The 55,029-nt window shown below is 55.4% G+C and carries 63 protein-coding genes, 3 tRNA genes and 1 pseudogene (1 of these 67 running past the window's edge); 50 read left to right on the top strand and 17 right to left on the bottom strand.

Translation table 11 applies throughout. The annotated features are described in order from the left end of the window. The first annotated feature begins 239 nt into the window (after positions 1-239). From DWX58_RS10425 to DWX58_RS10315, 22 genes are all read left to right on the top strand, one after another. Entirely contained in the window at positions 240-596 is a 357-nt protein-coding gene (locus tag DWX58_RS10425; protein ID WP_009901612.1) for a hypothetical protein, read from the top strand. Continuing rightward, positions 583-1,668 carry a DNA cytosine methyltransferase gene (locus tag DWX58_RS10420; protein WP_118643675.1) on the top strand — a complete coding sequence of 362 codons (1,086 nt, stop codon included), beginning with the start codon at positions 583-585 and terminating at the stop codon, positions 1,666-1,668. Before DWX58_RS10425 ends, DWX58_RS10420 begins: the two co-directional genes overlap by 14 nt. Positions 1,669-1,672: 4 nt before the next feature. Continuing rightward, positions 1,673-2,386 carry an antirestriction protein ArdA gene (locus tag DWX58_RS10415; RefSeq protein WP_117531777.1) on the top strand — a complete coding sequence of 238 codons (714 nt, stop codon included), beginning with the start codon at positions 1,673-1,675 and terminating at the stop codon, positions 2,384-2,386. Between the two features lie 14 nt (positions 2,387-2,400). After that, positions 2,401-3,450 carry a hypothetical protein gene (locus DWX58_RS10410; protein ID WP_118359302.1) on the top strand — a complete coding sequence of 350 codons (1,050 nt, stop codon included), beginning with the start codon at positions 2,401-2,403 and terminating at the stop codon, positions 3,448-3,450. Positions 3,451-3,541: 91 nt separating this feature from the next. Continuing rightward, positions 3,542-4,012, top strand: coding sequence for a PcfB family protein (locus DWX58_RS10405; RefSeq protein WP_118643603.1), 471 nt, complete (start codon positions 3,542-3,544; stop codon positions 4,010-4,012). Continuing rightward, a complete protein-coding gene (locus tag DWX58_RS10400) occupies positions 4,009-5,832 on the top strand; it encodes a VirD4-like conjugal transfer protein, CD1115 family (RefSeq protein WP_118594583.1) in 1,824 nt (607 codons plus the stop codon). The genes DWX58_RS10405 and DWX58_RS10400 overlap by 4 nt, the downstream gene beginning before the upstream one ends. An 89-nt stretch (positions 5,833-5,921) precedes the next feature. Beyond that, entirely contained in the window at positions 5,922-6,137 is a 216-nt protein-coding gene (locus DWX58_RS10395) for a Maff2 family mobile element protein (protein WP_016306504.1), read from the top strand. Between the two features lie 40 nt (positions 6,138-6,177). Beyond that, a complete protein-coding gene (locus tag DWX58_RS10390) occupies positions 6,178-7,044 on the top strand; it encodes a VirB6/TrbL-like conjugal transfer protein, CD1112 family (RefSeq protein ID WP_005927637.1) in 867 nt (288 codons plus the stop codon). Positions 7,045-7,126: 82 nt separating this feature from the next. Further along, entirely contained in the window at positions 7,127-7,510 is a 384-nt protein-coding gene (locus DWX58_RS10385) for a SpoVG family protein (RefSeq protein ID WP_243093419.1), read from the top strand. Between the two features lie 9 nt (positions 7,511-7,519). Continuing rightward, positions 7,520-8,173 carry a hypothetical protein gene (locus DWX58_RS10380; RefSeq protein ID WP_118643601.1) on the top strand — a complete coding sequence of 218 codons (654 nt, stop codon included), beginning with the start codon at positions 7,520-7,522 and terminating at the stop codon, positions 8,171-8,173. 44 nt (positions 8,174-8,217) lie between these two features. Then, the gene (locus tag DWX58_RS10375) at positions 8,218-8,604 is read left to right on the top strand and encodes a PrgI family protein (RefSeq protein WP_003500106.1); all 387 of its coding nucleotides are present in this window, start codon (positions 8,218-8,220) and stop codon (positions 8,602-8,604) included. A gap of 79 nt (positions 8,605-8,683) precedes the next feature. Beyond that, positions 8,684-10,951, top strand: a complete 2,268-nt coding sequence (locus tag DWX58_RS10370; protein ID WP_032520999.1) for a VirB4-like conjugal transfer ATPase, CD1110 family — start codon at positions 8,684-8,686, stop codon at positions 10,949-10,951. A gap of 279 nt (positions 10,952-11,230) precedes the next feature. Next, positions 11,231-12,898, top strand: a complete 1,668-nt coding sequence (locus DWX58_RS10360) for a CD1108 family mobile element protein (RefSeq protein ID WP_118643599.1) — start codon at positions 11,231-11,233, stop codon at positions 12,896-12,898. A gap of 22 nt (positions 12,899-12,920) precedes the next feature. Further along, the gene (locus DWX58_RS10355) at positions 12,921-13,187 is read left to right on the top strand and encodes a DUF4315 family protein (protein ID WP_005927622.1); all 267 of its coding nucleotides are present in this window, start codon (positions 12,921-12,923) and stop codon (positions 13,185-13,187) included. After that, positions 13,174-13,821 carry a DUF4366 domain-containing protein gene (locus DWX58_RS10350; protein ID WP_064786967.1) on the top strand — a complete coding sequence of 216 codons (648 nt, stop codon included), beginning with the start codon at positions 13,174-13,176 and terminating at the stop codon, positions 13,819-13,821. The genes DWX58_RS10355 and DWX58_RS10350 overlap by 14 nt, the downstream gene beginning before the upstream one ends. Further along, positions 13,818-14,015, top strand: coding sequence for a hypothetical protein (locus DWX58_RS15985; RefSeq protein WP_015567061.1), 198 nt, complete (start codon positions 13,818-13,820; stop codon positions 14,013-14,015). Before DWX58_RS10350 ends, DWX58_RS15985 begins: the two co-directional genes overlap by 4 nt. Next, positions 14,016-14,417, top strand: a complete 402-nt coding sequence (locus DWX58_RS10340; protein WP_118643597.1) for a cysteine-rich VLP domain-containing protein — start codon at positions 14,016-14,018, stop codon at positions 14,415-14,417. Between the two features lie 132 nt (positions 14,418-14,549). Beyond that, the gene (locus DWX58_RS10335; protein ID WP_202615304.1) at positions 14,550-15,140 is read left to right on the top strand and encodes a hypothetical protein; all 591 of its coding nucleotides are present in this window, start codon (positions 14,550-14,552) and stop codon (positions 15,138-15,140) included. A gap of 12 nt (positions 15,141-15,152) precedes the next feature. Next, entirely contained in the window at positions 15,153-15,335 is a 183-nt protein-coding gene (locus tag DWX58_RS10330) for a DUF4316 domain-containing protein (protein ID WP_003500078.1), read from the top strand. Further along, positions 15,335-15,676, top strand: coding sequence for a plasmid mobilization relaxosome protein MobC (gene mobC, locus DWX58_RS10325; protein WP_005927607.1), 342 nt, complete (start codon positions 15,335-15,337; stop codon positions 15,674-15,676). Before DWX58_RS10330 ends, mobC begins: the two co-directional genes overlap by 1 nt. A 175-nt stretch (positions 15,677-15,851) precedes the next feature. Continuing rightward, entirely contained in the window at positions 15,852-16,142 is a 291-nt protein-coding gene (locus tag DWX58_RS10320) for a CD1845 family protein (protein WP_005927606.1), read from the top strand. Positions 16,143-16,221: 79 nt separating this feature from the next. Next, positions 16,222-17,637, top strand: a complete 1,416-nt coding sequence (locus DWX58_RS10315) for a relaxase/mobilization nuclease domain-containing protein (RefSeq protein WP_118643595.1) — start codon at positions 16,222-16,224, stop codon at positions 17,635-17,637. A gap of 169 nt (positions 17,638-17,806) precedes the next feature. Here DWX58_RS10315 and DWX58_RS10310 read toward each other — a convergent pair whose 3' ends face one another. Next, positions 17,807-18,172, bottom strand: a complete 366-nt coding sequence (locus DWX58_RS10310) for a helix-turn-helix transcriptional regulator (protein WP_199648761.1) — start codon at positions 18,170-18,172, stop codon at positions 17,807-17,809. Positions 18,173-18,319: 147 nt separating this feature from the next. On the opposite strand from DWX58_RS10310, the gene DWX58_RS10305 reads away from it, so the two are divergent. The 9 genes from DWX58_RS10305 (at position 18,320) to DWX58_RS10270 (ending at position 25,407) form a co-directional block, all read left to right on the top strand. Then, positions 18,320-18,517, top strand: a complete 198-nt coding sequence (locus DWX58_RS10305) for a helix-turn-helix domain-containing protein (RefSeq protein ID WP_015515114.1) — start codon at positions 18,320-18,322, stop codon at positions 18,515-18,517. Beyond that, positions 18,498-19,187: a response regulator transcription factor gene (locus tag DWX58_RS10300; RefSeq protein ID WP_028088182.1), complete on the top strand. Its 690-nt coding sequence runs from the start codon at positions 18,498-18,500 to the stop codon at positions 19,185-19,187. Before DWX58_RS10305 ends, DWX58_RS10300 begins: the two co-directional genes overlap by 20 nt. Continuing rightward, complete coding sequence (locus DWX58_RS10295) at positions 19,184-20,125, top strand: ATP-binding protein (RefSeq protein ID WP_118643593.1); 942 nt, start codon at positions 19,184-19,186, stop codon at positions 20,123-20,125. Before DWX58_RS10300 ends, DWX58_RS10295 begins: the two co-directional genes overlap by 4 nt. A 98-nt stretch (positions 20,126-20,223) precedes the next feature. Continuing rightward, positions 20,224-21,147, top strand: a complete 924-nt coding sequence (locus tag DWX58_RS10290; RefSeq protein ID WP_117614004.1) for an ABC transporter ATP-binding protein — start codon at positions 20,224-20,226, stop codon at positions 21,145-21,147. Then, complete coding sequence (locus tag DWX58_RS10285; protein WP_015515118.1) at positions 21,140-21,847, top strand: hypothetical protein; 708 nt, start codon at positions 21,140-21,142, stop codon at positions 21,845-21,847. The genes DWX58_RS10290 and DWX58_RS10285 overlap by 8 nt, the downstream gene beginning before the upstream one ends. 518 nt (positions 21,848-22,365) lie before the next feature. Next, a complete protein-coding gene (locus DWX58_RS10280) occupies positions 22,366-22,788 on the top strand; it encodes a sigma-70 family RNA polymerase sigma factor (RefSeq protein ID WP_199648759.1) in 423 nt (140 codons plus the stop codon). A 507-nt stretch (positions 22,789-23,295) separates the two neighbouring features. Next, the gene (locus DWX58_RS10275) at positions 23,296-23,499 is read left to right on the top strand and encodes a hypothetical protein (RefSeq protein ID WP_238078031.1); all 204 of its coding nucleotides are present in this window, start codon (positions 23,296-23,298) and stop codon (positions 23,497-23,499) included. A 133-nt stretch (positions 23,500-23,632) separates the two neighbouring features. Beyond that, positions 23,633-23,809 (top strand): hypothetical protein, encoded by a 177-nt coding sequence (locus DWX58_RS15400; RefSeq protein WP_167541534.1) that lies wholly within the window; start codon positions 23,633-23,635, stop codon positions 23,807-23,809. Between the two features lie 89 nt (positions 23,810-23,898). Further along, positions 23,899-25,407 carry a recombinase family protein gene (locus tag DWX58_RS10270; protein ID WP_118643589.1) on the top strand — a complete coding sequence of 503 codons (1,509 nt, stop codon included), beginning with the start codon at positions 23,899-23,901 and terminating at the stop codon, positions 25,405-25,407. Positions 25,408-25,633: 226 nt separating this feature from the next. On the opposite strand, the pseudogene DWX58_RS10265 reads toward DWX58_RS10270, so the two are convergent. Then, a pseudogene (locus tag DWX58_RS10265) lies at positions 25,634-26,040 on the bottom strand (hypothetical protein); the annotation flags it as partial. On the opposite strand from DWX58_RS10265, the gene DWX58_RS15900 reads away from it, so the two are divergent. Further along, positions 26,036-26,167 (top strand): hypothetical protein, encoded by a 132-nt coding sequence (locus DWX58_RS15900; RefSeq protein ID WP_279229864.1) that lies wholly within the window; start codon positions 26,036-26,038, stop codon positions 26,165-26,167. The pseudogene DWX58_RS10265 and the gene DWX58_RS15900 overlap by 5 nt on opposite strands. Positions 26,168-26,403: 236 nt before the next feature. On the opposite strand, the gene DWX58_RS10260 is transcribed toward DWX58_RS15900, so the two are convergent. Continuing rightward, positions 26,404-27,477, bottom strand: a complete 1,074-nt coding sequence (locus tag DWX58_RS10260) for a DUF6076 domain-containing protein (protein WP_118643587.1) — start codon at positions 27,475-27,477, stop codon at positions 26,404-26,406. A 131-nt stretch (positions 27,478-27,608) separates the two neighbouring features. On the opposite strand from DWX58_RS10260, the gene DWX58_RS10255 reads away from it, so the two are divergent. The 4 genes from DWX58_RS10255 to mobP3 all read left to right on the top strand — a co-directional run bounded on the left by DWX58_RS10255 (position 27,609) and on the right by mobP3 (position 30,855). Then, positions 27,609-27,824, top strand: a complete 216-nt coding sequence (locus tag DWX58_RS10255; protein ID WP_118643585.1) for a helix-turn-helix domain-containing protein — start codon at positions 27,609-27,611, stop codon at positions 27,822-27,824. Beyond that, positions 27,821-28,477 carry a helix-turn-helix domain-containing protein gene (locus DWX58_RS10250; RefSeq protein ID WP_118643583.1) on the top strand — a complete coding sequence of 219 codons (657 nt, stop codon included), beginning with the start codon at positions 27,821-27,823 and terminating at the stop codon, positions 28,475-28,477. Before DWX58_RS10255 ends, DWX58_RS10250 begins: the two co-directional genes overlap by 4 nt. Positions 28,478-28,675: 198 nt before the next feature. Continuing rightward, entirely contained in the window at positions 28,676-29,086 is a 411-nt protein-coding gene (locus DWX58_RS10245; RefSeq protein WP_118643581.1) for a hypothetical protein, read from the top strand. Further along, positions 29,083-30,855, top strand: coding sequence for a MobP3 family relaxase (gene mobP3 / locus DWX58_RS10240; protein WP_118643579.1), 1,773 nt, complete (start codon positions 29,083-29,085; stop codon positions 30,853-30,855). Before DWX58_RS10245 ends, mobP3 begins: the two co-directional genes overlap by 4 nt. A gap of 48 nt (positions 30,856-30,903) precedes the next feature. On the opposite strand, the gene DWX58_RS10235 is transcribed toward mobP3, so the two are convergent. Further along, a complete protein-coding gene (locus DWX58_RS10235; RefSeq protein ID WP_118643577.1) occupies positions 30,904-31,773 on the bottom strand; it encodes a zeta toxin family protein in 870 nt (289 codons plus the stop codon). 2 nt (positions 31,774-31,775) lie between these two features. After that, a complete protein-coding gene (locus tag DWX58_RS10230; RefSeq protein ID WP_147382261.1) occupies positions 31,776-32,030 on the bottom strand; it encodes a hypothetical protein in 255 nt (84 codons plus the stop codon). Between the two features lie 414 nt (positions 32,031-32,444). Here DWX58_RS10230 and DWX58_RS10225 point away from each other — a divergent pair, with 414 nt between their 5' ends. From DWX58_RS10225 to DWX58_RS10215, 3 genes are read left to right on the top strand one after another with little or no spacing between them, the layout of a single operon-like run. After that, positions 32,445-32,750 carry a hypothetical protein gene (locus tag DWX58_RS10225; protein ID WP_118643573.1) on the top strand — a complete coding sequence of 102 codons (306 nt, stop codon included), beginning with the start codon at positions 32,445-32,447 and terminating at the stop codon, positions 32,748-32,750. Between the two features lie 4 nt (positions 32,751-32,754). Next, entirely contained in the window at positions 32,755-33,960 is a 1,206-nt protein-coding gene (locus tag DWX58_RS10220) for a site-specific integrase (RefSeq protein WP_118643571.1), read from the top strand. Continuing rightward, positions 33,918-35,333 carry a site-specific integrase gene (locus tag DWX58_RS10215; RefSeq protein ID WP_118643569.1) on the top strand — a complete coding sequence of 472 codons (1,416 nt, stop codon included), beginning with the start codon at positions 33,918-33,920 and terminating at the stop codon, positions 35,331-35,333. The genes DWX58_RS10220 and DWX58_RS10215 overlap by 43 nt, the downstream gene beginning before the upstream one ends. A 164-nt stretch (positions 35,334-35,497) precedes the next feature. Here the strand turns inward: DWX58_RS10215 and DWX58_RS10210 are convergent. Then, positions 35,498-35,573 (bottom strand) — tRNA-Val (locus DWX58_RS10210). 200 nt (positions 35,574-35,773) lie between these two features. On the opposite strand from DWX58_RS10210, the gene DWX58_RS10205 reads away from it, so the two are divergent. Further along, positions 35,774-37,099 carry a glucose-6-phosphate isomerase gene (locus DWX58_RS10205; RefSeq protein ID WP_118643567.1) on the top strand — a complete coding sequence of 442 codons (1,326 nt, stop codon included), beginning with the start codon at positions 35,774-35,776 and terminating at the stop codon, positions 37,097-37,099. Between the two features lie 108 nt (positions 37,100-37,207). Further along, entirely contained in the window at positions 37,208-37,618 is a 411-nt protein-coding gene (locus DWX58_RS10200; RefSeq protein WP_118643565.1) for a hypothetical protein, read from the top strand. Between the two features lie 1,021 nt (positions 37,619-38,639). Here DWX58_RS10200 and DWX58_RS10195 read toward each other — a convergent pair. Beyond that, positions 38,640-38,724, bottom strand: a tRNA-Tyr gene (locus DWX58_RS10195). 11 nt (positions 38,725-38,735) lie between these two features. Beyond that, a tRNA-Thr gene (locus DWX58_RS10190) sits at positions 38,736-38,811 on the bottom strand. 353 nt (positions 38,812-39,164) lie between these two features. On the opposite strand from DWX58_RS10190, the gene DWX58_RS10185 reads away from it, so the two are divergent. Beyond that, entirely contained in the window at positions 39,165-39,398 is a 234-nt protein-coding gene (locus DWX58_RS10185) for a hypothetical protein (RefSeq protein ID WP_118643563.1), read from the top strand. Then, the gene (locus DWX58_RS10180) at positions 39,379-39,702 is read left to right on the top strand and encodes a sigma-70 family RNA polymerase sigma factor (protein ID WP_118643561.1); all 324 of its coding nucleotides are present in this window, start codon (positions 39,379-39,381) and stop codon (positions 39,700-39,702) included. The genes DWX58_RS10185 and DWX58_RS10180 overlap by 20 nt, the downstream gene beginning before the upstream one ends. Positions 39,703-39,769: 67 nt before the next feature. Here the strand turns inward: DWX58_RS10180 and proS are convergent, their stop codons facing one another. Both proS and DWX58_RS10170 read right to left on the bottom strand, forming a co-directional pair. Next, positions 39,770-41,215, bottom strand: a complete 1,446-nt coding sequence (proS, locus tag DWX58_RS10175) for a proline--tRNA ligase (protein ID WP_118643559.1) — start codon at positions 41,213-41,215, stop codon at positions 39,770-39,772. A 155-nt stretch (positions 41,216-41,370) separates the two neighbouring features. Next, a complete protein-coding gene (locus tag DWX58_RS10170; RefSeq protein WP_118643557.1) occupies positions 41,371-42,069 on the bottom strand; it encodes a hypothetical protein in 699 nt (232 codons plus the stop codon). A 196-nt stretch (positions 42,070-42,265) separates the two neighbouring features. On the opposite strand from DWX58_RS10170, the gene DWX58_RS10165 reads away from it, so the two are divergent. The 7 genes from DWX58_RS10165 to rpsR all read left to right on the top strand — a co-directional run bounded on the left by DWX58_RS10165 (position 42,266) and on the right by rpsR (position 47,113). Beyond that, positions 42,266-42,778 carry a transcription repressor NadR gene (locus DWX58_RS10165; RefSeq protein WP_118643555.1) on the top strand — a complete coding sequence of 171 codons (513 nt, stop codon included), beginning with the start codon at positions 42,266-42,268 and terminating at the stop codon, positions 42,776-42,778. A gap of 190 nt (positions 42,779-42,968) precedes the next feature. Next, positions 42,969-43,562, top strand: coding sequence for a helix-turn-helix transcriptional regulator (locus DWX58_RS10160; protein WP_158579256.1), 594 nt, complete (start codon positions 42,969-42,971; stop codon positions 43,560-43,562). A 150-nt stretch (positions 43,563-43,712) separates the two neighbouring features. After that, entirely contained in the window at positions 43,713-44,609 is an 897-nt protein-coding gene (locus tag DWX58_RS10155) for a helix-turn-helix transcriptional regulator (protein WP_118643551.1), read from the top strand. 117 nt (positions 44,610-44,726) lie between these two features. Then, complete coding sequence (locus DWX58_RS10150) at positions 44,727-45,839, top strand: PTS sugar transporter subunit IIC (RefSeq protein WP_118643549.1); 1,113 nt, start codon at positions 44,727-44,729, stop codon at positions 45,837-45,839. Between the two features lie 191 nt (positions 45,840-46,030). Next, a complete protein-coding gene (rpsF, locus tag DWX58_RS10145; RefSeq protein ID WP_118643547.1) occupies positions 46,031-46,327 on the top strand; it encodes a 30S ribosomal protein S6 in 297 nt (98 codons plus the stop codon). Positions 46,328-46,342: 15 nt separating this feature from the next. Continuing rightward, the gene (locus DWX58_RS10140) at positions 46,343-46,828 is read left to right on the top strand and encodes a single-stranded DNA-binding protein (RefSeq protein WP_118643545.1); all 486 of its coding nucleotides are present in this window, start codon (positions 46,343-46,345) and stop codon (positions 46,826-46,828) included. Positions 46,829-46,867: 39 nt separating this feature from the next. Beyond that, positions 46,868-47,113 carry a 30S ribosomal protein S18 gene (gene rpsR / locus DWX58_RS10135; protein WP_118643543.1) on the top strand — a complete coding sequence of 82 codons (246 nt, stop codon included), beginning with the start codon at positions 46,868-46,870 and terminating at the stop codon, positions 47,111-47,113. Between the two features lie 105 nt (positions 47,114-47,218). Here rpsR and DWX58_RS10130 read toward each other — a convergent pair whose 3' ends face one another. The 7 genes from DWX58_RS10130 to DWX58_RS10100 all read right to left on the bottom strand — a co-directional run. After that, a complete protein-coding gene (locus DWX58_RS10130; RefSeq protein WP_118643541.1) occupies positions 47,219-48,631 on the bottom strand; it encodes an MATE family efflux transporter in 1,413 nt (470 codons plus the stop codon). 237 nt (positions 48,632-48,868) lie between these two features. Further along, a complete protein-coding gene (locus DWX58_RS10125) occupies positions 48,869-49,912 on the bottom strand; it encodes an S-layer homology domain-containing protein (RefSeq protein ID WP_158579255.1) in 1,044 nt (347 codons plus the stop codon). 337 nt (positions 49,913-50,249) lie between these two features. Continuing rightward, positions 50,250-51,515, bottom strand: a complete 1,266-nt coding sequence (locus DWX58_RS10120; RefSeq protein WP_118643537.1) for an S-layer homology domain-containing protein — start codon at positions 51,513-51,515, stop codon at positions 50,250-50,252. 178 nt (positions 51,516-51,693) lie between these two features. Next, a complete protein-coding gene (locus DWX58_RS10115; protein ID WP_118643535.1) occupies positions 51,694-53,547 on the bottom strand; it encodes an FtsX-like permease family protein in 1,854 nt (617 codons plus the stop codon). Then, positions 53,537-54,304: an ABC transporter ATP-binding protein gene (locus DWX58_RS10110; RefSeq protein ID WP_118643533.1), complete on the bottom strand. Its 768-nt coding sequence runs from the start codon at positions 54,302-54,304 to the stop codon at positions 53,537-53,539. The genes DWX58_RS10115 and DWX58_RS10110 overlap by 11 nt, the downstream gene beginning before the upstream one ends. A gap of 167 nt (positions 54,305-54,471) precedes the next feature. Further along, on the bottom strand, positions 54,472-54,747 hold the full coding sequence (locus tag DWX58_RS10105; protein ID WP_118643531.1) for a translation initiation factor 2: 276 nt from the start codon (positions 54,745-54,747) through the stop codon (positions 54,472-54,474). A gap of 237 nt (positions 54,748-54,984) precedes the next feature. After that, positions 54,985-55,029, bottom strand: the end of a protein-coding gene (locus DWX58_RS10100) for a pitrilysin family protein (protein WP_118643529.1). The gene runs 1,209 nt beyond the window's last position; only the last 45 of its 1,254 coding nucleotides appear in the window; the start codon falls outside the window, past its right edge — the gene reads right to left on this strand; the stop codon is at positions 54,985-54,987.

Here is a 55,029-nt window from a genome sequence, read left to right as displayed (position 1 = left end):
TAAATTATTCCCCGTCGCCAGTTATTCCGTAGCATAGCCGGGAAAATCAGTCAAGGGCAGCGCCGCCGCAGGCGGTGCCAGAGGCACCCTTGACGGATTTCTCCCGGTTATGCTTTTTCCCGGTCAAGCGACGGGGATATAAATTCTCCAGAGCCGTTCCCCTTCCCGGGGGAAGGGGCGGAGGGGTTGGGCGAACTCTTGCTTTTCCCTAAACCAAAACAGAAATGGAGGCTCAACCAATGAAACGACCTTTAGCATACCTGACCGCCGCATGGAGCGGCGAGCCGGATGTTGATATGGAGCTGGCGGCCCACTACTGCCGCCTTGCTTATGAGGCGGGCTTTTCCCCGATCTGCCCGCTCTTGTACCTGCCGCTGTTTTTGAATGACAGCGTTCCCGAGGAACATAAGGCCGGGATTGATATGCGCCGGGATATGCTGCGGCGCTCCCATACCCTGATCGTCTGTGGCAGCGTTGTGGACGAGGATGTAAAAAACGATATTGCGGTTGCCGGGCGGCTGGGCATTGCGGCGACCACACTGGAAGGGGTGCTTGCCGTGAAGGGACATGGTACCCCGGGCCATGCCGGACATTAAGCTGGGAAGCCTTTTCGACGGGATCGGCGTGTTCCCTCTGGCTGCTTCCCGGTGCGGTATCCGTCCGGTATGGGCCAGCGAGATTGAAAAAGCGCCCATCTCCATAACCAAAAGGCACTTTCCCGACATGGTGCATTTGGGGGATATTACGAAGGTGGACGGCGGGAAAATCCCACCTGTCCATATAATTACCTTCGGTTCCCCCTGTCAGAACCTTTCTCTGATCGGCAACCGCTCCGGCCTTGCCGGGGCAAAATCAAGCCTGTTCTATCAGGCGTTTCGTATCATACAGGAAATGAGGGATGCTACTGATAACCTATATCCAGCTATCGCTGTTTGGGAAAACGTCATGGGAGCGTTTTCTACAAATGACCGGATGGACTTTAGAGCCGTCCTATCCGCCTTCTCGGACACCGAAGTTCCAATGCCTCCTTCGGGAAGATGGGGAAACGCCGGAATGGTGCGAGGGGGAACGCCTGATGTGTGCTGGCGGCTCATGGACGCCCAGTATTGGGCAGGCACCCGAAGGCTGGCACGAAGGCAGCGGATTTTCGTCGTGGCGGATTTTGGAGGCAGACGTGCCGCAGACATACTATTTAAGCCCCGTCCAGTGCTCCCACTTCCTCCGCCTTGCGGAGAGGGCGGGCGGGCCGCCGCCGAAGGAGATCGAACAGCTTCTTTTGAAACAGGGCGGCAGATACCAGTCATCCACCCCTTTCAGTGCTTCCGTATGCGGGGAGCGGCAAAAAGGCAGGAAGAAACGGCCTTCCGAAACAGCTTCGGATTACCAACTGACCCTTTTCCCACTCTTTTAGCCAGTGATGTAACGCCCTTTGCCTTCTGGTATGAGGGCGACCCGGAGGGCGGCTGTATCCGTTTTCTGACGGAAACAGAAAGTGAACGGCTGATGGGGCTGCCGGAGGGCTGGACAAAGTACGGGGCGGACGGCATGGAGATCCGGCCTCTGCAACGCTACAAGGCGCTGGGAAATGCGATCGCCCTCCCTTGTGCCGATTACATTATGGCCGGGATCTATGAGGTGCTGGCTGACCGGGCCGGAAAGGAGGAATAAGCCCATGTTTGAAGCCTATATAACCAATACAGCCCTGTACCCCTTAATGGGGATCGAGGTAGGGACAACGGTACATTTCCCCATGACGACACAGGAGTTGCAGGCCGCCCTTGCCAAAATCGGGATAGACGGGAAACGGTACAGCGAAGTGTTCTTTACCAGCTTTGACAGTGATGTGCTGGGGCTCTACGATCATCTCTACGAATGTGAGAACATCGACGAGCTGAACGAGCTGGGCCACGCCTTGCTGGAAGTACGGGATAAGGGCGGACTGGAAACCTTTGAAGCCGCTCTTGTCTTGGGAAACCACACAAGGAGCGTGAAGGATTTGATAAACCTGACGCAGAACCTTGACCTTTACCGCTTTTACCCGGATATTTCCGATGATGAAGGGCTGGGCCGTCTTTACGCCGACGAGTTTGGGACCATCGACATACCGGAGCACATTCAGAACTACTTCGATTATGAAGCATACGGGCGGGATGTGCGTATCAACGAGGGCGGCGTATTCGCTCCCGGTGGGTATGTGTCGGCAGTCCCGGAGGGCTTCAAGGAGTATTATCACGGGCCGCAGGACATCCCGCCGGAACACCGGATATTTGCCTATCCCGAAAAGGCCGAGCCTGTCCACTCCATTCTCGCCGCACTCAAACGGTTTCAAGAGACCCCGCCCGCTCCGAAAAAGGACAAGGCGGGACCTTCCCATGAAGAACGGTAAGACTTCGGGCCAGCATGGCCCGAAGCATGAAGGAGGTGCATACCATCAACTATTACCCTATCAATGAAGGAGCCGCCCGCCGGGCAAAGGAAATGAACAGCTTTTCCGACTACAAGGAAGGGAGCGCAACGGCGGAATACCGGGCAATGGTGGATAAGGCCGCCGCCATAGCCGAACAGCAAAAATCCAGGGTGGACCCCATGTACCATGAGAAGATCGACCATCTGCTGGACACCTACGCCCGCAAGCTGGCCGAAAACATGAACCAGGGCTTTGCCATTGACGCGAGGGTTCCCTCTGTGATGATCGCCGGACCTGCCAACTTCCCGGTAGGAAAAAAGGAAAAACAGAACCGGGCCCGAGACAGCAACATGGAGGAATGGCGGTATATTCAAGGGCTACTGGATAAGATACGCAGCACCGGCATGGGCGGGATCAGTGCCGATGACCCGGCAGCGATTGAAAAGCTCCAGAAGAAGCTGGACGGGCTGGAACGCTCCCAGCTCATTATGAAGGAGGTCAACGCCTATTACCGCAAGCATGGCAAACTGGACGGCTGTGCGCTGCTGTCGCCGGACCAGATCGAAAAGCTGAAAGCAAGCATGGCGTCAAGCTGGCGGAGCGACCCGAGGCCCTTTGAAAGCTACCAGCTTACCAACAACAATGCGGAGATCCGCCGGGTAAAGGCCCGTATCGAACAGCTTTCCAAACAGGCACAGCAGGAATTTTCCGGCTGGGAGTTCGATGGGGGCCGTGTGGAAATGAACCGGGAGGACAACCGCTTGCAGGTGTTCTTTGACGGAAAGCCTGACGCGGACACCCGGGCCGAGCTGAAAAGCAGCGGCTTTCGCTGGGCTCCCAGCGTAGGTGCATGGCAGAGGCAGCTCACGGACAACGCCATCCGGGCGGCTGACCGTTTGGAATGTATCAAGCCGCTGTCCGGCGAAAAGCCCTCCCAGCTTCAAAAGAAGCCCTCTATCTTGCAGACCATGCGGGAACAGGGCGAAAAAGTCCAGACGGAGCCGGAAAAGAAAGCTCCGTCCGGCAGGGATGCCGAGCGGTAAGCCTCGGGCCACATTGGCCCGAGGTTTTCTGTTCCCCGAAACTGTACGGGGGCCTCCCGGATAACGGGGACCCCGACGGAAAGGAGGTTTTATGCAGGAAGAAGTAAATCAAAAAACGGTTGCCCTTTCGATCAGGACAACAAAGCTCACGGGAAAGGTGCTGGCTGCCGCACTTGGAAAGGTGGCGCGGGCGGTGCAAAAGCACCACCGGAAGGCACTGACCCCGCAGGGACGCCAGAGCGTGAAAAAGCTGATGAACCACTATGGCGGCAAAAGTGCCATGCCCTATGTGGGAGCCCCAAAGGATTTTGACCGGATCGCGAAGGAGTTCCATGTGGACTATGCTTTCCATAAAGTGAGCCCCGGCCATTACCTGCTGTTTTTCAAAGCCAATCAGGCGGACGCCATCACGGCGGCCTTCCAGAAGTACAGCGCAAAGGTGCTGAACAAAGAGCAGGACAAGGCTTCCATCATCGGCCAGCTTCGGAAATTCACGGAGCAGATCAGGACGCAGGCAAAGGAAAAGCAGCGGACCAGAGAGGCGGTGAAGGACGGACGTTGAGTGACAAGATCAGAAAATATGTGCTCCCAAACCTGCCGTACCTCTTTGTGTTCTGGTTTTTCTCCAAAATCGGGACGGCCTACCGGATCGCCCCCGGCACAGACTTCGGGACAAAGCTCATGGGGATGCTCGATACCTTCCCCAAAGCCTTTGAAACCTACTGGCCGGGGCTTGGCGGTATTGACCTGCTGGTGGGCCTTGCCGGTGCGGCTGGGGTGTATCTGCTGATACAGTCAAAGATCAGGCAGGCGAAAAAATTCCGGCGGGATGCGGAATACGGCACCGCCCGCTTTGGAACAAAGGAGGATATAAAGCCGTTTGTAGACCCTAAATTTCAGAACAATGTCATTCTGACCGGGACGGAGTTCCTTACCATGAACACCCGTCCGAAGATACCTGCCAATGCCCGGAACCTAAACGCCTGTGTCATCGGCTCGTCCGGCTCGGGAAAGACAAGGTTCTGGTTGACCCCGCAGCTCCTTCAAGCCCATTCCTCGTATGTGGTGGTAGACCCGAAGGGCGGCACCCTCGACCAGTGCGGGCGGTTTCTGCAACGGGAGAAATACAGGGTGCGGGTGTTCAACAGTATCGACTTTTCAAAATCCATGCACTACAATCCGCTGGCCTATATCAAGACAGAAAGCGATGTTTTGAAATTTGTTACCGCCCTGATTGCCAACACCAAAGGCGACGGCAAGGAGGGCGACGAGTTCTGGACAAAAGCAGAAACCCTCTTGTACTGCGCCCTTGTGTCCTACATCGTCTTTGAGGGGCCGGAGGAAGAACGCAACATGAATACGCTGGTGGAAATGATAAACAGCATGGAAGTCCGGGAGGATGACGAAACCTTCAAAAATGCGGTGGACTATATGTTTGACGGGCTGGAACGCCGCAGCCCCCAGCACTTCGCCGTGAGGCAGTATAAGAAATACAAGCTCGCCAGCGGCAAGACAGCCAAAAGCATCTTGATTTCCTGCGGTGCAAGGCTGGCTCCCTTTGATATTCCCCAACTTCGGGAGATCATGTCTTATGACGAGCTGGAACTGGATAAGCTGGGGGATGAAAAATCGGCGCTGTTCTTTCTTATCAGCGACACGGACACCACCTACAATTTTTTGGTTGCCCTCGCTTTTTCGCAGATGTTCAACCTTCTGTGTGAACGGGCTGACAACACCTATGGCGGGCGTCTGCCCTACCATGTGCGGGTGCTGTGGGACGAGGCAGCCAATACCGGACAGGTGCCGGGGCTGGAAAAGATCGTGGCCGTCATCCGCTCCCGTGAGATCAGCCTGACGCTTTTTTATCAGGCTATGAGCCAGTGCAAGGCATTGTACAAAGACCATTCCGAAACCATCATGGGCAACATGGACAGTATCGTGTTCCTCGGAGGCCGGGAGGCTTCCACCCTAAAGGATATTTCGGAAAACTGGCTGGGCAAGGCCACCATCTCTATGCAGACCGAGGGCCGAAGCCGTGGACAGTCTGAAAGTTACAGCCAGAATATGCAGCGGCTTGGCCGGGAGCTGATGACCACCAGCGAGATCACCACCATGCCCGGGGATAAATGTATCTTGCAGCTTCGGGGGCTCCCGCCCTTCCTGTCCCCGAAGTATGACTTGAAAAAGCACCCGAATTACAAGTACACAGCCGAATTTGATAAAAAGAAAAACGCCTTCCGCTTGGAAAGCCTGTTCCGCCACCGGCCATTGAGACTAAAGCCGGAGGACGAATACACGGTGTACGAAGTGGACGGCTCCGACACGGACGAAGAAGCTGACCTGTTGAATTTCGATGATCTGGACAGCGACGAGTTCGTGTAACTTCGGGCCATGATGACCCGAAGCGCCGCCGATGTGGGCGGCTTTTTTTGTACCCAAAACCATCAAACAAACAAAATGGAGGAACGTATATGGAATTTTTCAATCAGGCAATCGACATTCTCAAAATTCTGGTTATGGCTCTTGGTGCCGGTCTGGCGGTATGGGGCGTCATCAACCTTCTGGAAGGTTACGGGTCGGACAACCCTGCGGCAAAATCACAGGGCATTAAGCAGCTCATGGCTGGCGGCGGTGTCGTTCTGATCGGTCTTCAGCTTATCCCTCTGCTGTCCGGCCTGTTCAGCTAAGTGTCACCCGTTGTCCCTTTTCCAGAAAAGGAGCTGATGTATGGACTTTATCATCGACGCAATCGTTGAATGGCTGAAAGGTCTGCTCGTCGATGGTATCATGGGAAATCTGGATGGCCTTTTCGATAACGTCAATCAGAGCGTTGGCGAGATCGCCACACAGGTAGGCACGACCCCGGCGGACTGGAACGCCGGGGTCTTTTCCATGATACGACAGATCTCTGAAACTGCCATCCTGCCAATCGCCGGGGTCATCCTCACTTTTGTAATGACTTATGAGCTGATACAGATGCTCATAGAACGCAACAACCTCCATGAAGTTGACACATGGATGTTTTTTAAGTGGGTGTTCAAAACCTTTGTGGCTGTGATGATCCTGACGAACACCTTCAATATCGTGCTGGCGGTCTTTGATGTGAGCCAGCATGTGATACAGCAGTCAGCGGGCATTATCCAGAACGGGACAGAGATCACGCCGGATGTGCTGGACAGTTTGCGGACAGAGCTTGAGGCGATGGAGTTAGGTCCTCTGTTCGGACTCTGGCTACAATCCTTCCTGATCCAGCTTACCATGATTGCCTTAAACATCGTGATCTTCGTCATCGTATATGGCCGTATGATTGAAATTTATTTACTCACAAGTTTAGCGCCTATCCCGTTTGCCACAGTCCCCAACAGGGAAACCGGACACATGGGGCAGAACTATTTCCGCTCCCTCTTTGCGGTGGGCTTTCAAGGTCTGTTGATCTTAGTCTGTGTCGCCATCTATGCGGTGCTGATCCAGAGTATCGCCACCGACGGCGACCCCATCGGGGCGATCTGGGGCTGTGTGGGATATACGGTGCTGCTGTGTTTTACCTTATTCAAAACAGGCAGTCTTGCAAAATCCATCTTCGGCTGCCATTAAGAGACTTCGGGCCATGCTGACCCGAAGCGGAAAGGAGAAATCCATGCAGGAAAAAACTGCGGGCGGAACACCAGCCGCCCCTATGAAACTGGATGTAAGCGTGCGGGTCATCGAACCTGTGAAAAACCTCATGGGCTTTGCCAGCGTGAAATTCAATGACTGCTTTGTGGTGGAAAATCTGAAAATCGTACAGGGCAGCAAGGGGCTCTTTCTTGGGATGCCCAGCCAGCCAGACGGCAAAGGCGGCTACCGGGATATGGCCTACCCTGTCACAAAGGAGTTCCGGGAACAGCTCAACACCGCTGTTCTGCAAGCCTATGAGGCAAAGCTGGAACAGATGGCGGAGCGCGGCTCTGTGGGGCGTGCGTCCATCAGCGACCAGCTCAAAGCCGGAAAAGCGGCTGCCGAACAGGCAAAGGCAGAACGGCCTCCGAAGGAAAAGCCCAGCCGCAGCGCAGAGCGTTGACCTCGGGCCATGCTGGCCCGAAGCAGAAAGGAGACGGAAACCATGCCACGCAAACGGACGGGCTATGACGCGGCCTGCTATTACGACGGAAAACTGCTGGGCCGCTGTACCAAAGCGGACAGCGATGCCTATACCCTGTTGATGAACGCCTGTGGTGGGGACGCCGCCCGGGTCCTGCGGGAATATGCCTATTTTTCCCCGGAACTTCGCGCCATATTGGAAAATGCGGCGCTCATGCAGGCAGACCGGAGCCGGACGGGCGGAATGTTCCATGCGCCGAAAAGCTCCCCGTGGGGCGAGGTGCAGAATTGTGAAACCCTCTGTCCGGGGGTGTTTTTGGTATCTACCGCCAGCCACGGCGGAACGATGGTGGCAAACGAGGTAGCCGCCGTTCTCTCCCCAGCGGCCAAAAAATGCGGCTTCAAGGACAAGGGCTATATTTGCTATGAGGAGGACGCACAGGAAAGCGTAGTGCTCCGGGAGCTGCTGGACAAAAAGCTGTGGAAAATCCCTGACCGCATTAAGGACAAAGGACAGTTTGAAGAAAAACTCAATCAGTCCATCCGGCAGTATCACCCCGAATACTGGCGGGCAAGGCAGAGCGGACGAGAGGCCGCCGAAGCTGCCCGCAGCACAGCCCCGGCCAAAGAGGCCGCAAGATAACCTCGGGCCATGCTGGCCCGAAGCAATAAAGGAGGTGTACCAAAATGGCCTATGTGCCAGTACCAAAAGACCTTTCCAAAATCAAGACAAAGCTGGCCTTCAACCTAACGAAGCGCCAGCTTGTTTGTTTTTCCAGCGCAGCGGCGGTGGGCCTCCCGGCTTACCTGTTTTCCCGTGGCAGTATCGGGAACAGTGCCGCCATGTTCCTGATGATCGGCCTCATGCTCCCGTTCTTCTTTCTGGCTATGTATGAACGAGACGGTCTGCCGCTGGAAAAAGTGCTGAAAAACATCATCCGCACCCGGTTCCTCTATCCCCGTGTGCGGCCTTACAAAACCGAAAACTTCTATGCGCTGCTTAGCGCCAGAAAGGAGGCGCAGCCGATTGCGAAACAGCAGAAGGGCCGGAAAGCCCGCAGGCAGAAAGCCTGAAAAGCAGGGCCTTACCGGCCTGTTCACGAAAGGAAAGAACATTCCCACCACCGCCCAGCAGACCCTCCCTTACCGGGAAATGTACCGGGACGGGGTGTGCCGGGTAGCGGACCGCTATTACACCAAAACCATTGAATACGAGGACATCAACTACCAGCTCGCACAGTCCGAAGATCAGGCAGCCATCTTTGACGGGTGGAGCGCCTGCCTCAACTACTTTGACAGCAGCCTTCCGTTCCAGCTTTCCTTCCTCAACCACCGGAGCCGCCCGGGCAGCCGGTACAGCGTGAACATCCCCATGCAGGACGATGATTACAACAGCGTCCGGTGTGAGTATGTGGAAATGCTGGAAAACCAGATCGCCAAAAGCAACAACGGCATTGTCCGCACAAAGCTCCTGACCTTCGGCGTGAACGTGGACGACCTTCCCACCGCCAGGGCAAGGCTGGAACGTGTAGAGGCGGACATTTGCGGGAACTTCAAAAAGCTGGGCGTCAAGTGCCGTTCCCTTTCGGGGCTGGAACGGCTGGAGCTTCTTCACGGGCAACTCCACCCCGGCAGCGGCTCCCCCTTCCGGTTTTCATGGGATATGATCCCCAAAACCGGGCTTTCCACCAAAGACTTTATCGCCCCGGACAGCTTCGATTTCCGTTTCAGCCGACTGTTCCGGGTGGGGACGACCTGGGGCGCTGCCTCTTACTTGCAGATTTTGGCCTCGGAGCTCTCGGACAAGCTGCTGGCGGAGCTTTTGGAAATGGATGCGGAAATGACCATTACCCTCCATATCCAGACCGTCGATCAGGCCGCCGCCGTAAAATCCATCAAGGCCAAAGTCTCCGACATTGACAAGATGAAAGTGGAGGAACAAAAAAAGGCAGCCCGGTCAGGGTACGACATGGACATACTCCCGCCTGACCTTGTAACGTACAGCAACGACGCAAAGACCCTCTTGGAAGATTTACAGAGCCGGAATGAAAGAATGTTCCTTCTGACCTTCCTTGTGGTAAACATGGCCCCGACCCGCCGGGAGCTGGACAACGACCTGTTCACGGTGTCCGGTATCGTCCAGAAATACAACTGCACCTTGAAGCGGCTGGACTTCCAGCAGGAGGACGGTTTTCTTTCCAGCCTTCCGCTGGGCCATAACGGCATTGAGATCAAGCGCGGCATGACCACCAGCTCCACGGCCATTTTCGTTCCCTTTATGACGCAGGAGCTCCGCATGGATGGCGAAGCCGTCTATTACGGGCTCAACGCCCTTTCCCATAACGTCATCATGGCAAACCGGAAAAAGCTCAAAAACCCCAACGGCCTGTTCCTCGGTGTGCCGGGCTCCGGTAAATCCTTCGCCGCAAAGCGGGAGCTTGTGAACGTGTTCCTTGCCACAAAAGACCGCATTATCGTGGTGGACCCGATGGGCGAATACTCGCCCCTTATCAGGCGGCTGGGCGGACAGGTCATCGAGATCGCACCGGACAGCCCCCACCACATCAATCCGATGGACATTGATTTGAGCTTTGACGAGGAAAACCCGATGGCACTGAAAGCCGACTTTATCCTGTCGCTGATGGAGCTGATCGTCGGCGGCAAGGACGGCTTGCAGCCGGTGGAGCGTACCGTCATTGACCGCTGTGTGCGCCAGATGTACCGGGAACACTTGCAGGACCCGGAAACAAGCAAAATGCCGACCCTCCAAACCCTGTATGACCTGCTCTGTTCCCAGCCGGAGGGCGAGGCGGTGCGGCTGGCGACGGCCCTTGAAATTTATGTGTCGGGCTCCCTTAACGTGTTCAACCATGAAACCAATGTGGACTTAAACCGCCGTCTGGTATGCCTTGACTTAAAAAAGCTGGGGGCCGGGCTTCGGACGATTGCCATGCTCATTATGCAGGACTTGGTAAACTCGCAGGTGTCCATGAATTTCCTCCGCGGTATCGCCACATGGTGTTACTTTGACGAATTTCATGTGCTGCTCCGTGACCGTCTGACGGCAAGCTATTGTGTGGCGATCTGGAAAATGCTGCGAAAAAAAGGGTGCGTTCCGAGTGCTTTAACGCAGAATGTAAAGGATTTTCTGGCAAGCCCGGAGATCGAGAACATCTTTGAAAACTCGGACTTCCTTGTGCTGCTCTCGCAGGCACAGGGGGACCGGCAGATTTTAGCCAAACAGCTTGGGATCAGCCCCCACCAGCTTTCCTATGTGACCCATACCAATTCCGGCGAAGGGCTGCTGTTCTTCGGGAATACCACCATCCCGTTTGTTGACCGCTTCCCGCAGAATACCGAGCTGTACGCCATTATGACCACCCGCCCGGAGGACAAAAAACAGGAAATGAACCGGGCGTAACACACTTCGGGCCATGATGGCCCGAGGTTTGGAAAGGAGGGATACATTATCGGAAAGAAACCGGACAAACGGAATTTTCAAAGGCCGGGGCCGACGGAGGATACCGGGGACAATCGCCCCGGACCGGCAGAACGGGAAGGACCTTCCCCCGCACCGTCCCGACGTCTGCGGTTTGAGGACGAGGATGCCGGGCAGGACAGTCCTTCGGGCCATGATGGCCCGAAGTCCAAAAGCGGCAAGTTTCAAGAGGACAGCCGCAAAAGCCGTCCCTCTGACCGCATGAGGCAGGAGGATGAAGCGAGCAGGCCGCAGGATACCGGCAGGGCACAGGAGCCGGAGGGCTCCGCCGAGAAGGCCGGGAGTAAAAAGGACAAGTACCAGAAGGCGCAGGCCAAAGCGGAGCGCGCCGGGGAAAAGCTGGGAAAGGCCCGGGAGAAGCTGGATAAGGTCGAGGCGAAACGGGCGGCGCAGAAGCCGCCGGGGCTTGCGAAGAAAGCTGTCCGGGGAGCCCGTACAGAAGCATGGTTCTATGTCCACAACAAGATCCACGAAGTTGAGCATGAAAATGTGGGTGTGGAAGGAGCCCATAAGTCGGAACTTGTGGCCGAGGCCGGAGCCCGGAAACTGACCCGGTATGCCAAACGCCGCTGGCGGGAGCACCCGGCCCGGAAGGTGGCAAAATGGGAACGGAAGGACATAAAAGCCCGGGCCAATATGGATTTTCAGAAGATGGCCTCCGAGCACCCGGAGCTTGCCAGCAATCCGCTTTCCCGTGTGCAGCAGAAATGGAAACTGAAACGCCGGTATTCCAAAGAAGCAAAGGCGGCTGCAAAACAGGGCGCAAAGACCGCAAAGAAAACCGCTGCCGCTTCGGGAACTGCGACCCGTCGGGCGGCGCAGTTTGTGACCCGTCATTCCGTGGCGGTGCTGGTCCTGCTCCTGCTGTTGCTGCTCTGTTTTCTTGTGTCGGCGGTAAGTTCCATTTTCCCCACGCTTGGCAGCGGCCTTGCCAATGCGTTATCCGGCACCTCCTACGCCTCGGAGGATACGGACCTGCTGGGGGCGGACGAGGACTACACAGCGCTGGAAAACGAGCTGGCGCAGACGGTAACGAACATCGAAAGCACCCATCCCGGCTATGACGAGTACCGCTATTCCGTGGACGAGATCGGCCATAACCCCTATGAGCTGGCGTCCTATCTCTCTGCAAAGTACCATGTGTATTTCCGGGAACAGGTGCAGGACGAACTGCGGGAGATCTTCAAGGCACAGTATGAGCTGACCTTGACGGAGGAAGTCGAGATACGCTACCGCACCGAAACCAGCACCGACCCGGAGACCGGGGAAACCACCACCGAGGAAGTCCCCTATGAGTATTACATCTTAAATGTGACCCTCACAAACAAGACGCTGCCCGCCGTGATCCTGCCGAGGCTTGACGAACAGCAGAGGCAGATATACACCGTTATGCAGCAGCTCAAAGGCAACAAGCCCTATCTGTGGGAGGGGATTTACAACGGCGGCGAAGATACCGGCCCCAGCTATGAGATACCCGGCGAGGCACTGGATGACCCGGCTTTTGCGGCGCTCATGGAAGAAGCCGCAAAGTACATCGGCTGGCCCTATGTGTGGGGCGGCTCCAGCCCGTCCACCTCCTTTGACTGTTCGGGCTTTGTCTGCTGGGTGTACACGGCCAGCGGCGTCCACAACCTGCCCCGTACCACGGCGCAGGGCATTTACAACCAGTGTGCTATCATTTCCCCCTCCGAGGCAAAGCCCGGCGATATTATCTTTTTCACGGGAACCTATGACAGCCCCGGCCCTGTGTCCCATGTGGGGATTTATGTGGGCGACGGGATGATGCTTCATTGTGGTTCGCCCATCCAATACGCAAACATCAATTCAAGCTACTGGCAGACACATTTCTATGCCTTCGGGCGTTTGTGAGCCAGAGGAAAGGAGTCCTTGCATGAACAAGATCGACAAGCTCGATAAGGAACTGGAAAAAGCCCGGGAGAAGGCTGCCGAGTGGCAGGCCAAAATCCGGGAGCTGGAAAAGCAGAAACAGGAGGAAGAAAACAGCCAGATCGTGCAGGCGGTGCGCTCCCTCAAATTGACGCCCGCCCAGCTTATGGCTTTTCTGAATGACCCCAAAAACAGCCTTACCGCTTCGGGCCATACTGACCCGAAGCCGGAGGCACCCGAAAAGGAGGACACAGCCCATGAAGAAAATTAAATACCGCAGGCTGACGGCGATGGCTGCCAGCCTTTTGTGTTGCCTGATCTTTACAGTCCCGGCTTATGCACAGAGCAGCGAGCCGCAGCCGGAGACAGCTCCCTCCCCGGCAGAAACCGAAGCAGAGCCGGAAACCCAGAACCCCTTTACCCCGGACGGGACGGGAACCGTGGTGGACAACGCCACCGACGAGGATGGAAAGGAGTTCTACACCATCACCACCGCAGACGAGAGCGTGTTTTATCTGGTGATCGACAAACAGAAAACCAGCGAGAACGTCTATTTCCTCAATACCGTTACCACAGACGACCTTCTGCCTCTTGCCGAACAGGGTAAGGAACCGCCCAAAGAAGTGACCCCGGAGCCAGAGCCAAAGCCCACTGAACCGGTGGAGGAAGTACCGGAACCCGAGCCGGAGAAAAAGGACAGCCCCCTTCTCTCTCTGCTCCTGATTGGTGCGGTGGTGCTGGCCGGCGGTGGAATTGGTTACTATTTCAAGATTTACAAGCCGAAGCATGAGGCCCCGGATTTGGAAGATGATTACTGCGAATATGAGGACGGGGAGCTGGAGGAGATCGCAGAGGAACCCGAGGACGAAGATACCCCGCCGTGGGAGGAAGATACGGAGGAATGAGAATGAATTTTACAAGCAGCCCTTTTGAACGAATGATGAAGGAAGTACCGCACCCCGGCTGGGACAATGACAACCCTTGTAAGGGATGCCGTTACTACAAGGAGTGCAAAGGAAAGAAAAAACAGTGCCGGAAGAAGTTCCGGGCGCTGATCGTGGAGCCCCGCCCTTCGGGCCATCGTGGCCCGAAGTCTTAAATGGACGCCCGGGAGCTGACCCGTGACGAGAAGAAGAAAATCCGTTCTCTGGTCACGGGGATGTGTGCCAACTATGACAGGGAAAGCGGCCTGTGCCTTCCTCTGGACTGTGCCTGTTATATGCTGCACAAGTGCTGGACAGGGGCGTACTGCCGTTACTTCCGTGAGGCTGTCCTGCCCCTTGACCCGGAGCTTCAAGCGGCGCTGACAACGGAAGGAATCTCCCCGGAACTGCGGGCCTGTGCGGTCTGCAGAAAGGCATTTTGGCCCGAGGGGCGTCAAGCCTACTGCTCCGAGGTCTGCAAGGCCGAAGGAAACCGTCGGAAAAGCCGGGAACGCATGAGGAAAATGCGGGAGAAAAGGCCGGGCGGCTGTTACGATTTGCCGCCTCCAAAGGCTTGACATTCCGGGCTTTTTTGAGGGTGTTTCTGGGGTGGGAATATCTTATTACATTCCTCCCCGGTCTGCCCTCTTATTTCGTAACATCCAGCACTTCGGGTCATGTTGGCCCGAGGCACAGAAAGGAGGAATCTCTTGGAGACAGTACAAGGATATGTGATTTTGAAAGCTGCCACCTTTGAAACCGGACACGGCTTTGCGCTGGGGCATAATCCGGGAGCGCCGAGCCCCTTTGTGACCTGGCAGTTTACCGAGGGGGAAAACGGCCATCGGGATTACTACTGGGGCCGCTATGGAACCAGTCAGGCGTGGGCGCAGAGGGACTTTGACCGCCGGGTGGACGACTATCAGCAGTTTTACCATGCGGCGGTCAAGCATACCGAGCTGGGACCGGAGGGCGTTTACCGCTATTATTCCACCCAGCGGCCCGTGGACATAGGAACTTACCCGAAGCCGCCGGATAACCAGCCTCTTTCCATCGTCAACTACGATGATGACAGGCGGCGTCCTGTGGCAGACGGCAGGCTGATGGCATGGGGCGAACTGACCTACGCAAAGCCGCTGACCGAAAAGCAGATGGAGGATTATGAGCTGAAACCAGCACCGGGCAATCCTGACCGGGTGCGCCCATCCATTACTGCCCGGCTCAAAGATGAAACCAGAGGGCAGGAACCCCCGAAGGAACCCGGCCAGAAGCGAAACCATAAAAACCATGAGGAACGATAAAGGAGGATCGCCATGCACGAAAAAGACAACTATTTGAAAACCGCCGAGCTCTCCACAGAGCAGAACTGCAACATGATCGACGGCGTACCCAACAACACGCCCATCCCGCCCACGCCCCCGGAGTTGGACGCAAAACCGCTGGATAAGGTAAAGGAGCCCAAAGAACGCCGGAAAGGCCGGGAGCTGGAACGCTGATGGAGAACCGCAAGCGGAATGTCCATCTGCACGTCATGGTAACACCGGACGAGCTGGCGGCCATCCATGAGCGGATGGCCGAGGCGGGCATTTCCAACGCCGGGGCTTATGTACGGAAAATGGCTCTGAACGGGTATATCCTGCACATCGACCTTACGCCCGTAAAAGAGCTGATCTCTCTGCAACGGCGCTGTTCCAACAATCTCAATCAGGTCGCCGTACACGCACACACCTATGGCGTGTACCCGGAGGAAATCGACGGATTGAAGCGGGACTATGAAAAGCTGTGGGGCGAGGTGTCAAAGGTGCTGCGGGAGCTTTCCGAGCTGGTGGCAAAGTAAGACGAGGGCGGCAGGCTTCCGTTGCGGGGCTTGCCGCCCTGCTCTTTTTTTACCACTTCGGGCCAGTATGACCCAAAAGTTTGGGACAGGATTTACTAATCTTTCGCAACATTTATGTCCCCGGGCAAGCATGATAAAATAGAGGTAGGAAGGATAGATAAAGGAGGTTTTGAAGATGAAGATACTGCTGAAAATATTGGTTGCTCCCTTTGCTTTAGCGTTGTCCCTTCTGGCGGCTCTGCTGGTGTTCCTATTTGATATTTGTGCCGTCCTGCTGACGATTGCCTCTGTGATCCTGACGGTGCTGGGTGTCGCTCTCTTTTTCACGCCGACGCCCATAGGCGGGATTGTATTTCTGTTTCTTGCCTTCCTTCTTTCGCCGTATGGACTGCAAGCGGCGGCGGGCTCCCTTCTTTGGGCGCTGGACGGAGGCAAATCCGCTCTGTACCGGTTTCTGGCAAGTTAAGCAGCCTCGGGCCATACTGGCCCGAAGTCGGGGCGGTCTGAATGGGCCGCCCCTTTCTCATGGAAAGGAGGAATGATTTTTGGCTACCACAACTTTGTTACAGCGCCATGCGGGCGAAGGCGAAACGATTGCTGAGGCTATCCGGGATTGTCTGGACTATGGCAAGGACCCGGAGAAAACAGAAAGCGGAAAGTATATCTCCGCTTATGAATGTGATCCGGCCACCGTGGCGGACGAGTTCCTTTTGGCAAAGGCCAGCTATGCCGCTATGACGGGCCGGGAACAGAAGAAAGAAAATAATGTGCTGTGCTATCAGATACGACAATCCTTCTATCCGGGCGAGATCACCCCGAAGGAGGCGAACCGTATCGGCTATGAGCTGGCTATGCGCTGGACAAAGGGGCGGCACGCTTTTATCGTTACCACGCACACCGATAAGCAGCACATCCATTGTCACATTTATTACAACTCCACCACCCTTGACTGCACCCGGAAATTCCGAAACTTTTGGGGCTCCAGCTTTGCCCTCCGTCGGCTCTCTGACAGGCTGTGTCTTGAAAACGGGCTGTCCATTGTGGAGAACCCGAAGCCCCGGAGCAAGGGTAAGTATCGGAATTATGGAGAATGGCAGAAAGAACGAAAAGGGCCGCTTTCCTATCAGGACAGGCTGCGCCTTACCATTGATACTGTACTGGCGGAACGCCCCGCCGATCTGGATGAATTTCTTGCCCTGATGAAACGGGCCGGGTATGAGGTCAAGACGGTTCGGGGCGGCGGTATCAGCTTCCGGCTGACCGGACAGGGACAGGAACGCTTCACCCGTCTGCGTGCCTCCACGCTGGGGGACGGCTACGACTTGCAAGATGTTCTGGCCGCCATTGAGGGTAAAGAAAAACGCTCCGGGCGCTCGGAGCGGAAAATCAGTCTGGCGGTGGATATTCAAGCGAAGCTGGCTGCCGGTAAAGGGCCGGGATATGAACGCTGGGCGAAGGTATTTAACATTAAGCAGATGGCCGCCGCTCTTGCCTATATACAGGACAATGGCCTGACCGATTATGAGCAGTTGGCGCAGAAGGCCACCGAGGCGGCAGACCGTTTCCATGCCATTTCCGAGCAGATCAAGCAGACAGAACAGGCCATGAAAACCAATGCCGGGCTAAAGGCCGCAACGGTTCAGTATGCCAAAACCCGTCCAGTCTTTGAGCAGTATAAGGCGACGAAGTACAGCCGGAAATTCCTTGCGGAGCATGAGGCCGACCTTGAACTGTACCGGGCTGCACAAGCGGAAATGCGCTCTCTGCTGGGCGGGGCGAAGCTCCCCAAAATGGATGTGCTGAAGGAAGAAGGCCGTAAGCTCACAGCAAAGAAAAAACAGCTCTATGGAGAATATCAAAAGGCACGACGGGATATGCAGGAGATCGTCACGATCAAAGCGAACATTGACACTCTGATGGGCTACACCGAACCGGGAAGAAAGCAGGAAAAGGAGCGTTAAGGTTATGAAAACAAGGAGCAAAGCGACGCTGACACTTCGGGCCATGTTGGCCCGAAGATACGGGTTTGGGGCGAGCCCCAACAAGCCGCCTTTGTGCCACTTGTGGCCACAGAGGCATTGCTTGCCACTTAGCGACAGCCCCTAAAATGGCGCAAAAAAACAGAGGCCCTTATTCTGGAACCTCCGTTTCTCTGGCTTTCTTAATGCCCTCGGCTGTGGCTTCTATTACAACAAGCTCTTTTTCATTCATAGAATTTAGGAGTACATCAATGTGCTTTCTGCAAGAGCTTGACCTTGCCCCTCCGTCCGCATGAATAAACTGGTCAACTGAAACGTCAAACATGGTAATGAGTTTAACAAAAAGGTCGAAACTGGGATACTGACCTTTGTTCTCAATATTCATAATGGTACGGGAGTCACGGTCTACTAATTCCGCAACATAGGCTTGTGTCCATCCCTTTTCTTCTCTGGCTCGTTTGAGAGCCGCCCCGAGGCCGTGAAAGTCAAACCTTCTTTCTTCTTGGTCCATTTTCATATCACCCTATATCATTGTACATTTCGGGTCGGGTTATGAGAATGTAATGAGATTTTACACAAGGTAGTATTTCGTTTCATCAATATGCAGCCTCCAACTTGTATTGTTCGAGATAAAGAACTATAATGTACTCTGTGGAGGTGCGAAATGGACTATATGACATTGAAAGAGGCCGCCGAGAAGTGGGGCGTGACACCTCGTAGGGTAAATTATTATTGTGCTGGTGGGCGTATCCCCGGTGCTGTGAAAATGGCCGGTGTTTGGCTGCTCCCTAAAACTGCGGAGAAGCCGACTGATAGGCGCAGAAAGGAAGGAAAAAAGAATAATGAAGATTCTCTTAATTGAAGATGATATAGAAATAAGTGAAATGTTATGTAGCTATCTTATAGCAGAAAATTTTGAAGTTGTCTGCGCTACCGATGGTCAAAAGGCATGTGAGGCTTTCGACATTGGTTCTTATAGTATCGTCTTGTTGGATTTGATGATTCCCAAAATTACAGGTATGAATGTAATGAAGTATATTCGTCAAAAAAGTACGGTGCCAATTATCATCATTTCTGCAAAGGATTCGGATTCCGACAAAACTTTAGGTTTGGGCCTCGGTGCGGATGATTATATTACAAAACCGTTTTCCATAACAGAGGTTATGGCGCGTATTAAAGCAAACATACGGAGAAATACCGAATATGCTGCCGTACAGCCAGAGCAAACGAAACTTGTGTGGGGCCCATTGGTTATGAACTTGGAAAATCACACCGTCACAAAATCAGGCGAGATTATCGAACTGACCGCAAAAGAATTTGATATTTTACGGCTGCTTCTGGAAAACCCACAAAGGGTCTACACAAAGGCTCAAATCTATTCTTTAATTTGGAATGATGCCTATATGGGGGATGAAAATGCCGTCAATGTTCACATCAGCCGTTTACGAACGAAAATTGAGGATGATCCACGAAAGCCACAAGTTGTTATAACTGTATGGGGAATTGGCTATAAGCTGGGAGAACAGAAATGAGCAATGCGACAATTATCTTTTTACTAACCCTCTGTATTATGATTTTAATCTGTATCATTGTGTACCAGCAGTTTGTATTCCATAACGGAACAAAAGCAAAAATACATGAGATCAGCAGCAAATTGAAAGAACTTCTTGACACCGACAGCGACGAAAAAGTGACAGTCTTTACCGATAATAAGGCACTGATAGAGCTTGCAACACAAATCAATCGAATGTTGGAAGATCGGCAAAAAGTAAAAGTTGAGTATCGGCGGGCTGAAATGGCATCCAAAAAGATGTTATCTAACATTTCCCACGACATTAAAACTCCCATGACAGTGATTCTTGGCTATTTGGAGATTATGCGTTTGAACGGAACCCAAAGCAATGAAATGTTGCAAAAGGTAGAAAGCACTGCCCAGCGGGTAATGGGATTGATTACACAATTCTTTACGCTTGCTAAATTAGAGGCTGGCGATACAGATATGCCATTGGAGCGTTTGAATGTGAACGAAGCCTGCCGGGAAAATATTTTGGATTTCTATGAACTCCTTTCACAAAAAAATTTTGAAGTGGAAATTAACATACCCGATCATGTATTGTATGCAAATGCCAATAAAGATGCGTTGCAAAGAATTATGTTCAATTTGATTTCCAATGCAATTCGCTATGGCGGCGATGGAAAATATTTAGGTATGTTTTTGCGGGCAGATCAGGCACATATCTATATAGACATTGTGGACAGGGGCCGTGGAATTGAAAAAGAATTTGCCGATTCGGTTTTTGATCGGCTGTTTATGATGGAAGATTCCAGAAATAGTGCTATGCAGGGAAATGGTCTTGGACTGACGATTGCGAAAAATCTTGCCTTGCAACTCGGTGGCGATATTACTTTAGAAAGTCAACCGCACCAGAAAACAGTTTTCACTATTACGCTCAAGAAAATGGCCTATTAAACCATAGGTCATTTTTTCAAGAAAGAAATTTGTAAGAATTATTCAAGAGTTTTGAAAATCGAACTTTCTATAATGTCAGTAGAAAGGAGGGCAAGACAATGCCATTTATTTTACAAACAAGTGGTCTTTCTAAAAAGATCGGTAGTAAGGCACTTGTCGCTGATGTTAATATTCATATTCCCAAAGGGGAAATTTATGGTTTTCTTGGTCCTAACGGAGCTGGTAAAACCACAGTGATGAAGATGATTACTAACCTTTGGAAACCTACCAGTGGGACTATTGAGGTGTTTGGAGAGGTATTGACTCCAAAATCCTATGAAGTCTTAAAAAGAATGGGAAGTATCATCGAGTTTCCCACCTTTTATGACCACATGACCGGGCGTGAGAACTTACAGCTTCATTGTGAGTATATGGGCTATTACAATGTTGACAGTGTTGAAAGTGCGTTGCAAATGCTGGACTTGACATCAGCAGCCGATCAGCCGGTCAAGAACTATTCCCTCGGCATGAAAGAACGCCTCGGAATTGCAAGAGCCATTATGTGCAAGCCGGAACTGCTTATTCTCGACGAACCCACAAACGGCCTTGATCCAGCAGGAATGAAACAAATCCGTGATTTATTAAAAACACTTTGTTCGGAGTACGGTATTACCGTTATGATTTCAAGTCACATTTTATCTGAAGTGGAGAGTATTGCGGATACCGTTGCTATTATCCATCACGGAAAAATGATGAAAGAAATTCGTATGCAAGATATTGAGGAAATGAACCTCAATTATGTGGAGCTTTCTGTCACGGATGAAAAGCGGGCTGCCTATGTCTTGACTGAAAAGTTGGGTCTGCAAAATTTTAAAATTCTTGACAGCGGTAAAATTCGCATATATGACCATGCAGCGTCTACCCAGCAGTTGACGAAAATACTGGCTCTGAATGATGTTGAAGTTGTGAGCATTGGAAAGAAATCTGAAACGCTGGAGGACTACTTCTTGAAGCTGACCGGGGAGGTGAAATATCATGCTTAAACTCATTAGGCTGGAATGGAAAAAGAATAATGTAGGCAAGTACATTCGCAATGTGGTTATCATGTCGGCTCTGATCTGCCTGTTCATATTTGCCCTTTGCTATTTGGGAATTGCCAATGATCCTGATACGGGTGTTCCTGATGCGGCGCCGGGTAACAGTGCGATTTCTTCCTCTATCGAGCTGTTTACAAGCATGGCTTTTCTGGTGTTTACCAGTGTCATGTTGTCCACATACATTGTGAGCGCCTATAAAAACAAAACCATGAACTTAATGTTTTCGTATCCAATTAAGCGACAGAAAATTCTCGTTTCTCAAATGTTAGCTGTATGGATTTTCAATTTCGTGGCTCTGGTGCTGACAAAACTATTGATTTACGGCTGCATTTTACTTGGTTCACAATTCATGGTTTCCTCATTCCCACTGGACTACAACATGGCAAGTATGGGGTTCTATATTCAGTTACTCTTAAAGTCCGTTGTCATTGTAACCATGAGTTTTATCGCCTTGTTTATTGGTATGGCTATGAAGTCCTCAAAAGCTACCATCGTATCATCTTTTCTGCTGATTTTTTTGACACAGGCTAATGTGGGCGATTTTTCTTTGGCGGATAATGCCATTCTTCCTGTTGTACTTATGGTACTTTCCTTAATCTTTGCGTTTCTCTCGATTTACAATGTGGAAACTAAGGATTTGAACTAAAATGCTCGATGAAAAGGAAAGTTCTTATAGTGATGCCAATTATAAATTGATATTAAATAGTTATTAAACTGCCGGGCGACGGCAAAAGAAAAAAAGCCGTCGTCCAGCAGACACATTTCCATGCGCCTATGAAGCGGCGGCTTTGAGAAAAATCAGAGCCGCCGTTTCTTTTCATTTATCCTAAACCAACGACGACCTAACACCGTGCAAATCCACGGCGGCATATAGGAGGATTGCCGCCGTGTCTATTTTTGTCTTTTTTCACAGTACCCATGACCTACATCAGTTAAAAAAAGCATAGCTCCCCCTCCGGGTTATTCCGGCTATGTATGTGAAATTTGTTGGAACTTTAACTATCATGTCATTTCATGCGTCCGTGTGGCTTCATGCCGCCCGGGCGCTTTTGTGTTCTTATGGGGCTGCTTCGGGTCTTGTTGGCCCGAAGTCATTCCCCGGTGCCGCTCCCCGCCGCCTTCGTTTCGGTCACTCGTCAACCAACAACCGAAACGGAGGTCAATATGGCTATTATCAATTTGCGGGACTATTACCCATTCTATACATCGGATTGCTTCATGGAAGTATCGGAAGAAGTTGCAGAAATGTTCAAAGAGTTTGATCGTAAAGAGGCTGCTTATCGGCTGCGTACATACCGCCACAAAGCCTACTATTCCCTTGATCGGGATGACGGGCTGGAGCATGAGGCTGTCTTTGTCGCTTTATCTCCCCATGAACTGTATGAGCGGAAAGTGACCATGCAGGAACTTCACGCAGCGATTATCAGTCTGCCAGACAAACAGGCAAAACGGATTTACGCCCATTTCATTCTCGGCATGACCAAACAGGACATTGCCCGGGCAGAGGGCGTCCATGAAAAAGTAGTTCGTGTCGCAATCGAGCGAGGTCTGCGTCGCTTAGAAAAAATTTTGAAAAATTCTTTGTAAGGCGTACCGATTTAGGCCGGAAAATGAAATGGCTTATGAGAGGTAAAACACTTCGGGTCACAATGGCCCGAGGTTCAGACAAGCCTCATGCAGATTGAAAATTGAATAAAAAGACACCCGGATACGAAGGGGAACGCGCTGTGTGACAGACCCGCCATGACCTCAGATTTCAGAGAATACAGTCTTTGTAAAACTGAGCGAGCGAACAGGTCCATGCCATAGGTGGGGCAAGGCTGGCTCCACCGGAACAGGCGCAGAACCCGGATACTTGCGTTTAGTCACAGTCCGAGCGTTGAAGCGGTCTTGCAAGCCGTGAGCCGTCGCAGGCAATGAGAACGCCTTGCCATCAGAATGGGGAGAGTTGAAATACTATGGGGCATGAAGCCTATGTCCGTCCGGTGTGTCTGAAATGAAATGAAAACCTATGGGGAGCCCCCGGCAATGCTGTCTGATGATAGGCCAACCGATCCGGCGTGGCTCCCCATCTTTTCAAAAGAGGAGCACTTTATGGGAAATGCGTTTGGAATGATCCCCGGCTTGGAACCGGACGAATGGAGCAATGACGCCTGCCGTGGTTATGTCATTATGGCAATGGAGAACTGCGGATTTTCAAAGAAGGATATACGGCGAGTTGTGGGGCAACTTTATGAAATATTTGACCTCAACAGCGTGGAGGACGCCAAAGAAAAGTACCTTTCCAGTCCTTGCTGACCTCGGGCCACATTGACCCGAAGTGGAGAAAGCTCAAAGGGCGGCACCTGCTGGGTGCCGTCTTTTGACATTTCCCCACAGGACAAGCGGGAAAGGCTGGCATATACACGCACTTTCGCAAAGGAGGTTTTCAATGACGCAAGCTGTCACTTATGAACGAGAAACAAAGTCTGTCGCATTTCAAGGGAAGATCATTGTGCTGGAAAGCCTCACGCCGGTGCTTCCACCGAAGGAGAAAGAACAGCGCAAAAAAGAAATTGAGCGCTGCCTTTTTGAGGTGTTCAGCAAATATGGGGACAGGTTTCCCTAATCATTCGCAACATTGTTGTCCGGGGCTGCTGATGGTATAATATAGTTGTAAGGTTGGTAGCTCCATTCCAGCAAGGAAAGGAGCCCAATATGGAATTTATCAGAGAAGATTGTATTTACGCAAGACAGTCAGTAGACCGCAAGGACAGTATCAGCATTGAAAGTCAGATCGACTTTTGCAAGTATGAATTGAAAGGCGGGAGCTGCCGGGTATTTAAGGACAAAGGCTATTCCGGTAAGAATACGGACAGACCGGAGTTTCAAAAGCTGCTGGGCGAGATCCGCAAAGGAAAGGTCCGGCGGGTCATCGTGTACAAGCTGGACCGTATAAGCCGCTCTATTCTGGACTTTGCAACGATGATGGAGCTGTTTCAAGAGTACGATGTGGAGTTTGTATCATCCACGGAAAAGTTTGATACTTCGACCCCGATGGGCCGGGCCATGCTGAATATCTGCATTGTATTCGCCCAGCTTGAACGTGAGACAATCCAGAAACGCGTCACGGACGCCTACTATTCCCGTTGCTTGAAAGGCTTTCACATGAGCGGGCAGGCGCCATACGGTTATCAGTTAGAGCCTACTGTGGTAGAGGGTATCCGCACAAAGAAAATGGTTGCCGACCCCGTAGCCGCCGACCATGTTCGGCTGATGTTTGAAATGTACGCTGAACCGGAAACCTCCTTCGGAGATATTACCCGATACTTCGAGGAACATGACATAAAAATTTATGGAAAATCCATGTTCCGTACATTTCTTTCCCAGCTTTTAAGAAACCCCGTTTACGCACAGGCCGATTTGGAGCTGTACGAATTTTTCAAGAGTCAGGGTGCAGCGATTGTCAATGACGCTTCTGACTTTGCCGGAACAAACGGCTGCTATCTCTATCAGGGGCGGGATGTGAAAGAGGACAAGGACAGGTGCTTAAAAGACCAGATACTTGTTATCGCTCCCCATGAAGCACTCATTTCCTCTGACACATGGCTGAAATGCCGGAAAAAACTTATGGAAAATACCACCTTCCAGCAGGGACGGAAACCGAAGAACACTTGGCTGGCCGGAAAAATCAAATGCGGGCATTGTGGGTATGCTCTGAAAGCCACCCATGTACCAAACAGCACCGGATATTTCCGCTGTACCAAACGGACGGAAAACAAAGGCTGTCCGGGCTGCGGGAAAATCCGCAAAGAAGAATTTGAGCAATTCATTTTCTCGGCCATGCAGGAAAAGTTCAAAGACTTTCAGATACTCCACGGCAGAGAGGAAAAAGTCAATCCGAAACTGACCGCCTATCAAGTGGAGCTGGCACAGGTGGAGGCAGAAATTGAAAAGCTGCTGGATACGCTGACCGGAGCCAATGCGACCTTGCTTGCCTACGCCAACAAAAAAATTGAAGAACTGGACACCCGACGCCAGACCATTTCAAAAGCAATCGCCGAATTGAGCGTTGAAACCATATCTCCCCAGCAGATAAAGAAGTTATCCTATTATCTCGATAACTGGGACAGCATAGATTTTGACGACAAAAGAAAAGCCGCCGATGGTTTGATCTCTACAATCAAGGCCACCAGCGACCGTGTTCAGATAGAGTGGAAAATCTGACATTCCCGCTCTATCGCCCCTCATTTCTATTTTATCTTGTTTGTACCCCTTGTACACCGATGTTTTGCGCAGTTTTGGCAAGCAATTCGGGTGTGGCCACACTCCGAAATTTTCACAGGCCGCAGGCCCGTGAAAATGCTTGTTGGGGAGTTCCCCAAACCCGCTGAACTTCTGGACACTTTGTCCAGAAGTCCCGGCGCAAGCGCCTGTTGTCGGCGGCCCGGAGCTAACGCTCCTGGGCCTTATTTTTTTGCTCGTCCGCGTGGCTGAGCAGGTGATCGATATTCGCCTTGACTGCCACGGCCTGCCGCATATCCGCCTGGGCCTTGCGGTATTCCGCATAGAGGGCCTTTTTCTTTTCGGAGAGCTCCCGGCGCTGCTTTTTCAGCGTGTCCATTTTGGGGAGCTTTGCCCCGCCCAAAAGCTCACTCATAGCCGCCTTTGCCGCCTGGATGTCATCGGGATCGAAACCGGGGTCCAGGGTGGATGCTCACAGACGGGTGTACTTATCCTGCCAGGGGCTAGGAACGAGATCGCGCCACCCCTTCCATGCTTCACTTGAAAGCCGGACTACTCCATGAGCGGCAGAAACGCCGGGAAGTCAGCGGGCTTTTGCTCCAGAGCCGCCATGATCGCTATTGTAGCTGACAATGAATTGCGTGCAGAATATATCATTCCATCCGCATTTGATAATCGAGTTACAGACCGTGTTGCCAAAGCTGTGGCGGAAGCGGCGATTCAAACGCACGCGCTGCGATAAGCAAGCGGCTGGATACTTACACAACATAGTGATTTTATAGACCGTTTTCCAGAGAAACCGTTCGCCTAGAACCTCTGGGCATAATTATTTTACACTATTGGATTTTTGAGACAGTTCATATCATAATTTGATAGGTAGCGAGAGCAAAACAATTTTGATACAGTGTATAATAAAGAAATACGTTTCGTGCACAATTAATGTGGCCGGCAGGATAGTTCCTGCCGGCCTATATTTTGTTACAGACTTTCTAGCTGTTTTTTTAATTCCATGTCACTTAACTCACCGCATTCAGAGCGCCTTAGCAAGTCCTGTGCTCTAGCTACAGAAGAGTTCCACTCATCCACACTAATCTTTCTACGGTTCTTCCTCTGCTTCAAACGGTTATAGGTGCGGTCGTATTCCACCTGGGCCGGAGTGCGGTTCGCCTTACCCTGGGCCTCCTTCCGGTGCGCGCCTACCTTCCGGCAGGTGCGCTCTGTCTCACCTGGAGCAATGTTGTTGCAGTAGCAGGTGTTGTAGCCTGCGGTCAGGAGAAAATATTTTCCGCAGTTGTGGCAGCGGCGCGGCACATTCCCCACAGCCAGCCCTCGATAGAACTCCACTTCTAAAAAGCTGATCAAACCAGGGAACTCCGTCTGTTCAACCAAAATAATTTTGTCCTCACCCGTGGGAGACATCATGGGTACAAAAGCTACTTTGAGCGGGAAGCAGTGGTCGAAAGGCTCCTCATCATGGTTTATAACCTTGGCTGTCATCATGTCGCTATAAAACTGAAAAACGCCTACTGCGTAGGCCTCGGAATTTCTCCGCTCCAAGGGTTCAAAGTAACTGTCCAGCATCAGAGAAATCTGTTTTCGAAACACGCGCAAGATTTCCGTTATACCTACTATGCCACGCAAACGCATTTCTACTTCTGCTCTAGCTTCACTGGGCAGATAACGAATCCCACCCCAAAATGTTTCCAGCAGGTCAGCGTTTTGGAAAAGTGGCTGTGACCAGTCAATATTCAGATCCCGATAGACCGGAAGTGCGGACACTAGAAGCCAAACTTCCTGTAGTTTTTTCTGTGCTCGCTCCACGGATTCCTGTGTGTCTTCCTGCCACACAGATTGTATAGCGTGATAAACATCCAGCAGACTTTGATCGAGCCGAAGCAATTCCGACTCCTCCAAGTTCAAAATGTCTACCATACACTGCCCAATTGGATATTCACGTTCACCAATAAAAATGCGGTCGCTGTAGAAGAGTGCCGTAAAAGCATCTACTGCATCCGTAAAAATATCCTCTGTATCAAGTGGCTCGTTTTTCATGTGGCCTCCTGTTTGTAGCCGATAGACTTTTGGGATTTACCCAACCTGCCCTGAAACCATTGAACTCTTGTTTGAGCTTTGTTACCATCGTATCAGATAGAATCAAATAAGTCAATCGGAGGTAATGATACATGAAAAAATCGGTCTATAAAAGCTATGATGATCTGCCGCTGTTTCTCAATTCGGAAATGGTGACGCAGGTGCTGGGCGTATCACCGTCCAGTGCGTATGAGTTAATGCATGAACCAGGATTCCCAGTGCTGCGCATCGGGAGCCGCATGGTGGTGCCCAAGGAACAGTTCATCCAATGGGTGACTGAACACACGGAGGGAGGGAATTGCAAATGAATACACTTTTCCGTCTGCGTGATTCCAAACAATGCCGCTTCCAAATGCCAAATGATGTTTGGAACTGGGAACTGAAGCCACAGGGCTTTGCTATCCTTGCCTATCTCTGCTATCTCCATACGCACCGCAAAAATTTTGCGGTACCAGGTGCGGATGAGATCGCAGTCCAACTGCACATGAGTGTGGATATGGCCATGGAGCAGCTCGATCAACTGAACCATCGCGGACTGATCAATGAAAACGGAGTTCCCATGTTCAAGAATGCCAGTAAGTATTTTTTCTCTCTGCCCAATGAACTGTTCTTTCTGAATACCGGTCACGGTGCGATCACAGTCTACGCCTATCTGCTCTACTGCGAAGACCGCCGCACGCATCAATGCCATCCAAGTTACCGTACCATCTCGGAAGCTGTGCATCTTACGGTGGCTACTGTGATGAAACATATCACAAAGTTGGTGGACAGAAAATTCATCATGGTGGAGAACACGACCTACGTCGACAGACAGGGGATGAAACGAAATGGCAACAACCTGTACACCATCCTGCCAATCCAAGCGGCCATGGACCATTGTTACCAGCAGCAGATGCTTCAATTGGAAGAACGGACGCTCATGCAGCAACAGAGCAAGAATACCCCATGTAGCCCGCTGTAAGGCGCTGTGTGCCACATTTCAAGGCTGGGCAGAGTCCCTGCCCGCCGCCGGGCCTGGAGAAGAGCGCAGGGCATTTTGTGGAAGAGCAGGAGAAACTGCCGGGGTCATGTGCCCCTCGGCAGAACCACAACTGCCCGCAGTGCGGGCAGTTTCAGAGGGGGACGGGGGCGTTCCTACGAAAAAAGGAGGTTTCAAAGTATGGTAATCGGAAAAGAAAAGTTTGCCCTCTGGATCACGCCGGAGGCTAAGAGAGAAGTGGAGACTCACTACAAACAGGACAACTGTAAAAGCCAGAGTGAGTACATAGAGAAGGCGGTCCGGTTCTACTCCGGATACCTGGATACGCAGCATGCAGATGCCTACCTGCCCCGAGTTCTCTCTGATGTGCTGGAGGGAAAGTTAGGAGCCTTCGGAAAACGCATGGGCCACCTACTGTTCAAGTTGTCGGTGGACCAGGATATCATGGCAAACCTGGTTGCCTACCAGAGCAATGTAGATCTGGATCAGTTACAAAAACTCCGGGTCCGCTGTGTGAAAAATGTGAAAGAGACCAACGGGGAAATTGATTTCGAGGATGCGTTCCGCTTCCAAAAGGAGATTACGGAATGAACGGCCTCATTCAAAAGTCCGGCTACATCAGGCCCGGCAACGGCGGTGGACACTACGCCGAGTACATTGCCACTCGGGATGGTGTAGAAATGATTGAACCTGCGGCAAGTGGCTACTTGGAATACATGGCCGAGCGTCCCCGCTCTCATGGTCTGTTCGCTGCGGACGGTGCTGCGGATCTGGAGCAAACTATGGAAGAGATCAATGCACACGCTGGTCCGGTGTGGACCTTCGTCTATTCTCTGAAGCGAGAAGATGCTGCACGGCTGGGGTATGAGAACGGTGATAGCTGGCGCAGATTGCTGCTGGCTCACCAGATAGAACTGGCAACGGCGATGAAAATTCCGCCCAGCAGCTTTCGGTGGTGCGCCGCCTTCCACGATGAGAAGCACCATCCGCATATTCACATGATGGCATGGTCCGATAATCCAAAGCATGGTTACCTGACCGAGCGTGGCATTGAGCAGATACGCTCTCAACTGTCCAATGATATTTTTCAGGACGAGCTGATGTCACTCTATCAGGAAAAGGATCTGTCCTATCAAGAGGTGCGGGATACAGCTATGGAAGCCATGGGTCAGCTCGTCCGGGAAATGAAGTCCGGACTATGTGACAGTCCGGTCATTGCCGAACAGATGGAAACGCTGGCAGGAACGCTGTCGGAAGTGAAAGGCAAAAAGGTGTACGGCTATCTGAAAAAGCCGGTGAAGGCCCAGGTGGACGCCATCGTGGATGAGCTGGGCAAGCTCCCGCAAGTGGCGGAATGCTATGACCACTGGAACCGGCTGCGGGATGAACTGGAGCGGTACTACAAGGACACGCCAAGAGAGCATAAATCGCTGTCTCAGCAACCGGAGTTCAAAGCCATCAAGAACTTGGTCATACGGGAAGCAGACAATCTCCAACTGGGTGTATTCACCTTTGAGGATGCGCAGATGAAGGATGAAGTGGACGAAGACCAGGATGCTGTGTTCCACGCCTGGTCATCCCGGTGGGAGATGGCGGAGACCTATCAGAACGCGAAAGAAATTCTGTCGGTCTATGAAAACACAGAGGAGGAAAAAGCGGAACAGGTGCAAGTGCTGGAACAGCTCTGGGACGCAGGCTTCACCATTGCCGCGCATCAGCTGGGCAAGTGTTGGCGGGATGGGCGTGGCGTCCTGCCGGATGACAAAAAAGCGGAGCTGTGGTTTCAATGTGGCGCGGAAGCTGGTCATGACTTCTCCCAGTACGCGCTGGGCAAGCTGCTGCAAAGGCAGAAGAGAATCGACGAAGCGGTGTCCTGGTATGAGAAAGCGGCGGTGCAGGGTAATTCGTATGCGGCATACCAGCTTGGCAAGCTCTATCTCCAGGGAGAGCAGGTGCAAAAGGATGTGGCTAAGGCGCTGGAGTATCTGACCCAAGGTGCCGAACAGGGCAACCAGTACGCGCAGTACACACTGGGTAAGCTGTATCTGATGGGGGAAGAAGTGGCACAGGACCGGGAGCAGGCGTACAGCTGGCTCTCAGAGTCTGCCTTCCAGGGAAACGAGTACGCTCAGTTTCTTTTGGACCACTTCAATGACAGCCTTAGGCCCACTGTGCTTCTTGCCGTCACAAATCTGCTCCACCATATGGGCCGGATCTTCCAGGACAACTCCGTGCCACCTGCCGTCCCGACGGGGCAGCAGGTGGATCGAAAACTCAGGCGGAAGATCCAGGAGAAGAAGATTGCGATGGGCCACAAGCCGGATGACCACGAGAATACAGGCCCCCAAATGTCTATGTAACATAAAAACAGATCCTCCGGACACGGAGGATCTGGAATCAATATTATATTATAGAGACAAATTATCAAATGAGTGCTCGAGATCCGATGATATGTTTTGAACTCTCCGCTCCAATTCATCGATAGCAGCACTCTGTCCTAAATGATACTGGGCTTCCTTACCTCGTAGGAGGTCTACGATTTGTGTTATATGCCGGTACTCTTCGTCTGACCATGGCCGGAACCAATACTCTCGTAGTGCTTCAGACGGAGACTCATAATCCATTTCACTATCGTACACCTTTTCGGGTGTTCTATCCCAAATGGTGATTTTAGAGATCATGGAATCGTTATAAAGCGTATCAAGATTCCCAGGCAACACGTTAACAATGTAGTCGTGTGCCTCGGCTGCGGTTGCCCGAGGAATTGTCCCGCCTTCATTCATCTCATAGAAACGCAGCAATGTACTACATAAAGATTGTTCTGGGCGGGTGGCAATCACGGCAAGTTCGACGCGATATCCTTTCTCTGTAAGTGCTTTGGCTGTTTTATGTGGAATCTCGGTTGTACGCCCGGTCCCTTCAATAATCAAATTGACCTTCCGATCTGCAATTTGCTGAATCAATCGTTCCGTAACTTCTCCGGAAAATTTACTGGTCATCTGAACGGAGTCTGAACCATATGTGTCGAATAACTTCCTGTAATTTGGGTGAAAGCGGCGGTATTCATCTCCATTAATAAAATAGACGTCATCGTGCAGAAGTTTATTCAGCATTGCAGAAAGAACTGTTTTCCCTGCACCAGGCTGTCCTGCTAAAAGTACCGCTATAGGTTTCGGATGGGACTTATACTTAGCTGCATGATTTAACTCACTGCCTACTACCGCTTCTACATCAATGGGAGCATAATCGGATAGGAATTCCTTTTCTGTCTGCATCATACTCAGCTACCAATTCCGGCATAAAAGCGGCGAGCAAAGTCAAATTGTATTTCAATTTGGTCTAATTCTTCTTTCGTAGATGCCCCCAGAATATTGCTTTTAGCGTCCCATACCAATCCATATACAACATTAACAGGATCTTTTGGGTCAGAAAGAGAAATGTGGTTGCTTCGGGCAAAATGAAATAGTGTTCCGAGAATATCTGCTCCCTTTTCAAGCAGAACTTCCTGTCGAAGAGAAAACTCATAGTTGCTCACACGAACGACCTCCTTGTTATTCATATGCGCAAATTGTAAAAATAAAAAACTACTTGACACAGAACAAGTATTGCTCCAGCGTAATTTCACCGGAAAGGAGTCTGCGGCAAAGTTCTTTGCAGGAATCTGATACTGAAAGTCCTTCCATCTGCAAGGACAACTCGGCGGATCGGATGGACTGGTCAATTGAATGGGGCATTTAAAAACCTCCTCCTGCAGAAGTTTATTGATATATGCATTGTAGCATAAGAACTTGGCTGTTGCAAACCGAATACAGTGGGCAATTTTAGTACAGTGTATAACAAAGAAAGAAAATATCTCCGAAATGATAACAATCTGATAATTGTGGTCAAAAGCCCTGGCTATTCTCTCGGTAGTTCGGTATTGTGTGTTGTTGCAAAGGAGGCGGTGCACATGAACGACTACATGAGAGCCCTGCACCAGCGGTTCTACCGGGAGCCGGATTTCAGTGAATTGGAAGAAGACATCGAGAACACCCGCCAGGAGGTGCGGGACTGCCTGGGCAAGCTGCAGCGGCGCAAACTCATGCACCTGGTTGACACGCAGAATCTACTGAAAGAAGAAACCTCCCAGGCCAGTTTCATCGCCGGGTTCAAACTGGCCTGGGGACTGAGCAAGGAACTGGAGGCGGACGGCCTGTACTCCTTCGACGAGGAGGAGACAGAGCGCGTCTGCCGCCAGATGAGAGAGGAGGAATGAAACTATGGGAAAGCGCAGACCATCCGGAGACGGCATGGTGCGCAAGCGGGAGGATGGCCGCTGGGAGGGCCGTATCGTCGTCGGTCACAAGGCAAACGGCGACTCCATATTTCGCTACATCTACGCCGACACCCAGAAGGAGCTGACTGCCAAGCTCCGGCAGAACATCAACGCCTATCAGGGTGTGGATCTGACCGAGGAGAGCAGCATGACCCTGTCCCAGTGGTTGGACAAGTGGTTGGAGGAATATATCAAAGGAACCATTCGGGAGAGCACTCTGGAAGGATATCAAAGAGACTTGAATAACCATGTCAAGCCGCATTTGGGAGCAAAACCGCTGAGGAAAGTCACTGCGGTGGATTTGCATTCCCTCTATCAAAAACTTCTGGAGCAAGGACGAATCAAAAGCAGAAGCCATGCGGCCGGGCTGAGCCCGACCACCGTCCGCAGCATCCACAACATCATCCACCATGCGCTGAGAACTGCAGCTGAGAATGGACTGCTTCCCTCTAATCCGGCTGATGCGGTTACGCCGCCCAAGGCTGTGAGTCAAGCAAAGAAAATTCTCAACCATGATCAGCTGGATACCTTCAAAGCGGCGGCCCAACAAGATTGGATCTGGCGGGACTTCTTCCTCACGGAACTGACCACCGGACTGCGGAGAGGCGAGCTGTGCGGCCTCAAGTGGTCCGACTTTGATGAAGAGGCCGGAACATTAAATGTATGCCGTACCATCCACGCCCGGAAGGGCGGTGGGGTGGAGGAAGGGACGACCAAAACCTATGCGGGAACCCGAACGATTTTGCTTCCCTCCAGCACAGCCCAGCTTCTGCGGGAGCGAAAAAAGTCCGCCCTGACGGAGTGGATCTTCTCGAATCCTTTCTGTCCAGAGCATCCGGTCAGTCCAGGAAGTGCCTACCGGCGTCTGAAAGGTTTATTGGAGGAGGCCGGGCTACCTGATCTTCGCTTCCACGACCTGCGCCACACCTTCGCTACACACGCCCTGGCCAGCGGGGTGGATGCCAAGACCCTGTCCGGTATCCTGGGCCACACGAAGGCCAGCTTCACCCTGGACACGTATACCCATGTGACTGGGGATATGCACCGTAATGCCGCTGAAATCGTAGGGGGCTTCATGACAGAGCCGTTGGGAGAGGAGGTGGAACTGTGGCAAAGCAGCGAAAGCGGGGAGACGGCAGTCTCCACCTGAGAAAGGACGGCCGCTGGGAGGGGCGGTATGTGGTGGGCTATGATGAAAAGGGCCATCCAAAGACGAAAAATGTGCTGGCTAAGACCAAGGGGGAGTGCGCGGCCAAGCTGAAGGCCCTGAAGGAGAGCCTCAAGGGTACAGAGCCGAAGCGGCCCAAGGGGGACATGACCTTCGGTGCCTGGCTGGATCACTGGTATCAGACGGACTGTAAGCCAGCTATTAAACCCAAGACCCAGGCGGACTACGAAAACCGCATCTATCAGCACATCATTCCGGAGCTGGGGCACATCCCCCTTTCCCAACTGACCCAAAGCGATCTCCAGCAGTTTTATCACCGACTGAAACAGGGCGGGCGGCTCCGGCGGGTGGAGCAGTACGGCCCGGGGCTGTCCGACCGCATGGTGAAAAGCTGCCATGTGACCTGCCGCATGGCCCTGGACAAGGCGGTGGCAGAGGGGCTGATTCTGAAAAACCCCGCCGCAAACTGCAAAGCGCCAGCCACCCGTCCCAGGGAAATGGCTGTATTGACCGGAGAAGAAATCCAGTGCCTGCTCATTCAGGCCAAAGAGGACGGGTGCTATGAGCTGCTGCTGCTGGAGCTGTCTACCGGCCTGCGGCGGGGCGAGATCCTGGCCCTGCAGTGGGATGACCTGGACTTCCGAACGGGGGTGCTGCGGATAGAGCGGCAGGTGCAGCGAATCAAAGGAGAGCTGGTAGTCTCAACGCCCAAAACCAGAACCTCCAGCCGGAGTGTGATCCTGCCGGGGCCTATCCTGAATGTTCTGGCGCGTTACCGTAAAAGCTGCTCCTCCCGCTGGATGTTTCCGTCGCCGAAGAAAGCGGATTCTCCCCTGGACCCGGCGGCGGTGCGGAAAAAGCTGGCCGTTGTGCTGAAACGGGCGGGATGTAAGCATCTGCGGTTCCACGATTTGCGCCATACCTTTGCCACCAACGCCCTGGAGCATGGGATGGACATCAAGACCCTGTCCGCCATCATCGGCCATGTGTCCAGCGCCACGACCCTGAATGTCTACGCCCATGTGACCGATGAAATGCGGCAGAGAGCCGCCGACCGCATTGATCGGGGAATCGCCGGTGTAGAGCCGCCTCTCAAGCCGGAGCATCAGAAGAGACCGAAGGCAACGGACTTTCAGGCGGTGAAGGGAAAGTACCGCAAGCCGGGAACGGGGTGCATGACCCAGATCAATGACCATCTCTGGGAAGGCCGGTACTCCCCCAAGGTCAATGGAAAACGCATCGCACGAAATGTTTATGCCTCAACCGAGGAGGAGTGTGAGCAAAAGCTGACAGAGCTGATTCAGGAGATGAAAAGAGAGCTGGAACCCCTTCGGGCCAAGAAGAAAGCGGGCTGAAAAAGAGAACGCCGCCCTCCGAAAAAAGCACTTCTGGAGGGCGGCTTTTTGTCTGTCTGTGGCTGTTGTGTGGTCAAAGATGACCGGAGGAAATGTAGGGGAGAGGAAAGTGGGCGAAAAAGTTAGAAAAAACCGCTATTTTCTCTCGAAAATAGCGGTTTTGATGGTGGACGATACAGGACTTGAACCTGTGACCTCCCGCACGTCAAGCGGATGCTCTACCAGCTGAGCTAATCGTCCAAACAGCGTAGATTATTGTACCAAGTCTTTCTGATTTTGTCAACCCTATTCTCACAACTTTTTTCTGCTTCTTTTCGGAAAATTCTCCTCCTCTTTTTCCGGTATTTTGTGAAAATCTCAAATGAAATGACACGGTATCTGTGTTATAATACACTCAGCGCAAGTTTTATTCCACCAAATGATACAGGAGGAATGTGTATATGTTATCCCTGGACGTCTCTCAGGCAGCCTCGTTCCTGCCCCAGGACTATCTGACCAGCCGCCAGCCCGCTCTGGAGAAGGCCGCCTCCATGCTGGCCAACCACGACGGCCCCGGCGGTGACTTCACCGGCTGGGTCTATCTCCCCCGGGACTATGACAAGGAGGAGTTTGCCCGCATTCAGGCCGCTGCGGAGAAGATCCGCAAGCAGTCTCAGGTGCTGGTGGTCATCGGCATCGGCGGCTCCTACCTGGGCGCCCGCGCCGTCATCGATCTGCTGCGCTCCCCCTACTACAACCTGAAGAAGAAGGATACCCCCGACATCTTCTTCACCGGCAACGGTCTGTCCACCGACGCCCTGCTGGAGATCATCTCCCTCATCGGCGACCGGGACTTCTCCGTCAACGTCATCTCCAAGTCTGGCACCACCACCGAGTCCGCCGTGGGCTTCCGGGTGTTCAAGGGCCTGCTGGAGAAGAAGTACGGCAAGGAGGGCGCCCGTGAGCGCATCTACTCCACCACCGACAAGGCGCGCGGTGCTCTGAAGGGCCTGTCCGACGCCGAGGGCTACGAAGAGTTTGTGGTGCCCGACGCCATCGGCGGCCGCTACTCCGTTCTCACCGCCGTGGGCCTGCTGCCCATTGCCTGCGCCGGCATCGACATTACCGCTCTCATGGGCGGCGCCCGTCAGGCCATGGAGGAGCTGTCTGTGGGCGGCCTGGACAACCCCGCCTGGCAGTATGCCGCCACCCGTCACGGCCTCTACTGCGCCGGCAAGAAGGTAGAGATGCTGGCCGGCTATGAGCCCGCCTTCCGCTTCTTCGCCGAGTGGTGGAAGCAGCTCTACGGCGAGAGCGAGGGCAAGGAGCATAAGGGCCTGCTCCCCGCCAGCCTGGAGTACACCGCCGACCTGCACTCCATGGGTCAGTATATCCAGGAGGGCGAGCGCATCATGTGCGAGACCGTGGTCAACTTCCAGCCCAAGGGTGAGTTCCTCATCCCCGACGACCCCGAGAACATCGACGGCCTCAACTTCCTGTCCGGCAAGCCTCTGGCCTTTGTGGCCGAGAAGGCCATGCGCGGCGTGATTCTGGCCCACGTGGATGGCGGCGTGCCCAACGTTCTTATCCAGATGCCCCCCATCAGCGAGACCACCGTGGGCTATCTCATTTACTTCTTTGAGTATGTCTGCGGCCTGTCCGGCTATCTGCTGGGCGTCAACCCCTTCAACCAGCCCGGCGTGGAGGCCTACAAGAGCAATATGTTCGCTCTGCTGGGCAAGCCCGGCTATGAGGAGAAGCAGGCGGAGCTGGAGGCGCGGCTGTAAGGGCGCAAAAAATTCACAATGTTTCAGTTGAAAATCCCTTGCCGATATGGTAAAGTGTAATACAAGCAAGGGACCCGCTTCCCTACCTCAAGTTAAGGAGTGATTCACATGATTCGCGTTATCATGGGCAAAAAGGGCTCCGGTAAGACCAAGCAGATGATCGAAATGATCAACAACGCCGTCCAGACCGAGCACGGCAATGTGGTCTGTATCGAAAAGGGCAACAAGCTCACTTTTGATATCCACTATCAGATCCGTCTGGTGGAGTCCAGCCAGTATGATATTGCCGATTATACCGCCCTTAAGGGCTTTGTCAGCGGCCTGTATGCCGGCAACTATGACATTACCCACATCTTCATCGACAGCCTGACCAAGATCGTTGGCCGCGAGTGCGACAACGACACCGAGAACTTCCTGGATTGGCTGAACAACTTCGGTGAGAAGCACAACATCAAGTTCACCATCACCATCAGTGATGACGTGACCTTGGCCTCTGAGGGCATCAAGAAGTATTTCTAAGCCCCAAACTTTCCAGCGCAAATGATCCCCGCGGACGAAAGTCCGCGGGGATTTTTCTTTTCCCGGAAAGTCCCTTTTCCCGGTCCCTCTCCGGAAAAAGCTTCCTCTCCCATGGTTGACAGAAGACTTCAAAAGGAGTATTCTATGTTCATATAGAACATCCGTTCTATATCGGCAATTGGATTTGCCTCATTCCGCCGCCCGGAGGGCGGCACACCAAATCACAACCCAGCGCAGCGGTTGTGATTTGGACGCGAGGAGCAACAAAATGAGCGAGCGATGAGTTTTTTAATAAAAAAACCTCGTCGCAAGCGATATGACGCTTGCAGAATACTTCCCCGCCCGAAGGGCGGCCACCAAACCGGAACCCAGCGCAGCGGGTCCGGTTTGGAAAGGAGCCGCAACAGAATGAGTGCGCGGTTACTTTTAAAAAAGTCGCCGCAAACGATATGACGTTTGCGAGGCGTTCCCGCCGCCCGGAGGGCGGCACACCAAATCACAACCCAGCGCAGCGGTTGTGATTTGGAAGCGAGGAGCAGCAAAATGAGCGAGCGATGAGTTTTTTAATAAAAAAACTCGTCGCAAGCGATATGACGCTTGCAGAATACTTCCCCGCCCGAAGGGTGGCCACCAAACCGGAGCCCAGCGCAGCGGGTCCGGTTTGGAAAGGAGCCGCAACAGAATGAGTGCGCGGTGACTTTTAAAAAAAGTCGCCGCAAACGATATGACGTTTGCGAGGCGTTCCCGCCGCCCGGAGGGCGGCACACCAAATCACAACCCAGCGCAGCGGTTGTGATTTGGAAGCGAGGAGCAGCAAAATGAGCGAGCGATGAGTTTTTTAATAAAAAAACTCGTCGCAAGCGATATGACGCTTGCGACGAGCTGGTGGAGGAGGGTGGATTCGCTTTTCTGCGGAAAAGCCCGGCGGTTGCAACGTGCCACCGGCACGTTGCCAAGAGCCGCCGTCTCATCCGCCCTCAGATAAGAAAAACGGCAACCCCTGACGGGGTCACCGTTTTTCTGGTGGAGGAGGGTGGATTCGAACCACCGAAGCGAAACGCAACAGATTTACAGTCTGCCCCCTTTGGCCACTCGGGAACTCCTCCATATGAAATTGTGGAGCTGGTGGACGGATTCGAACCCCCGACCTGCTGATTACAAATCAGCTGCTCTACCGACTGAGCTACACCAGCTTATCAGCCGTAATTGGCGCGTTCTGCCCAACAGCAAGGGATATTATAGCAGAGGGTTCCCCGCTTGTCAATCGTTTTTTTAAATTTTTCTTGCCCCGCCAGGTTGTCCGGGCTGCCTGGCGGGGCCATCGTTCCCCGGACCATCCAAACAGGAAGGAGGCATCCATCACGCATCTATCCCAACCCAGGCTCCGCCCACCCCTGCGGGACAGCCAGCTGGAGGCTCCCCTCTGGTTTTGTCCCCTGTGCGGGGCGGAGCAATACCCCACGGATCCGGGCAGCTCCTGGCGGGGCCGGCGCATCTGCGCCGCCTGCCGCGCCCGTCTGAATTACCACGAGAGAGAGGGATTATCATGACACTGCTGGAACTATCCGCCGAGTACCGCTCCCACGCCCATGCGCTGGACCTGCGCATCTGCCAGCTGCAGTACCGGCTGGAGCACACCCGCAACGCGGATCAGCGCTGCCAGCTGGAGGAGCGCATCCACATGCTGTCCACCATGCTCCGGGAGGCCCGGGAGCTGGCGGTTCTGACCGAGCGCTACTACGACAGGGGGTATCGGCGCAATGCCAAATACACGATATAGGCGGGGTAAGGTGTATGCCGCGGACATGGCTATGTACTCCCTGCAGATGTCCGCCGACAACAGCAAGGAAATAAGCCGCTTAAAGCGAAATCTCATCCGCTGCCTTCAGGAGGACGTCACCCCCCACCAGCGCCAGGCCCTGCTGATGTACTACGCTCAGGGACTCAACATGCGGGAGATCGGGGAAAAGCTGGGGGTGGACAAGTCCACCGTCTCCCGCACCATCAAGCGGGGGGAGCGGCGGCTGCAGCGCTGTCTCCGCTACGGCGCGGAGGCCTACCTGCGAAATCTCTATCCGGACTGACCTTCTACACAATGCAAAAAGCTGCCCGGTCCCAAAGGACCGGGCAGCTTCTTGTTTTTCTTGCCAATTAGTAGGCCACGCCCCACAGAATGCTGTGCTTGGCGGGCTTGCCGCAGCATACGCACACGTCGGACACCTTCTCCTGGGCGAAGGGCATGCACCGGGAGGAGACCCCGGCCACTTCCTTCATCTTCATCTCGCACTCCAGCTCGCCGCACCACATGGTCTTGGCGAAGCCGCCCTCGGTCTCCATGAACTCCTTGACCTCGTCCATGGTCATGCACACCTTGGTGTGGTCCTCCAGGTTCTTCTTGGCCCGCTGATAGAGCCCCTCGTGGACGGCGTCCAGCAGCTCCTTGACGGTGCTCTCCAGCTCGGTAAGGGGAACAAAGACCTTCTCTCCGGAATCCCGGCGGCAGATGCAGCACTGGCCCTTCTCCATATCCTTGGGGCCGATCTCCACGCGCAGGGGCACGCCCTTCATCTCATACTGGGCGGCCTTCCAGCCCATGGACTGGTCGGAGTCGTCCATCTGGGCCCGGATACCGGCGGCCTTCAGGCGATTCAGCAGGTCGGCAGCGGCGTCCAGCACGCCCTCCTTGTGCTGGGCCACGGGGATGACCATGGCCTGGATGGGGGCGATGCGGGGAGGCAGCACCAGACCGTTGTTGTCGCCGTGGGTCATGATGATGCCGCCGATCATACGGGTGGACACGCCCCAGGAGGTCTGGTGGGGGTGGTGGAGCTGGTTGTCCTTGCCGGTGAAGGTGATGTCAAAGGCCCGGGCAAAGCCGTCGCCGAAGTAGTGGCTGGTGCCCGCCTGAAGGGCCTTGCGGTCGTGCATCATGCACTCCACAGTGTAGGTCTCCTCGGCTCCGTTGAACTTCTCCTTGTCGGTCTTGCGGCCCCGGACCACAGGCATGGCCAGCACGTTCTCCATAAAGTCGGCGTAGATGTTCAGCATGCGCATGGTCTCTTCCCGGGCCTCTTCCTCGGTGGCGTGCATGGTGTGGCCCTCCTGCCACAGGAACTCACGGTGGCGGAGGAAGGGACGGCTGGTCTTCTCCCAGCGGAGCACGGAGCACCACTGGTTATACAGCTTGGGCAGGTCCCGGTGGGAGTGGATGATGTTCTTATAATGCTCGCAGAACAGGGTCTCGCTGGTGGGACGGATGCAGTAGCGCTCCTCCAGCTTCTCGCTGCCGCCGTGGGTGACCCAGGCGCACTCGGGGGCGAAACCCTCTACGTGGTCCTTCTCCTTCTGCAGGAGGGACTCAGGAATCAGCATGGGCAGATACACATTCTCGTGTCCGGTCTCCTTGAACCGCTTGTCCAGCTCCGCCTGGATGTTCTCCCAGATGGCGTAGCCGTAGGGGCGGTAAATAAACATCCCCTTGATGGAGGAGTAGTCGATGAGCTCCGCCTTCTTGCACACGTCGGTGTACCACTGGGCGAAGTCCACCTCCATATCGGTGATCTGCTCCACCTGCTTCTTGTTGGGGTTCTGTGCCATATCGTCTCAGTCCTTTATTTCAAAATGGGATTGGAAAACTCGTACTCCTTATTTTAGAAAACCCCCGGGGGAAAGTCAAGTTTTCCCCGCAAAATCCCCGAAAAAGAAGGGCCCGCCGCCTGCTTCTGTCAGGCTTGCGGGCCCTTTGGCCGTTTTTATTCCGCGTAATCGCCGTAATAGTCGATCATGACTCCGTCCAGGTACTGCCAGTCCTCCTCCACCAGGGAGTAGTAGTTGTCATCCCCCAGCTCCAGCTGGAGCATGATCTCCTGGTCCGCCCCGTAGCTCAGCTGAGGCAGCAGCGCCTCCACTTCCTCCAGCATGGCCATGGCATAGACGGCGTCAATGGCGGCGTATTCCTCCTCGCTCACATTGGTGAGCTCCTCCTGGGTGGTAATTCCCTTCTCCGCACAGGCCGCCTGCCAGTTTTCCGAGTAGCTCTCCTCGGACAGCAGGGGCATGATCTCGATGGGCGACAGGGTGACCTCCACCACAAAGTCGCCGCTTTGCAGCTTGTCCGCCTCCCCCACGGTGTACTGCGCGTGGGAGTAGATCTCCTTCACCAGGCTCTCCGCCTTGGCGGTGACCGCATCGTCGGGGTACTCTACCCCCAGGAAATAGTAAAGCAGATATTCCGCCTCGGCAGTCACATTGGACTTGTACTTCTCCTCGGCGTCCGCTTTGGTCATGTCTTCCACTAATTTCAGGTAGTCGTCGTTGCAGACGCCGCGGTAGACTGCGTCCAGCTCTCCCTGCACATAGGTAGAGGCGTCCGCCCGGCTCACGCCGCAGGCGGACAGCAGCGCCACGGCGGTCACCAGCCCAACCAGGCACATATTTCTGAGGTGCTTCATAGATACTCTCATCTCTCTTCTCAACACATTCTCCAAAAGGTCAGGTTTTTTGTCCCCGCCCTCTGGTCATTTTCTACCTTTTATTGTATTGGATAGAAGCGCTAAAGTCAACCTTGCCCGACAGAAATGTTTATGCTACACTTGGGGCATCGTAAGCAGGCAGGGATTTCCTGTCTTTTGAAAGGAGGAACCGTCCATGGACGGCACCCAGCGCCGGGCGGAAATTGCCCGGTTTCTCAGCAGCGCCAAGGGACCGGTCAGCGCCGCCGCGCTGGCCCGGAAATGTTCTGTCAGCCGACAGATCATTGTGGGTGACATCGCCCTTCTGCGGGCGGGCGGCATGGACATTGCCGCCACCCCCCGGGGCTATCTGGTCCAGCGCTCCCCCTCCGGTCTGGTACGACGGGTGGCGGTACGCCACGACGGAGCGGGCATGGAGGATGAGCTCAACGCCATGGTGGACCAGGGCTGCACCGTACTGGACGTCATTGTGGAGCACCCCATCTACGGCCAGCTCACCGGCCCGCTGCAGCTTGTCTCCCGCTACGATGTGGGCCAGTTCATCGCCCGCTGCCGGCAGGCGGAGGCCCTCCCCCTCTCCCAGCTCACGGAGGGGATTCACCTCCACACCCTCTCCTGCCCTGACCAGGCGGCCTATGACCGGGTGTGCCAATCCCTGTCCAAACTGGGCTTTTTGCTGGAAGATTAGGGAAAAATACCCTTCGCAACCACTGGTTGCGAAGATTCCAGCCCCGCCTGGTGGTTTCGCAACCGCTCCTTTGGTATGGTGGAACCAGAGGGGCAAGCCTATGGAACCCTGTTTTCCACCGGCGCCCGCCCTATCCGAAATCCCGGACGGATCGATGTACTCCGACCGGAATGAAATGGAGGCAATCATTATGACGCTGAGTGAAAAGATTCTCTATTACCGCAAGTCCGCCGGTCTCTCCCAGGAGGAACTGGCCGCCCGGGTGGGGGTCTCCCGCCAGGCGGTGAGCAAGTGGGAGACCGGGGAGTCCACCCCCGAGCTGAGCAAAGTGGTTTTGCTGGCCCGCGCCTTCCAGATTACCACCGATCAGCTGCTCTCCCCTGAGGCTCCCCAATCCTCTCGCCCATCCTCCGCCCCCTCGTCCTCTCCCTCCCGCGCCCCCGACCCCAAATATCAGGCCATCCCCTTTTTGGGCCGGATGGTGCGCCGCTGGGGCTGGCTGGCGGGTGTCTACCTGTTCCTCCAGGGGGCTGGCATGACCCTGGTAGGCGGCATTGCCCGGTACGCCTTCTCCGCCATGATGTCCCCCGTCTCCCAGTCTATGGGGCTGTCCGGAACAAACTCGGGGCTCGTGGAGGCCCTCTTTGCCGATGACCCCTTCTCCCGCACCGCCTCCGTCTTTCTCACCATTCCCACGGTGATTATGGTCCTGGGCATCCTGGTCATGATCGCCGGCGCGGTGCTCACCCTGCTGCTGTGGCGGGAGCGGAAGAAGAACCCCTGAGGGGCATTTCCCCCTCTTTTTCTCCAAATTTGCCCCGTGCAACCCAAAGTTTACGGTCCGTTCTTCAAACGCAACCGGGAATCGGTGGCGCAGCCGGTCCTGCCGGGGTAAGATGGGGCCATCCTGAATCCCCCTTTGGAGGTGCTGGCTATGGCCTTTTCCGACAATCTGCAATTTCTCCGTGCCCGCCGGGGGCTCACCCAGGAGCAGCTGGCCGAGGAGCTGAACGTCTCCCGCCAGAGCGTGAGCAAGTGGGAGAGCGGCGCCGCTTTCCCGGAGATGGACACCCTGCTGCGGCTGTGTGAGCTCTATGAGGTGAGCCTGGACCTGCTGCTGCGGGGAGACGCCCGGGCCAGTCTCCAGGCGGACACCCACGGCTATGACGCCTTTTTCACGGCCCACGGCCTGCGGGTGTCTCTGGGGGTGGGCGGAATCCTGCTGGGGGTGGCCCTCATGCTGCTCACCATGGCCGCCGGGCTGGCGGAGACCCTCTCCGTGGCCCTGCTGCTGGCGGTCATCGCCGTCTGTGTGGTGGTGCTGGTGGCCAGCGGCCTGCTGGAGGAGGATTTCCGCAAAAAGCATCCCTCCGTCCCCGACTGCTACACCCAGGAGGCCAGGGACGCCGCCCACCGGCGGTTCATCTGGCTCATGTGCGGGGGCATCGGTGGGATTCTGGTTGGAGTCATCTTTCTGCTCCTCTTCTTTACGGTGTTCCCCGAACGGGAGCCCTATGAGCTGACTGCCGGCGGCATCTTTTTCATCCTGCTGGCTCTGTCGGTCTCCGCCCTCCTCTACGGCGGGATGGACCAGGAGAAATACCAGGTGTGGAAGTACAACCGGGACAACAACCCCACCCCCCAGGTACGGGAGCGGAACAAGCTCATCGGCACCATCTGCTCCGCCATTATGATCACCGCCACCGCCATCTATGTGGGGCTGGGGCTGGCTCTGGACCTGTGGCGCACCGCCTGGTGGCTGTTTGCTGTGGGCGGCATCCTGTGCGGCCTGGTCCATGTGCTGCTGGACCCCTACAAGGATGACGACTGAAAATTTGACTCCGGGACTTGACAAATTTTCCATTTCCAGTACAATGTGGTTTACATGTGTCTTGACACCTGTAAACCACATTTTTTGTTTTGTTGTTTGGAGAGAGGTTTTCGTTTTATGAAGGAATTTCTGCGGCGGAAGAACATCGTCTTCTCCGCCAAGCGCTACGGCATTGACGCCCTGGGGGCCATGGCTCAGGGCCTCTTCTGCTCCCTGCTCATCGGCACCATCATCAACACCATCGGCACCCAGTTCCACATTGACTTCCTCACCCAGGTGGTGGCTACCCTGGGCAGCGGGGACAAGCAGATCACCTACACTGTGGGCGGCCTGGCCTCGGCCATGAGCGGCCCGGCCATGGCGGTGGCCATCGGCTACGCCCTCCAGGCGCCCCCCATGGTCCTCTTTTCCCTGGTCACCGTGGGCTTTGCCTCCAACGCCCTGGGTGGGGCGGGCGGCCCTCTGGCGGTGCTGTTTGTGGCCATCATTGCCGCCGAATTCGGCAAGGCGGTGAGTAAGGAGACCAAGATCGACATCCTGGTCACCCCCATTGTCACCATTTTAATTGGTGTAGGCGCCGCCTGGGTCATTGCTCCCCCCATTGGCGCCGCGGCCGACGCCTTCGGACAGCTCATCATGCAGACTACCCTTCTCCAGCCCTTCTGGATGGGCATTCTGGTGTCTGTGCTGGTGGGCATCGCCCTCACCCTGCCCATCTCCTCGGCGGCCATCTGCTCGGTGCTGGGCCTCACCGGCCTGGCGGGAGGCGCGGCGGTGGCCGGCTGCTGCGCCAACATGGTGGGCTTTGCCGTGCTGTCCTTCCGGGAAAACGGCTGGGGCGGCTTGGTGAGCCAGGGTCTGGGCACCTCCATGCTCCAGATGCCCAATATCGTGAAGAACCCCAAAATCTGGCTGCCCGCCATTCTCACCTCCTCCGTCACCGGCCCTCTGGCCACCTGTGTGTTCGGCCTGGAGATGAACGGCGCCCCCATCAACTCCGGCATGGGCACCTGCGGCCTGTGCGGCCAGCTGGGCGTGTGGACAGGCTGGATCGCCCCCAGTGAGAAGGCCATCGCCAACGGCGCCCTGGCCATTGCCCCCACCGCTTTCGACTGGCTGGGCCTCATCCTCATCTCCTTCGTGCTGCCCGCTATCCTCTGCTGGGCCTTCGGCCTCTTCTTCCGGAAGATCGGCTGGATTAAGGAGGGAGACCTGATCCTGCCTCAGTAAGGGCTTCCTTTCCGACAGCATTCGGGCTCTGACCGGAAATTTCCCCGGCCAGAGCCCTTTTTTTCAAAAATTTCGGAATTTTTCCTTGACATTTCTCCCGATTCCGGTATAATAATTAAGCCTGTCATTGTGGGCAGGCACATCCTTGCCCCCTCAAGTGGGGGCCATATGTCCATAAGGAGGTGCAAAATATGGCAAAGATTACTGCGAACTACGAGGCGGTTTACATCCTCAATCCCGCTCTGAGCGAGGAGCAGATTGCCGCCCTGGTGGCTAAGTTCAAGGGCGTCGTGGAGGCCAATGGTACCGTCACCGAGATCGACGAATGGGGCAAGCGCCGTCTGGCCTATCCCATCGATGATCTGATGGAGGGCTACTACGTCCTGATGACCTTCACCGCCGCCGCCGCTATCCCCGCCGAGCTGGACCGTATCTTCCGGATCACCGACGGCGTGATGCGTTCCCTGATCGTCTGCAAGGACCAGTAAGGGAGGCGGGCTGAAATGCTCAATCGAATTATCATTATGGGCCGGTTGGCCCGGGATCCCGAGCTTCGGCGCACCCAGACCGGGACGCCGGTGGCTTCCTTCCGCCTGGCGGTGGATCGGGATTTCAAGGACCGGAGCACCGGCGAGAAGGCAACCGACTGGATCGACGTGGTGGCCTGGCGCCAGACCGCCGAGTTTGTCAGCCGCTACTTCACCAAGGGCCGCATGGCTGTGGTGGAGGGCCGGCTGCAGATGCGGGACTGGACCGACAAGGACGGCAACAAGCGCACCAGCGCTGAGGTCGTGGCCGACAACGTCTACTTTGGCGATTCCAAGCGGGACGGCGAGGGCGGCGGCTATGACCGCGGCTACTCCGACCGGGGCTACCCCGGCAGCTTCTCCCAGGTCCCTCCCTCCGCCCCCTCCGGCTACGGCGCCGCTCCTGCGGACGGCGACCAGTTTGCCGAGCTTTCCGATGACGACGGCGAGCTGCCGTTTTGACTTTGACCGTTTCTGGTCGTAAAGAAGGAGGTTTTTTCCATGGCTATGGATCGTGATAACAAGGCTCCCCGCGGCCGCAAGCGCCGCAAGGTCTGCGCCTTCTGCGTGGACAAGGTCGAGCAGATTGATTACAAGGACGCCGCCAAGCTGCGCCGGTTCACCTCCGAGCGGGCCAAGATTCTGCCCCGCCGTACCACCGGCACCTGCGCCATGCATCAGCGTCAGCTGACCGAGGCCATCAAGCGCGCCCGTCAGATCGCTCTGCTGCCCTACGTGACCGACTAATTTGGTTCACAAACGGCCCGTTCCAAATGAACGGGCCGTTTTTATATCTGCTGCAAAATAAGCGTGCGCCCCCTCTGGAAAGGGAGCGCACGCTTGTTTCTTTCCTTATTGTCCCGCGCCCGCCCGCAGGGGCTTGGGGCTGGGAGCGCCGACCTCAGCCTGCTCCGGCTGGCTGGGGTAAATCCGGCGCAGGCGGCGGATGCAGGCCATGCTGGCGGGAACCAGGAACAGGTCCGCGGCAATCCAGGCAGCGGGGGAGGCAAAGCACACCGCGCTGTACCCGAACACAGGCACCAGGCCCATGCCCACGCCGGTGCGGGCCAGCATCTCCAGCACGCCGGCCAGAATGGCAAAGGCGCTGTACCCCATCCCCTGGATGGAGAAGCGGACGATGTTCACCAGGGCCAGAGGGAAGAAGAAGGCGGTGGCCGTCACCACATAGCGGGCGGTGAGGTCCACCAGCAGGGCCAGCTGGGGCTCGCTCGGGTTGAGGAACAGCATGGCGCAGGGGGCGGCAAACATTGTCATGGCCCCCAGGGCAATCACAGAATAGCCCAGTCCCAACAGGGAGCAGGCCCGGATACCCTGGCCCAGCCGATCCAGACGGCAGGCCCCCACGTTCTGGCCGCAGTAGGTGGCCATGGTGGCTCCCATGGCGTCAAAGGGGCAGGCCAGCAGCTGATAGAGCTTGGCTCCCGCCGCCACCGCCGCCACATAGGTGCTGCCCAGCACGTTGACGGCAGACTGCAGGATGATGGAGCCGATGGCGGTGATGGAGTACTGCAGGCCCATGGGGATGCCCATGGCGCACAGCACCTTGCAGGAGTGGCCGTCCAGCCGCCGCTCCTCCCGGCTCATGCGGAGAATGGGGTACTTTTTGACCATGTAGGCCAGACAGGCGAGACCCGAAATGCCCTGGGACACCACCGTGGCAAGGGCGGCTCCGGCCACCCCGGCGCCAAACCACAGGATGAGGGCGAAGTCCAGGAAGATATTCAAAAAGGAGGACAGGGCCAGGAAGTACACCGGCGTGCGGCTATCCCCCAGAGAGCGGAGGATACCCGCCAGCAGGTTATAGAGGAAGGTGGCGGGAATGCCCATGAAGATGACGAAGATGTAGGCGTAGGCCCCGGCAAAGATGTCCTCCGGGGTGCGCATCAGGGTGAGGATGGCCCGGCAGCCCAGTCCCGTGGCCACCGTCAGCACCAGGGCGAACATGGCAGAGAGGTAGGCGGCGTTGGCCACATAGCGCCGCATTTTGGAGGGCTCTCCCGCCCCCATCCGCTGGGCCACAGGGATGGCAAAGCCGCTGCACACGCCCATACAGAAGCCAATGACAAAAAAGTTGATGGAGCCGGTGGAGCCCACCGCCGCCAGGGCCTGAGCCCCCAGCAGCTTGCCCACGATCATGGTGTCCACCAGGTTATAAAACTGCTGGAACAGCAGGCCCAGCAGGGTGGGCACCGCAAACTGAACGATCAGCCCCATGGGGCTGCCCTTGGTCAAATCCCGGGTCATAGTCCTCTCTCCTCTCCGGAAGGCTGTTTTCCATCTCATTGCATACCGGACTATTATAGTCACCGGATTCTGCCCTGCCTAGAGGTTTTTTTCACAATTTTAAGGGGATATTTCCCGGGGACCTGTTGTATTCTGTTCCAAAGTCCCCGTTTGGGACAAAAAGCGCCGGACGGAAGTTCCGTCCGGCGCTCTGTTTTACGGCTTTACAGTCCTGTTCCGACAGGCCAAGATGCAGCCTTACCGACCCATGATCCGGGCCATCTGCACCATGGTGACGGCCACCTGGGCCCGGGTGGCGGTAGCCTGGGGGGCGAAGGAGCCGTCGCTGCCACCGCTCATGATGCCCGCCTGGTAACAGACGTTCACGCCCTCAGCGGCATAACCGGCAATGGAGGCGGCGTCGGTGTAGGCGCTGTCTCCCTCCATCACCTTGTCATAGCGCACGTTGTAGGTCTCCAGGAAGGAGGCGAACAGAGCCGCCATATCCTGACGGGTGATGGGAGCGGTGGGGTTGAAGTTTTTCAGCATCTCAGTAGGGATGAGGTTCTTCTCCTTGGCCCAGTTCACGTACCCGTCGTACCAGGCGCCGCCGGGCACGGCGGTGATGGTCTCGCCGGAGAACTGGCTCAGAACGGTGAGGAACTGGGCGTAGTCCATGCTGGCCTCGGGGGCGAAGGTGCCGTCCCCGGCGCCGGCAAAGAGGCCCTTCTCATAGACCGTCTGCACAAAGCCGGCGTACCATGCATCAGGGGAGACATCGGAGAAGATCTGCTCCGGCTGCTCCGCCTTGTCCCCCAGCACCACGTAGTGAGTAAGCTTCTGGAAGTTATTATCCTCGTTGCCCCAGTCCTCTACAAAGCTCACCATAACCACTTCGGCGTTCCAGTGGTCACTGTAGCCGAACAGGTCATCGGTGGTGTAGGTGCAGTTGCCCTGGGTGCCGCCCACGATGCCGTCGAACATATTGTAATAGTTGCCGGAGCTGGGATCGATCTTATAATGCTCCCAAAAGAGATAGTCCATCCCGGACGCCGTGACGCTGCTGCCCGGCTCCATGACGATGAAGCTGGCGTTGTCCTCCACTACCGTTCCATCGTCAGCATAGTCCACGCCCTCGATGACCAGAGGACGCGTCTCCTTCTTGGCAGAAGTAAAGGTATAGGTGTTTCCGGCCTCATCCACAGCAGTCAGAGGGCCATAACCATCGGCGGCCAGAGCATTGGCGCTGAACAGGCTGACCAGCATGGCGGCGGCCAGCACGCGGGTAAACAGTTTTTTCATGATATCTCGACTTCCTTCCTCTTCTTGTTTGTACCCCGTGTCTGCTTTTCTACTCCTCTCCCAGATCCCCGCTTTGCTCCACGGGACAGACAAATCGCAAAGGGGCATCAATCTGCTCCGGCCTTTTCCCTGGATCCCTCTCTGTACCAACACGCAGGGCAGAACCGGCAAGGCATTCCCAGCCCTTTTGTTTCCTTTAGATTTCCTTAAATCAGTATAGCATCCAAAATCAGGAAGTCAATCATTTTACCCTCAAAACAGAGAGCCGGACGGAAATCCCGTCCGGCTCTCTGCTTTATTGTTTTACAGTTCTGTTCCGTCAAGTCTGAATGCAGACTTACCGGCCCATGATCCGGGCCATCTGCACCATGGTGACGGCCACCTGGGCCCGAGTGGCGGTAGCGTTGGGGGCAAAGGAGCCGTCGCTGCCGCCGCTCATGATGCCCGCCTGGTAGCAGACGTTCACGCCCTCAGCGGCATAGTCGGCAATGGAGGCGGCGTCGGTGTAGGCGCTGTCTCCCTCCATCACCTTGTCATAGCGCACGTTGTAGGTTTCCAGGAAGGAGGCGAACAGGGCCGCCATGTCCTGACGGGTGATTGGAGCGGTGGGGTTGAAGTTTTTCAGCATCTCAGCAGGGATGAGGTTCTTCTCCTTGGCCCAGTTCACATACCCGTCGTACCAGGCGCCGCCGGGCACGGCGGTGATGGTCTCGCCGGAGAACTGGCTCAGAACGGTGAGGAACTGCGCGTAGTCCATGTTGGCCTCAGGGGCGAAGGTGCCGTCCCCGGCGCCGGCAAAGAGGCCCTTCTCATACACCGTCTGCACAAAGCCCGCGTACCAGGCATCGGGGGCCACGTCGGAGAAGATCCGCTCCGGCTCCGGCTCGGGTTGGCTGGAGCCGTCGCCGGCGGTGACATAGGCATAGGTGGTAGGACCGCCCCAGCTGTCGTATGCCTCCAGCTTATAGCAGCCGCTGGCGGGCAGGGTCCAGTTATGGAGGGACAGGGATGTGCCGGTTGCGAGATCATACAGGCCCGTCAGGAAAATGGTGTGAGCCCCGCCGGTCATCTGGCCGCTCTGGATGGAGAAGGCGGTACCCACCGGGTATTGATATACCGTCTGGCTGGTTCCCTCATAGTCGGTGACCGTGACAGAGCCGGTGCTGGCCGCATCAGAATAGATCCAGCGGTTGTCAGGCGTCTTATACCAAGTGGCCTCCGGCTCAGGATCGACGGAGCCGGAACCCTCGGCAGTGACATAGGCCTCTGTCGACCAGATGCCCTCGTCAAAGGCGATCAGCTCATAGGCCCCGGTCTCGGGCAGGGTGAACTGCTGATTGATGCCGTACTGGTACTCCCCGGTGGACAGGTTACGGACGCGCTCGAAGTTGGTCATGGCGCTTCGGGATGTGAACACGGTGACGGCGGGATAGCGATACACGGTGTAGCTTTTCCCCGCATTGTCGGTGACGGTAGTAGAGCCGGAGCTGGGGTTGCTGGCCTCCAGCAGGGTGTTGTCCGGCACATCATAGGCAAAGGCGGGTACAGACAGCAGACCAACCACCATGGCAGCGGCGAGGACGCGTGCAAGCAGTTTTCTCATTGCGGTATTACTCCTTTTTCAAATTTCTCCGGACGGGTTACCTCAATTATACTCTTCTTGTGCAGAAAAAACAACGAGAAGACGGTATGGCGTGAAGAATTGAGAAAAAGACACAAAGCAGGAGGACAGGGTGCTTTTCAGCACTCTGTCCTCCTGACTGCTCCGGCAAAGGGAAAGGTCATCCGTTTCGGCTCATCCGGCGGCAGGCCAGGGCGGTGGCCAGGAAGTAGCCTCCGTACACCGCCAGCAGCACCAGGGCAGTCATGAGGCTGCTGCCCACGCTGTCCACCCGGCCCGCCACGGCGATGAGGTCATTGGCCGCCTTCATCCCCACCACGGTGTGAATGAGGGCCAGGGCCAGAGGCAGCAGGAAGGCCAGGGCCACCTGCTGGGTGGCAGACCGGGCCACCAGCTTCTCCTCCGCCCCCAGACGGCGCAGCATGGCATACCGCCCGGTGTTGTCCGCGGCCTGGCTCAGCTGCTGGAGGGCCAGCACTGCCGCCGCGGCCAGCAGGAAGGTAAAGCCCAGGTAGAGTCCCAAAAACAGGGCCAGCAGCTTACTGCCCATCAGGTCCTGATAAATGAGCAGCTTGCTGTTCATAATGATGGTGTAGTCCAGATCCAGGGCACGCAGGAGGGGAAGCAGGGCCTCCTCCGTCTCCTCCGGGTCACCGGCATAGTTGGCCGACCACACCTGGCGGCGCACCTCCAGCTGCCGGGCGGTCTCATCCTCCGTCACCGCCACCGTGAGCCCCAGGCCGCCGGTGGCCAGGTCCTCCCCCCAGGTTTCCAGCACCCGGGCCTCGCCGGGCTCCAGGGTAATGGGCTCCCTGCCCTGGGAGGCCATGAGGGCGTTGTAGTCGGACAGGGCCATGACGGCGCTGACCTCGTTGGTCCCCGAGAGGGCCGGGTCGTTGTAGTAGTAGGTGACCGACCACTGGCCAGAGAGCTTCTCCTCCGGGTCAAAGCCCGCCTCCTCCAGCAAGGCCATAAAGTCGATCTCCCCCTTGCTGTCCGCCGACTGGTTCTGGACACTGATGTCATATGGGGCCTGCTGGCGGGTGGCGGCCTCCATAGTCTGATTGAGGCCCAGGGAGCTGGCCGTGATGCCCATGGCCAGCAGCAGGAGGATGCAGATGATGGTATTGGACAGATAGGTGGTGTGCACCTTGCTGATCCACTGGCGCAGGGTAAAGAGGTTCAGGTTTCTGTAATAGAGCCTGGGCTGTCCCTGGACCAGACGCAGCACAAAGCCGGACAGAGAGCGGAAAATGAGCAGAGTCCCCAGGGTGCCCAGGGCCAGCATAGGGATGCAGATGGGCAGAATGGCCACGGCCATGGCCATACCGAAGGTGAGGAGCAGGGCGTAGGCCGCCAGCAGGCACAGCACCCCCACGGCAAACTGGGCCACCGACCAGCTCAGGGGCCGCTGACGGAGGACCTCGTTTTTCCGGTTCCCCTGCATGAGGTCAAGGAGCCTGGCCCGGGACACCTGCAGGCCGCTGAGGACCATCACCAGCAGGAAGATAAGCCCGAAACACACCACCGTCTTGCCCGCCGCCTTCAGGGAGAAGTGCAGGGCCAGCATGCCGGACAGGTCCATCTGGAACATGGACAGGGTGAGGGCGGACAATCCCCAGGAGGCGGCCACTCCCAGGGCCAGTCCGGCGGCCAGGGAGATAAGGCCAATGGTCCCCGTCTCCAGCACCAGCAGCCGGGACACCTGTCCCTGGCTCAGGCCCAGCAGCAGGTAGGTGCCCAGCTCCCGCTTCCGCCGCCGCAGGAGAAACCCGTTGGCGTACACAATGAGGCAGGCCAACACCACCGCCACAAAGACGGAAAAGACGTCGATGAGCACCTGGATGGCCTCCGCCGCAGGGGTTTGGTTCTGGGCCAGATAAACCATAGCCCCCTGGCCCTCCAGGGAGTTGAAGGCATAGAAGAGGCACACCCCGAAGGTGAGGGTGAGCAGATACACGCCGTAGTCCCGAAAGGACCGGCCCACGTTGCGCAGCGCCAGCTTAGAGAACATCGTCCATCTCTCCTCCCAGTTGGGACACCACCCGAATAATCTGCTGGAAGAAGGCCTTCCGGTCCCGGCCCTCCCGCCGCAGCTCCAAAAACAGCTTGCCGTCCCGGAGGAACACCACCCGCCCGCAGCAGCTGGCGGTGAAGGCGTCGTGGGTGACCATGAGGATAGTGGCGCCCCGCTCCCGGTTGAGCACCTCCAGCCGCTCCAGCAGCAGCCGGGCGGACTTGGAGTCCAGGGCTCCCGTGGGCTCATCGGCCAGCACCAGGGCGGGATGGGTCACCATGGCCCGGGCGGCGGCGCACCGCTGCTGCTGGCCGCCGGACATCTGGTAGGGGTACTTGTTCAAGCAGTCCTCAATGCCCAGCAGCCGGGCCATCTCCTCCACCCGGCCGGGAATCTCCCCCGCGGGGGCCTTCACAATGGCCAGGGCCAGGGCGATATTTTCAAAGGCGGTGAGGGTGTCCAGCAGGTTGCAGTCCTGAAAAATAAAGCCCAGCCGCTCCCGGCGGAAGCGGGAGAGCTCCTTTCCCCGCAGTGCGGTGAGCTCCCGCCCGTCAATGACGATGGAGCCCGAGGTGGGCCGGTCGATGGTGGACACGCAGTTGAGCAGGGTGGTCTTGCCGGAGCCCGAGGGCCCCATGACTCCCACAAACTCCCCCGCCTCCAGGGACAGGGACACTCCGTCCAGCGCACGGGTGGACGCACTCCCCCGGCCGTACACCCGGACGAGGTCGGTAACCTTTAACATTTCCTCCATAGCTGTTTCCTTTCTCACACCCGGCCCGCCCTCCCGGTGCGGGCCTTGAACTGTATTAGAGAATATCATACAGTTTGCAAAAATGCTTTAAAGGTTCCCTGAGGATTTTATTAAGCTTCTCTTAAAAACAGAAAAAAGGCGGGACCTAGTCCCGCCTTTCGGCTTGCTCATAAGAGGAACAGCCAGGTCATCCAGCCCGCCGAGGCCGCCGCGGCCCCCACGGCGCCCCAGACCGCCCCGGGCAGCCGGTTGAGCCGCCGGCTCCAGGCCCGGCCCCGCTTCAGGTAGCCGTCCGCCGCCTGGCGGGCCTCCTTCAGCACCTGGTCGGCGCTGACCCCCTCCCGGGCCAGGGCCTCCTCCTTCACAATAAAAATAGCCTCCTCAAAGAGCTTGGGGTCGGGAGACTTGACTAAAATCACCTGCCGGGTAATCCCCTTCACCATGGTATGTCCCTTCCTTTCCGGAACCTGCTTGTCCAGTATTTGCCTCTAGTCTGTCCCGATTTTCCCCGGTATATTCCACCTTGTCCCATCCGTACACTAGGGCCAGATGAAACGGGGGGATGGACATGGAACAGGAACTGGAATGGCGGGATCTGGGGGAAGTGTTCTTGCTGTACCTGGTGAACGTCTGGCTGATCGCCCTGATGCAGTGGGCGGCGCTGGCGGGGTGAGGGCCGGTCAGCGGCCCAGCCACCGTCCGTACTCCGCCGCCGGGCGCACCCG

Source organism: Pseudoflavonifractor sp. AF19-9AC (assembly GCF_003478995.1).
GTDB lineage: Bacteria > Bacillota > Clostridia > Oscillospirales > Oscillospiraceae > Lawsonibacter.
This window is presented reverse-complemented; position numbering and strand designations above follow the sequence as displayed.

Bases quoted from the DNA above. Each gene is read 5' to 3' on its own strand.
- DWX58_RS10425 (WP_009901612.1), top strand. From the start codon at position 240: ATGAAACGACCTTTAGCATACCTGACCGCCGCATGGAGCGGCGAGCCG.
- DWX58_RS10420 (WP_118643675.1), top strand. From the start codon at position 583: ATGCCGGACATTAAGCTGGGAAGCCTTTTCGACGGGATCGGCGTGTTC.
- DWX58_RS10415 (WP_117531777.1), top strand. From the start codon at position 1,673: ATGTTTGAAGCCTATATAACCAATACAGCCCTGTACCCCTTAATGGGG.
- DWX58_RS10410 (WP_118359302.1), top strand. From the start codon at position 2,401: ATGGCCCGAAGCATGAAGGAGGTGCATACCATCAACTATTACCCTATC.
- DWX58_RS10405 (WP_118643603.1), top strand. From the start codon at position 3,542: ATGCAGGAAGAAGTAAATCAAAAAACGGTTGCCCTTTCGATCAGGACA.
- DWX58_RS10395 (WP_016306504.1), top strand. From the start codon at position 5,922: ATGGAATTTTTCAATCAGGCAATCGACATTCTCAAAATTCTGGTTATG.
- DWX58_RS10390 (WP_005927637.1), top strand. From the start codon at position 6,178: ATGGACTTTATCATCGACGCAATCGTTGAATGGCTGAAAGGTCTGCTC.
- DWX58_RS10385 (WP_243093419.1), top strand. From the start codon at position 7,127: ATGAAACTGGATGTAAGCGTGCGGGTCATCGAACCTGTGAAAAACCTC.
- DWX58_RS10380 (WP_118643601.1), top strand. From the start codon at position 7,520: ATGCTGGCCCGAAGCAGAAAGGAGACGGAAACCATGCCACGCAAACGG.
- DWX58_RS10375 (WP_003500106.1), top strand. From the start codon at position 8,218: ATGGCCTATGTGCCAGTACCAAAAGACCTTTCCAAAATCAAGACAAAG.
- DWX58_RS10370 (WP_032520999.1), top strand. From the start codon at position 8,684: ATGTACCGGGACGGGGTGTGCCGGGTAGCGGACCGCTATTACACCAAA.
- DWX58_RS10360 (WP_118643599.1), top strand. From the start codon at position 11,231: ATGAGGCAGGAGGATGAAGCGAGCAGGCCGCAGGATACCGGCAGGGCA.
- DWX58_RS10355 (WP_005927622.1), top strand. From the start codon at position 12,921: ATGAACAAGATCGACAAGCTCGATAAGGAACTGGAAAAAGCCCGGGAG.
- DWX58_RS10350 (WP_064786967.1), top strand. From the start codon at position 13,174: ATGAAGAAAATTAAATACCGCAGGCTGACGGCGATGGCTGCCAGCCTT.
- DWX58_RS15985 (WP_015567061.1), top strand. From the start codon at position 13,818: ATGAGAATGAATTTTACAAGCAGCCCTTTTGAACGAATGATGAAGGAA.
- DWX58_RS10340 (WP_118643597.1), top strand. From the start codon at position 14,016: ATGGACGCCCGGGAGCTGACCCGTGACGAGAAGAAGAAAATCCGTTCT.
- DWX58_RS10330 (WP_003500078.1), top strand. From the start codon at position 15,153: ATGCACGAAAAAGACAACTATTTGAAAACCGCCGAGCTCTCCACAGAG.
- mobC (WP_005927607.1), top strand. From the start codon at position 15,335: ATGGAGAACCGCAAGCGGAATGTCCATCTGCACGTCATGGTAACACCG.
- DWX58_RS10320 (WP_005927606.1), top strand. From the start codon at position 15,852: ATGAAGATACTGCTGAAAATATTGGTTGCTCCCTTTGCTTTAGCGTTG.
- DWX58_RS10310 (WP_199648761.1), bottom strand. From the start codon at position 18,172: ATGAAAATGGACCAAGAAGAAAGAAGGTTTGACTTTCACGGCCTCGGG.
- DWX58_RS10305 (WP_015515114.1), top strand. From the start codon at position 18,320: ATGGACTATATGACATTGAAAGAGGCCGCCGAGAAGTGGGGCGTGACA.
- DWX58_RS10300 (WP_028088182.1), top strand. From the start codon at position 18,498: ATGAAGATTCTCTTAATTGAAGATGATATAGAAATAAGTGAAATGTTA.
- DWX58_RS10295 (WP_118643593.1), top strand. From the start codon at position 19,184: ATGAGCAATGCGACAATTATCTTTTTACTAACCCTCTGTATTATGATT.
- DWX58_RS10290 (WP_117614004.1), top strand. From the start codon at position 20,224: ATGCCATTTATTTTACAAACAAGTGGTCTTTCTAAAAAGATCGGTAGT.
- DWX58_RS10285 (WP_015515118.1), top strand. From the start codon at position 21,140: ATGCTTAAACTCATTAGGCTGGAATGGAAAAAGAATAATGTAGGCAAG.
- DWX58_RS10280 (WP_199648759.1), top strand. From the start codon at position 22,366: ATGGCTATTATCAATTTGCGGGACTATTACCCATTCTATACATCGGAT.
- DWX58_RS10275 (WP_238078031.1), top strand. From the start codon at position 23,296: ATGGGAAATGCGTTTGGAATGATCCCCGGCTTGGAACCGGACGAATGG.
- DWX58_RS15400 (WP_167541534.1), top strand. From the start codon at position 23,633: ATGACGCAAGCTGTCACTTATGAACGAGAAACAAAGTCTGTCGCATTT.
- DWX58_RS10270 (WP_118643589.1), top strand. From the start codon at position 23,899: ATGGAATTTATCAGAGAAGATTGTATTTACGCAAGACAGTCAGTAGAC.
- DWX58_RS15900 (WP_279229864.1), top strand. From the start codon at position 26,036: ATGATCGCTATTGTAGCTGACAATGAATTGCGTGCAGAATATATCATT.
- DWX58_RS10260 (WP_118643587.1), bottom strand. From the start codon at position 27,477: ATGAAAAACGAGCCACTTGATACAGAGGATATTTTTACGGATGCAGTA.
- DWX58_RS10255 (WP_118643585.1), top strand. From the start codon at position 27,609: ATGAAAAAATCGGTCTATAAAAGCTATGATGATCTGCCGCTGTTTCTC.
- DWX58_RS10250 (WP_118643583.1), top strand. From the start codon at position 27,821: ATGAATACACTTTTCCGTCTGCGTGATTCCAAACAATGCCGCTTCCAA.
- DWX58_RS10245 (WP_118643581.1), top strand. From the start codon at position 28,676: ATGGTAATCGGAAAAGAAAAGTTTGCCCTCTGGATCACGCCGGAGGCT.
- mobP3 (WP_118643579.1), top strand. From the start codon at position 29,083: ATGAACGGCCTCATTCAAAAGTCCGGCTACATCAGGCCCGGCAACGGC.
- DWX58_RS10235 (WP_118643577.1), bottom strand. From the start codon at position 31,773: ATGATGCAGACAGAAAAGGAATTCCTATCCGATTATGCTCCCATTGAT.
- DWX58_RS10225 (WP_118643573.1), top strand. From the start codon at position 32,445: ATGAACGACTACATGAGAGCCCTGCACCAGCGGTTCTACCGGGAGCCG.
- DWX58_RS10220 (WP_118643571.1), top strand. From the start codon at position 32,755: ATGGGAAAGCGCAGACCATCCGGAGACGGCATGGTGCGCAAGCGGGAG.
- DWX58_RS10205 (WP_118643567.1), top strand. From the start codon at position 35,774: ATGTTATCCCTGGACGTCTCTCAGGCAGCCTCGTTCCTGCCCCAGGAC.
- DWX58_RS10200 (WP_118643565.1), top strand. From the start codon at position 37,208: ATGATTCGCGTTATCATGGGCAAAAAGGGCTCCGGTAAGACCAAGCAG.
- DWX58_RS10185 (WP_118643563.1), top strand. From the start codon at position 39,165: ATGACACTGCTGGAACTATCCGCCGAGTACCGCTCCCACGCCCATGCG.
- DWX58_RS10180 (WP_118643561.1), top strand. From the start codon at position 39,379: ATGCCAAATACACGATATAGGCGGGGTAAGGTGTATGCCGCGGACATG.
- proS (WP_118643559.1), bottom strand. From the start codon at position 41,215: ATGGCACAGAACCCCAACAAGAAGCAGGTGGAGCAGATCACCGATATG.
- DWX58_RS10170 (WP_118643557.1), bottom strand. From the start codon at position 42,069: ATGAAGCACCTCAGAAATATGTGCCTGGTTGGGCTGGTGACCGCCGTG.
- DWX58_RS10165 (WP_118643555.1), top strand. From the start codon at position 42,266: ATGGACGGCACCCAGCGCCGGGCGGAAATTGCCCGGTTTCTCAGCAGC.
- DWX58_RS10160 (WP_158579256.1), top strand. From the start codon at position 42,969: ATGACGCTGAGTGAAAAGATTCTCTATTACCGCAAGTCCGCCGGTCTC.
- DWX58_RS10155 (WP_118643551.1), top strand. From the start codon at position 43,713: ATGGCCTTTTCCGACAATCTGCAATTTCTCCGTGCCCGCCGGGGGCTC.
- DWX58_RS10150 (WP_118643549.1), top strand. From the start codon at position 44,727: ATGAAGGAATTTCTGCGGCGGAAGAACATCGTCTTCTCCGCCAAGCGC.
- rpsF (WP_118643547.1), top strand. From the start codon at position 46,031: ATGGCAAAGATTACTGCGAACTACGAGGCGGTTTACATCCTCAATCCC.
- DWX58_RS10140 (WP_118643545.1), top strand. From the start codon at position 46,343: ATGCTCAATCGAATTATCATTATGGGCCGGTTGGCCCGGGATCCCGAG.
- rpsR (WP_118643543.1), top strand. From the start codon at position 46,868: ATGGCTATGGATCGTGATAACAAGGCTCCCCGCGGCCGCAAGCGCCGC.
- DWX58_RS10130 (WP_118643541.1), bottom strand. From the start codon at position 48,631: ATGACCCGGGATTTGACCAAGGGCAGCCCCATGGGGCTGATCGTTCAG.
- DWX58_RS10125 (WP_158579255.1), bottom strand. From the start codon at position 49,912: ATGAAAAAACTGTTTACCCGCGTGCTGGCCGCCGCCATGCTGGTCAGC.
- DWX58_RS10120 (WP_118643537.1), bottom strand. From the start codon at position 51,515: ATGAGAAAACTGCTTGCACGCGTCCTCGCCGCTGCCATGGTGGTTGGT.
- DWX58_RS10115 (WP_118643535.1), bottom strand. From the start codon at position 53,547: ATGTTCTCTAAGCTGGCGCTGCGCAACGTGGGCCGGTCCTTTCGGGAC.
- DWX58_RS10110 (WP_118643533.1), bottom strand. From the start codon at position 54,304: ATGGAGGAAATGTTAAAGGTTACCGACCTCGTCCGGGTGTACGGCCGG.
- DWX58_RS10105 (WP_118643531.1), bottom strand. From the start codon at position 54,747: ATGGTGAAGGGGATTACCCGGCAGGTGATTTTAGTCAAGTCTCCCGAC.